General features: G+C 65.8%; 58 protein-coding genes and 1 tRNA gene (1 of these 59 running past the window's edge). 39 read left to right on the plus strand and 20 right to left on the minus strand.

Annotated elements, in window-relative coordinates:
- The 4 genes from QM682_RS13250 to QM682_RS13265 all read right to left on the minus strand — a co-directional run.
- Window positions 1-308: type II toxin-antitoxin system ParD family antitoxin (locus QM682_RS13250; protein WP_415130497.1), on the minus strand; the 308-nt coding region annotated here is incomplete at its 3' end.
- Between the two features lie 98 nt (window positions 309-406).
- Window positions 407-1,555, minus strand: coding sequence for a plasmid recombination protein (locus tag QM682_RS13255; protein WP_415130499.1), 1,149 nt, complete (start codon window positions 1,553-1,555; stop codon window positions 407-409).
- The gene (locus tag QM682_RS13260) at window positions 1,548-2,402 is read right to left on the minus strand and encodes a hypothetical protein (RefSeq protein ID WP_415130501.1); all 855 of its coding nucleotides are present in this window, start codon (window positions 2,400-2,402) and stop codon (window positions 1,548-1,550) included. The genes QM682_RS13255 and QM682_RS13260 overlap by 8 nt, the downstream gene beginning before the upstream one ends.
- Before the next feature lie 229 nt (window positions 2,403-2,631).
- Window positions 2,632-2,715, minus strand: a tRNA-Tyr gene (locus tag QM682_RS13265).
- 173 nt (window positions 2,716-2,888) lie between these two features.
- On the opposite strand from QM682_RS13265, the gene rlmB reads away from it, so the two are divergent.
- The 3 genes from rlmB to QM682_RS13280 all read left to right on the plus strand — a co-directional run bounded on the left by rlmB (window position 2,889) and on the right by QM682_RS13280 (window position 4,964).
- A complete protein-coding gene (gene rlmB / locus QM682_RS13270) occupies window positions 2,889-3,686 on the plus strand; it encodes a 23S rRNA (guanosine(2251)-2'-O)-methyltransferase RlmB (protein ID WP_415130503.1) in 798 nt (265 codons plus the stop codon).
- A 226-nt stretch (window positions 3,687-3,912) separates the two neighbouring features.
- A complete protein-coding gene (locus QM682_RS13275) occupies window positions 3,913-4,326 on the plus strand; it encodes a YHS domain-containing (seleno)protein (RefSeq protein ID WP_415130505.1) in 414 nt (137 codons plus the stop codon).
- A 185-nt stretch (window positions 4,327-4,511) separates the two neighbouring features.
- The gene (locus tag QM682_RS13280) at window positions 4,512-4,964 is read left to right on the plus strand and encodes a CoA-binding protein (protein ID WP_415130507.1); all 453 of its coding nucleotides are present in this window, start codon (window positions 4,512-4,514) and stop codon (window positions 4,962-4,964) included.
- A gap of 67 nt (window positions 4,965-5,031) precedes the next feature.
- On the opposite strand, the gene QM682_RS13285 is transcribed toward QM682_RS13280, so the two are convergent.
- The gene (locus tag QM682_RS13285; protein ID WP_415130509.1) at window positions 5,032-6,051 is read right to left on the minus strand and encodes a ribose-phosphate pyrophosphokinase; all 1,020 of its coding nucleotides are present in this window, start codon (window positions 6,049-6,051) and stop codon (window positions 5,032-5,034) included.
- 77 nt (window positions 6,052-6,128) lie between these two features.
- On the opposite strand from QM682_RS13285, the gene QM682_RS13290 reads away from it, so the two are divergent.
- Complete coding sequence (locus QM682_RS13290; protein ID WP_415130511.1) at window positions 6,129-6,728, plus strand: 2-hydroxychromene-2-carboxylate isomerase; 600 nt, start codon at window positions 6,129-6,131, stop codon at window positions 6,726-6,728.
- A complete protein-coding gene (locus QM682_RS13295) occupies window positions 6,725-7,495 on the plus strand; it encodes an alpha/beta fold hydrolase (RefSeq protein ID WP_415130513.1) in 771 nt (256 codons plus the stop codon). Before QM682_RS13290 ends, QM682_RS13295 begins: the two co-directional genes overlap by 4 nt.
- A 90-nt stretch (window positions 7,496-7,585) precedes the next feature.
- Here the strand turns inward: QM682_RS13295 and QM682_RS13300 are convergent, their stop codons facing one another.
- The 4 genes from QM682_RS13300 to hisB form a co-directional block, all read right to left on the minus strand.
- A complete protein-coding gene (locus tag QM682_RS13300) occupies window positions 7,586-7,735 on the minus strand; it encodes a hypothetical protein (protein ID WP_415130515.1) in 150 nt (49 codons plus the stop codon).
- A 59-nt stretch (window positions 7,736-7,794) separates the two neighbouring features.
- Complete coding sequence (locus tag QM682_RS13305; RefSeq protein ID WP_415130517.1) at window positions 7,795-8,403, minus strand: hypothetical protein; 609 nt, start codon at window positions 8,401-8,403, stop codon at window positions 7,795-7,797.
- 593 nt (window positions 8,404-8,996) lie between these two features.
- Window positions 8,997-9,638, minus strand: a complete 642-nt coding sequence (hisH, locus tag QM682_RS13310) for an imidazole glycerol phosphate synthase subunit HisH (RefSeq protein ID WP_415130519.1) — start codon at window positions 9,636-9,638, stop codon at window positions 8,997-8,999.
- On the minus strand, window positions 9,638-10,225 hold the full coding sequence (gene hisB / locus QM682_RS13315; RefSeq protein ID WP_415130521.1) for an imidazoleglycerol-phosphate dehydratase HisB: 588 nt from the start codon (window positions 10,223-10,225) through the stop codon (window positions 9,638-9,640). Before hisB ends, hisH begins: the two co-directional genes overlap by 1 nt.
- Before the next feature lie 243 nt (window positions 10,226-10,468).
- Between hisB and QM682_RS13320 the strand changes: the two genes are divergently transcribed.
- The 8 genes from QM682_RS13320 (at window position 10,469) to carB (ending at window position 20,068) form a co-directional block, all read left to right on the plus strand.
- A complete protein-coding gene (locus QM682_RS13320) occupies window positions 10,469-11,002 on the plus strand; it encodes a hypothetical protein (protein ID WP_415130523.1) in 534 nt (177 codons plus the stop codon).
- Between the two features lie 3 nt (window positions 11,003-11,005).
- Window positions 11,006-11,368: a cell division protein ZapA gene (gene zapA, locus QM682_RS13325; protein ID WP_415130525.1), complete on the plus strand. Its 363-nt coding sequence runs from the start codon at window positions 11,006-11,008 to the stop codon at window positions 11,366-11,368.
- 399 nt (window positions 11,369-11,767) lie between these two features.
- The gene (locus QM682_RS13330; RefSeq protein WP_415130527.1) at window positions 11,768-12,913 is read left to right on the plus strand and encodes a sulfate ABC transporter substrate-binding protein; all 1,146 of its coding nucleotides are present in this window, start codon (window positions 11,768-11,770) and stop codon (window positions 12,911-12,913) included.
- Between the two features lie 3 nt (window positions 12,914-12,916).
- On the plus strand, window positions 12,917-13,756 hold the full coding sequence (gene cysT, locus QM682_RS13335; protein ID WP_415130529.1) for a sulfate ABC transporter permease subunit CysT: 840 nt from the start codon (window positions 12,917-12,919) through the stop codon (window positions 13,754-13,756).
- The gene (gene cysW / locus QM682_RS13340; RefSeq protein ID WP_415130531.1) at window positions 13,749-14,666 is read left to right on the plus strand and encodes a sulfate ABC transporter permease subunit CysW; all 918 of its coding nucleotides are present in this window, start codon (window positions 13,749-13,751) and stop codon (window positions 14,664-14,666) included. The genes cysT and cysW overlap by 8 nt, the downstream gene beginning before the upstream one ends.
- A gap of 19 nt (window positions 14,667-14,685) precedes the next feature.
- Complete coding sequence (locus QM682_RS13345; protein WP_415130533.1) at window positions 14,686-15,405, plus strand: sulfate/molybdate ABC transporter ATP-binding protein; 720 nt, start codon at window positions 14,686-14,688, stop codon at window positions 15,403-15,405.
- A gap of 217 nt (window positions 15,406-15,622) precedes the next feature.
- On the plus strand, window positions 15,623-16,588 hold the full coding sequence (locus QM682_RS13350; RefSeq protein WP_415130535.1) for a M10 family metallopeptidase C-terminal domain-containing protein: 966 nt from the start codon (window positions 15,623-15,625) through the stop codon (window positions 16,586-16,588).
- 147 nt (window positions 16,589-16,735) lie between these two features.
- Window positions 16,736-20,068, plus strand: a complete 3,333-nt coding sequence (carB, locus tag QM682_RS13355; RefSeq protein ID WP_415130537.1) for a carbamoyl-phosphate synthase large subunit — start codon at window positions 16,736-16,738, stop codon at window positions 20,066-20,068.
- 71 nt (window positions 20,069-20,139) lie between these two features.
- Here carB and QM682_RS13360 read toward each other — a convergent pair whose 3' ends face one another.
- Window positions 20,140-21,123: a calcium-binding protein gene (locus QM682_RS13360; protein WP_415130539.1), complete on the minus strand. Its 984-nt coding sequence runs from the start codon at window positions 21,121-21,123 to the stop codon at window positions 20,140-20,142.
- A gap of 201 nt (window positions 21,124-21,324) precedes the next feature.
- Here QM682_RS13360 and QM682_RS13365 point away from each other — a divergent pair, with 201 nt between their 5' ends.
- A complete protein-coding gene (locus QM682_RS13365; RefSeq protein ID WP_415130541.1) occupies window positions 21,325-22,155 on the plus strand; it encodes a hypothetical protein in 831 nt (276 codons plus the stop codon).
- A gap of 209 nt (window positions 22,156-22,364) precedes the next feature.
- Here the strand turns inward: QM682_RS13365 and QM682_RS13370 are convergent, their stop codons facing one another.
- A complete protein-coding gene (locus tag QM682_RS13370; protein WP_415130543.1) occupies window positions 22,365-22,499 on the minus strand; it encodes a hypothetical protein in 135 nt (44 codons plus the stop codon).
- 394 nt (window positions 22,500-22,893) lie between these two features.
- On the opposite strand from QM682_RS13370, the gene aroC reads away from it, so the two are divergent.
- From aroC to phoB, 7 genes are all read left to right on the plus strand, one after another.
- Window positions 22,894-23,994 (plus strand): chorismate synthase, encoded by a 1,101-nt coding sequence (aroC, locus tag QM682_RS13375; protein WP_415130545.1) that lies wholly within the window; start codon window positions 22,894-22,896, stop codon window positions 23,992-23,994.
- A 152-nt stretch (window positions 23,995-24,146) separates the two neighbouring features.
- Window positions 24,147-25,178, plus strand: a complete 1,032-nt coding sequence (locus QM682_RS13380) for a substrate-binding domain-containing protein (RefSeq protein ID WP_415130547.1) — start codon at window positions 24,147-24,149, stop codon at window positions 25,176-25,178.
- Window positions 25,179-25,240: 62 nt separating this feature from the next.
- Window positions 25,241-26,431, plus strand: a complete 1,191-nt coding sequence (gene pstC / locus QM682_RS13385; protein ID WP_415130549.1) for a phosphate ABC transporter permease subunit PstC — start codon at window positions 25,241-25,243, stop codon at window positions 26,429-26,431.
- Window positions 26,428-27,780 carry a phosphate ABC transporter permease PstA gene (gene pstA, locus QM682_RS13390; protein ID WP_415130551.1) on the plus strand — a complete coding sequence of 451 codons (1,353 nt, stop codon included), beginning with the start codon at window positions 26,428-26,430 and terminating at the stop codon, window positions 27,778-27,780. Before pstC ends, pstA begins: the two co-directional genes overlap by 4 nt.
- A gap of 21 nt (window positions 27,781-27,801) precedes the next feature.
- Window positions 27,802-28,599 (plus strand): phosphate ABC transporter ATP-binding protein PstB, encoded by a 798-nt coding sequence (pstB, locus tag QM682_RS13395; RefSeq protein ID WP_415130553.1) that lies wholly within the window; start codon window positions 27,802-27,804, stop codon window positions 28,597-28,599.
- A 22-nt stretch (window positions 28,600-28,621) separates the two neighbouring features.
- On the plus strand, window positions 28,622-29,329 hold the full coding sequence (gene phoU, locus QM682_RS13400; protein WP_415130555.1) for a phosphate signaling complex protein PhoU: 708 nt from the start codon (window positions 28,622-28,624) through the stop codon (window positions 29,327-29,329).
- A 4-nt stretch (window positions 29,330-29,333) separates the two neighbouring features.
- Window positions 29,334-30,023 carry a phosphate regulon transcriptional regulator PhoB gene (phoB, locus tag QM682_RS13405; RefSeq protein WP_415130557.1) on the plus strand — a complete coding sequence of 230 codons (690 nt, stop codon included), beginning with the start codon at window positions 29,334-29,336 and terminating at the stop codon, window positions 30,021-30,023.
- 45 nt (window positions 30,024-30,068) lie between these two features.
- Here phoB and QM682_RS13410 read toward each other — a convergent pair whose 3' ends face one another.
- Complete coding sequence (locus QM682_RS13410; protein ID WP_415130559.1) at window positions 30,069-32,216, minus strand: OmpA family protein; 2,148 nt, start codon at window positions 32,214-32,216, stop codon at window positions 30,069-30,071.
- A 132-nt stretch (window positions 32,217-32,348) separates the two neighbouring features.
- Here QM682_RS13410 and QM682_RS13415 point away from each other — a divergent pair, with 132 nt between their 5' ends.
- The 3 genes from QM682_RS13415 (at window position 32,349) to QM682_RS13425 (ending at window position 34,780) form a co-directional block, all read left to right on the plus strand.
- Window positions 32,349-33,557 carry an acyl-CoA dehydrogenase gene (locus QM682_RS13415; RefSeq protein ID WP_415130561.1) on the plus strand — a complete coding sequence of 403 codons (1,209 nt, stop codon included), beginning with the start codon at window positions 32,349-32,351 and terminating at the stop codon, window positions 33,555-33,557.
- A 587-nt stretch (window positions 33,558-34,144) separates the two neighbouring features.
- The gene (locus QM682_RS13420) at window positions 34,145-34,414 is read left to right on the plus strand and encodes a transposase (RefSeq protein WP_415130563.1); all 270 of its coding nucleotides are present in this window, start codon (window positions 34,145-34,147) and stop codon (window positions 34,412-34,414) included.
- 33 nt (window positions 34,415-34,447) lie between these two features.
- Window positions 34,448-34,780, plus strand: a complete 333-nt coding sequence (locus tag QM682_RS13425; RefSeq protein WP_415130565.1) for a hypothetical protein — start codon at window positions 34,448-34,450, stop codon at window positions 34,778-34,780.
- Between the two features lie 841 nt (window positions 34,781-35,621).
- Here QM682_RS13425 and dprA read toward each other — a convergent pair.
- Together dprA and tldD are read right to left on the minus strand one after the other, a co-directional pair.
- The gene (gene dprA / locus QM682_RS13430; RefSeq protein ID WP_415130627.1) at window positions 35,622-36,914 is read right to left on the minus strand and encodes a DNA-processing protein DprA; all 1,293 of its coding nucleotides are present in this window, start codon (window positions 36,912-36,914) and stop codon (window positions 35,622-35,624) included.
- Window positions 36,915-36,996: 82 nt separating this feature from the next.
- On the minus strand, window positions 36,997-38,421 hold the full coding sequence (gene tldD / locus QM682_RS13435) for a metalloprotease TldD (protein ID WP_415130567.1): 1,425 nt from the start codon (window positions 38,419-38,421) through the stop codon (window positions 36,997-36,999).
- Between the two features lie 170 nt (window positions 38,422-38,591).
- Between tldD and coxB the strand changes: the two genes are divergently transcribed.
- The 10 genes from coxB to QM682_RS13485 are packed head-to-tail and all read left to right on the plus strand — an operon-like array spanning window position 38,592 to window position 47,464.
- Window positions 38,592-39,485 carry a cytochrome c oxidase subunit II gene (gene coxB, locus QM682_RS13440; RefSeq protein WP_415130569.1) on the plus strand — a complete coding sequence of 298 codons (894 nt, stop codon included), beginning with the start codon at window positions 38,592-38,594 and terminating at the stop codon, window positions 39,483-39,485.
- 9 nt (window positions 39,486-39,494) lie between these two features.
- Window positions 39,495-40,415 carry a heme o synthase gene (gene cyoE, locus QM682_RS13445; protein WP_415130571.1) on the plus strand — a complete coding sequence of 307 codons (921 nt, stop codon included), beginning with the start codon at window positions 39,495-39,497 and terminating at the stop codon, window positions 40,413-40,415.
- A complete protein-coding gene (locus tag QM682_RS13450; protein WP_415130573.1) occupies window positions 40,409-40,669 on the plus strand; it encodes a hypothetical protein in 261 nt (86 codons plus the stop codon). Before cyoE ends, QM682_RS13450 begins: the two co-directional genes overlap by 7 nt.
- On the plus strand, window positions 40,666-41,244 hold the full coding sequence (locus QM682_RS13455; RefSeq protein WP_415130575.1) for a cytochrome c oxidase assembly protein: 579 nt from the start codon (window positions 40,666-40,668) through the stop codon (window positions 41,242-41,244). Before QM682_RS13450 ends, QM682_RS13455 begins: the two co-directional genes overlap by 4 nt.
- Window positions 41,245-41,264: 20 nt before the next feature.
- Window positions 41,265-42,089 (plus strand): cytochrome c oxidase subunit 3, encoded by an 825-nt coding sequence (locus tag QM682_RS13460; RefSeq protein WP_415130577.1) that lies wholly within the window; start codon window positions 41,265-41,267, stop codon window positions 42,087-42,089.
- Window positions 42,090-42,148: 59 nt separating this feature from the next.
- Window positions 42,149-42,820, plus strand: a complete 672-nt coding sequence (locus tag QM682_RS13465; RefSeq protein ID WP_415130579.1) for an SURF1 family protein — start codon at window positions 42,149-42,151, stop codon at window positions 42,818-42,820.
- A gap of 9 nt (window positions 42,821-42,829) precedes the next feature.
- The gene (gene thrC, locus QM682_RS13470) at window positions 42,830-44,218 is read left to right on the plus strand and encodes a threonine synthase (protein ID WP_415130581.1); all 1,389 of its coding nucleotides are present in this window, start codon (window positions 42,830-42,832) and stop codon (window positions 44,216-44,218) included.
- Window positions 44,215-45,480 carry a M16 family metallopeptidase gene (locus QM682_RS13475; protein WP_415130583.1) on the plus strand — a complete coding sequence of 422 codons (1,266 nt, stop codon included), beginning with the start codon at window positions 44,215-44,217 and terminating at the stop codon, window positions 45,478-45,480. The genes thrC and QM682_RS13475 overlap by 4 nt, the downstream gene beginning before the upstream one ends.
- Entirely contained in the window at window positions 45,480-46,061 is a 582-nt protein-coding gene (locus QM682_RS13480; RefSeq protein ID WP_415130585.1) for a GNAT family N-acetyltransferase, read from the plus strand. The genes QM682_RS13475 and QM682_RS13480 overlap by 1 nt, the downstream gene beginning before the upstream one ends.
- On the plus strand, window positions 46,061-47,464 hold the full coding sequence (locus tag QM682_RS13485; RefSeq protein WP_415130587.1) for an FAD-binding oxidoreductase: 1,404 nt from the start codon (window positions 46,061-46,063) through the stop codon (window positions 47,462-47,464). The genes QM682_RS13480 and QM682_RS13485 overlap by 1 nt, the downstream gene beginning before the upstream one ends.
- On the opposite strand, the gene QM682_RS13490 is transcribed toward QM682_RS13485, so the two are convergent.
- A complete protein-coding gene (locus QM682_RS13490) occupies window positions 47,427-48,338 on the minus strand; it encodes a LysR family transcriptional regulator (protein WP_415130589.1) in 912 nt (303 codons plus the stop codon). The genes QM682_RS13485 and QM682_RS13490 overlap by 38 nt on opposite strands.
- A 108-nt stretch (window positions 48,339-48,446) precedes the next feature.
- Here QM682_RS13490 and QM682_RS13495 point away from each other — a divergent pair, with 108 nt between their 5' ends.
- A complete protein-coding gene (locus tag QM682_RS13495; RefSeq protein ID WP_415130590.1) occupies window positions 48,447-48,845 on the plus strand; it encodes a DoxX family protein in 399 nt (132 codons plus the stop codon).
- Window positions 48,846-48,907: 62 nt separating this feature from the next.
- Here QM682_RS13495 and QM682_RS13500 read toward each other — a convergent pair whose 3' ends face one another.
- From QM682_RS13500 to QM682_RS13520, 5 genes are all read right to left on the minus strand, one after another.
- Window positions 48,908-49,684 (minus strand): MetQ/NlpA family ABC transporter substrate-binding protein, encoded by a 777-nt coding sequence (locus QM682_RS13500; RefSeq protein ID WP_415130592.1) that lies wholly within the window; start codon window positions 49,682-49,684, stop codon window positions 48,908-48,910.
- A gap of 18 nt (window positions 49,685-49,702) precedes the next feature.
- On the minus strand, window positions 49,703-50,377 hold the full coding sequence (locus QM682_RS13505) for a methionine ABC transporter permease (protein WP_415130594.1): 675 nt from the start codon (window positions 50,375-50,377) through the stop codon (window positions 49,703-49,705).
- Complete coding sequence (locus tag QM682_RS13510) at window positions 50,367-51,413, minus strand: methionine ABC transporter ATP-binding protein (RefSeq protein WP_415130596.1); 1,047 nt, start codon at window positions 51,411-51,413, stop codon at window positions 50,367-50,369. Before QM682_RS13510 ends, QM682_RS13505 begins: the two co-directional genes overlap by 11 nt.
- 131 nt (window positions 51,414-51,544) lie before the next feature.
- On the minus strand, window positions 51,545-52,276 hold the full coding sequence (gene tpiA, locus QM682_RS13515; protein ID WP_415130598.1) for a triose-phosphate isomerase: 732 nt from the start codon (window positions 52,274-52,276) through the stop codon (window positions 51,545-51,547).
- A gap of 96 nt (window positions 52,277-52,372) precedes the next feature.
- Window positions 52,373-52,744, minus strand: coding sequence for a HesB/IscA family protein (locus QM682_RS13520; RefSeq protein ID WP_415130600.1), 372 nt, complete (start codon window positions 52,742-52,744; stop codon window positions 52,373-52,375).
- 205 nt (window positions 52,745-52,949) lie between these two features.
- On the opposite strand from QM682_RS13520, the gene rpsD reads away from it, so the two are divergent.
- The 4 genes from rpsD to QM682_RS13540 form a co-directional block, all read left to right on the plus strand.
- Window positions 52,950-53,570, plus strand: a complete 621-nt coding sequence (gene rpsD / locus QM682_RS13525; protein WP_415130602.1) for a 30S ribosomal protein S4 — start codon at window positions 52,950-52,952, stop codon at window positions 53,568-53,570.
- A gap of 225 nt (window positions 53,571-53,795) precedes the next feature.
- Complete coding sequence (locus QM682_RS13530) at window positions 53,796-54,404, plus strand: hypothetical protein (protein WP_415130604.1); 609 nt, start codon at window positions 53,796-53,798, stop codon at window positions 54,402-54,404.
- Between the two features lie 158 nt (window positions 54,405-54,562).
- Complete coding sequence (locus QM682_RS13535) at window positions 54,563-54,736, plus strand: hypothetical protein (RefSeq protein WP_415130606.1); 174 nt, start codon at window positions 54,563-54,565, stop codon at window positions 54,734-54,736.
- Window positions 54,737-54,763: 27 nt separating this feature from the next.
- On the plus strand, window positions 54,764-54,875 hold the 5' portion of the coding sequence (locus tag QM682_RS13540; RefSeq protein WP_415130608.1) for a hypothetical protein. It continues 122 nt past the right edge of the window; 112 of the gene's 234 nt are visible here — the first part of the coding sequence; the start codon lies at window positions 54,764-54,766; the stop codon falls past the right edge of the window.

Here is a 54,875-nt window from a genome sequence, read left to right on the forward strand (position 1 = left end):
TCGCTGGCCGAGCCATAGCGGCCGCCCTTCACCTGCGCGTCGATGAAGCTGACGAAGTGGTCGCCGAGCGAAACCGAAGTGTTGCGGGACATGCAGACCTCCTGTGCATCGATACCGGATATTACCAAGAAATCGTATCGGACGCAATCGCCTGCCCTCCGCCGGATGCGCATATTGGCATAAGCGCATGCTGTCATATGCCCCTCTGCGATGAAGCGTCTGGTCGAGAGGCTCGCGGATTCGTCAGCGCTTGCACCGCCCGCGCCTGATCCAGCCGTGCCCGCGCCTCGCCGGTGAAGGATTGCCATGCCGGCGAGGCCTCGATGACTCCGGCCAGGGTCGAGGCTGTGTAAGTCGTATCAAACGCCTGCTTCGCCCCTTGCGCCACATAGGTCACGGTTTCCGGTCATTTCAGCCAGCGCGGACTGGCACCGGCGAGGCTATTGACCCAACCCGCGACCCCGCGCAGGAAGCCGGAGAGCCCTTCGAGCAACCCCCGTCCTGCCGGCGGTTGGCGCAGGGCCTCCAATCCGTCGCTGAGCACCGGTGCCAGCGCGAGGGACATCTCGCGGTTGCGATCCGCATCGTGGTTCGCCCAGCTGCCCATCTGTCCGGAGGTCTCCAGCCGCTCCAGCAGCACCGGGTCGGGATCGACCTGCCGGATGGCGGCGATCAGCCCGCCGGTGGCGATGGCATGCATCGTCTCGGCCTCCTGAAGCCGGCTGGCGACCGTGTCCTGCATGACTAAGTCGTGGCGGCGCACTTCCTCGTCGGCAAGGCGACGGGCTTCTGCGGCGCGCAAGATGGCAATCTCCGCCTCCTTCTGCGCCTTCAGCCGCTCCTGCTCGGCCTTCCACGCAGCCCGGTCCAGACGGCGGCGGCGCGGCCCCGTCCGGGCCTGCCCATGCTTCGCGCCAACCTCGGCGTGATAGCGGTCCTGCCAGCCGCGCATCGCCTGCTTGTAGCTGCGCGACGGCGAGCCGGACCAGCCGTGATCCTTGTGCCGGTCCTGCTCGCGATGGCCCTCATGGCAGCGCTTGGCGTCCATGCGCATATTGTCATCGGCACAGAGGGGCACGGCCAGCACATGCACATGCGGGTGGGCTTCATCGAGATGTTCAACGATGCTAAGCACCTCGGCCCCGTTGCGGGCCGCATCGTCCCTAGCGAAGGCGATCACGTCCCGGCGCCAGCGCAGATACTCGGCCTGGTCCATGTCCTCCACCGGATCGGGAAAACTGAACACGCTGCCGATTAGCACGTGGGTATCGACGCGGATGCCGCGCAAATCGTCCTTGCGATCCGGCTGCTCCTTGCGCAACCGCCGCAGTAGCTTGTTCTGCTCCGTGATACGCTGCTCGATCAGCGCGACCACCTCCGAGGGCCGGATGCCTTCGAGGATGTTGGGCGGTTGCGGGCTTGCGACATGCGGACAGGCCCCGTCCAGCCGCTCGGCCTCATCCGCGATGTCGCTGACCGACCTGCTCTTGCTGTTGCCCTTGCGAGAATAGGTTTGCTTATGCGCGAAGATCGACTTTCCAAAGCGGTCAGACATGGCGACCATCCGGCCCAAAGCCTGCCTTCGCTGCTTCGGCCGCACTCACCAGCCCGAGAGTGACCGCATCATAGACCTGCCGAGCGGAGAGGTGACGGCACATCCCGTGCCGGGCTTTGATCCAGTCAGCGGCCTTTGAAAGGGACGCCGCCGCGAGTTTGGCGTTGGTGGCATCCTGAGCGCGCAAGGTCGCGACATAGGGGCGCCATCTGCCAAGACGGAACCAGTTGTCCGAGAAACTGACCTTTGATCGGGTAAAGCCGGCGCTGTCCTTCGCATAGGCCCTGACTGCGGCCAGCAGGACCGCTGCATCGACCTCATCCAGTGCTTCCGAGATCCAGCGTTCGCAGGAGGGCTGATCCCGCCGCCTGTCCTCTGGATAAGCAGACCAGGTTTCTTCCACCTCCCGCGCACCTGCGCGCGTAGGTGGTTTATGGATGGTTTCAGGATGGTTTGGGGTCCGCTGTGGACGGGGTACCGGGTCCGCTACGGACCCTGTTCCGGGTTCACGGAAGACCCCGTCCTCTGTGGACCCCGTCTCGTCTTCCGGCTCCGCAATGCGCTCCAATGTGCGGACAGCGGCGAGCGAGATGCGATAGACGATGGTGAAACCGTTCTTGCAGGCGCGGCGGCCGGTCTCGATCAGGATGCCTTCGCTCAGGAACTCGTTGATCGTGCGCTTGACGGTGGTTTCGCCAAGCTCGGTGTGCCGCTGAATCGTGCCCTTGGAACACCAGATGCCCGAGCCATCGTCACTGGCCTTGTCAGCCAGAAACATGATGATCTGCTTTCGGACCGGACTGCCGAAGCGCCGTGCGGCGCAAAGGTTCGCAACCTTCCAGCTCATGCCACACCTCCCAACGGGGTTGCGCGGCGAGGCGCTGTGACATATTCTTTTGTCAGAAGACCTTCGATAGCGCCGTCGGATGGAGTGCCAGCTCCTCCGGCGGTTTTCTTTATGCAGGCGAGGCCCGGAGCTGCGGGACACCTGCGTCATAACCCATTGATTTGCATGCTGCCGCATTGCACGAATGCGGGACACCACTTCGTTGATTTTGTTTGGTTTTCAGAGGAAATGGTGGGCGACCCTGGAATCGAACCAGGCATGGGTCTCCCCGGCGGAGTTACAGTCCGCTGCCGCACCTTGCAGCACGTCGCCCGCCGAACGCCTCGGCGTGGGGGGGTGATTACCCGTCCCTTGCGGGGGCGTCAAGCGGAGTCGGGCGGAAAAAATTCGCGGGACCGTCTCCGGGACGAACGGCCGGGAAACTTGCATTCCCGAGCGTTTTCTGCGCAACCCAAAGCACGAGAGCGCCAAGCAAAAGCCGGGACCATGGCCGAGAAACCGCAGAAGACCAAGAAACCCACCTGGGTCATCGACAAGGAGCGCGCCCGGCGCGCCGCGGCGGCGGAAACCGTCTGGCTGTTCGGCCTGCATGCGGTGCGCGATGCGCTGTCCAACCCCGCGCGGGAAAAGCTGCGCCTGGTGGTGACGCAGAACGCGCTGGATCGGCTGGGGCCTCTGCCCCCGAACACCCAGCCCGAGATCACGGATGCGCGCAGCTTCGACAAGATCGTGCCGCTGCCACCGGAAAGCGTGCATCAGGGCGCGGCGCTTGAGGTGAAGCCGCTGAAATGGGGCAGGCTTGAGGATGTGGTGCTGTCGGGCGCGGGCCGGCCCCTGCTGGTGGCGCTGGACCGGGTGACGGACCCGCATAACGTGGGTGCGATCCTGCGCTCGGCCGAGGTGTTCGGGGCGCGGGCGGTGATCGCGCCCTCGCGCCATTCCGCGCCCGAGACCGGGGCGCTGGCCAAGACTGCATCGGGCGCGCTGGAGCGCCAGCCCTATCTGCGGGTCGGCAATCTGGCCGATACGCTGATCGAATTGCAGGCGATGGGCTATATCGTGATCGGTCTGGACGGCACCGGCACGCGGACGCTGCCCGAGGTGCTGGAGGCACTGCCTAACCGCGCCATCTGCCTGGTCTTGGGCGCCGAGGGGCCGGGGCTGCGCGAGCGCACGCGTGAAACCTGCGACCATGTCGCGCGGATCCCCTTCGCGGCGGATTTCGGCTCGCTCAACGTGTCGAACGCGGCGGCGGTGGGGCTTTATGCGGCTTCGCGGGGGTAGGCCGAGGGGGATTGCCCCCGTGTCCGGGCCGTGTCTGGCCCGTGCCGGGCGTCGGCGCAAAAGCGGCTTTCGCGGATGGCTTTCCGTGGCTCCAACCCAGATCCCCTCACGGCCGCGCGCGGAAAGATCACATCGCGGATAGAAAATTTTCGTCTCGGTTGAGATTCCGGGGGCGATTTGCCAGATGCTGGAAGACCGTCACAAAAACCGCCTCGCCGATCCACCCATGATTCGACTTGCCGCCCTTGCCCTTGGCCTTGCGCTTCCCGCGCAGGCGTTGCTTGCCCAGGACTGGGCGCTGGACGGGATGGACCCTGTCTCATATTCGGCCGAGGGCGCGGCGGTGCCGGGACGTTCGGACATCGTGACCATGTGGAAGGGCAAAGCCTGGCATTTCGCCAGCGAGCAGAACCGCAACGCCTTCGAGGCCAATCCGAAAGCCTTTGCCCCGGTCTGGGGCGGGCTTTGCGTGGTCGCGCTAAGCGAGGGGCGCTCCGAGCCCGGCAATCCGCGCTTCTTCGCCGTCCTGGGCCACAAGACCTATCTGATGCGCTCGGAGCAGGCACGGCAGCGTTTTCTGGCCGATCCAGACGCTATCCTTCGGCAGGCAAAGGCCGCCTGGAGCCGCTCACACAAATAAATCGCTCACATTCGCGCGATTGGTGTGGAACTTTTCAGCCACAGTTCTAGTTTATTAGGTGAACCTGAGCACGGAACGCTCTTGTTCAGATCACTGTCCCTCGTTCCGCGACTTGCGCCCGGCCGGACATCTGGACCGGGCGCTTTTTCTATGCCACTTTGCGTCCAGATCTTGGGGAGGATCAAATGACATCCGCCATCGCCCGCGACATCGGTTTTTCGCCAGTGGACGACGACATTGCCCGCATCGCGCGCGACACCCGCTGCGTGGCCATCGTGGGCCTGTCCCCGAACGAGGCGCGCCCCGCCTGGGGCGTCGCACGCTATCTGAAATCGCAGGGAATTCGCGTGATTCCGGTGAATCCGGGCCATGCCGGCCAGACCATCCTGGGCGAGTCGGCCTATGCCGACCTGGCCTCCATCCCGCGCGAGATCAAGGTGGACATGGTAGATATATTCCGCCGCGCCGAGGCCGTGGCGGGGATCATCGAGGAGGCCATCGACCAGCTACCCCATCTGCGCACGGTCTGGCTGCAACTGGGCATCAGCGACCCCGAATCAGCCGCCCGCGCCCGTGCCTGCGGACTGACCGTAATCGAGGATCGCTGCCCGAAGATCGAATTCCCGCGCTTTCTTTAAGCGGTCCGAAACGCAGATGCCCCGGCCCAATGGGACCGGGGCATGAAGTCCGGCGCGTGTCCGGGGATCAGAACGCGGTGTAAAGACCTTCGTAGATCGGGCCAAGCGTATCGACCTCGAACAGCGAACTGACCGAGGTGCCGTTCCAGATGTTCAGGATCGCCTGCGCGAACATCGGCGCGGTCGGCACGATGCGGATATTGGCGGCGGCTCTGACCGCCTCGGTCGGCTCGATGGAATCGGTGATGACCAGAGATTTCATCACCGAGTTCCGCACCCGCTCGACCGCCGGGCCGGAAAGGACGCCATGGGTGATATAGGCATGCGCCTCGGTCGCGCCATGCTGGATCAGCACCTCGGCGGCCTTGCAGAGCGTGCCGGCCGTGTCGCAGATGTCATCGACGATGATGCAACTCTTGCCCGCGACCTCGCCGATCACGGTCATCTCGGCGATTTCGCCCGGCTTCTCTCGGCGCTTGTCCACGATAGCCAGGGGCGCGTTGATCCGCTTGGCCAGTTCGCGCGCGCGCGCCACGCCCCCCACATCGGGCGAGACCACCATCAGATCCTGCATGCGGTCGCGGAAATGATGCCGGATGTCCAGCGCGAAGACCGGCGCAGCGTAGAGGTTGTCCACCGGGATGTCGAAAAAGCCCTGGATCTGCGTGGCATGCAGATCCAGCGTCAGCACCCGGTCGATGCCCGCCTCGGTCAGGATGTTCGCTACCAGCTTGGCGCTGATCGGCGTGCGGGCCTTGGCGCGGCGGTCCTGGCGGGCATAGCCGAAATAGGGGATCACGGCGGTGATGCGTGCGGCGGACGAACGCTTCAGCGCATCCGTCATGATCAGCAGTTCCATCAGGTTGTCATTCGCCGGGTTCGAGGTCGGCTGGATGATGAACATGTCCTCGCCCCGGACGTTCTCATAGACCTCGACGAAAATCTCCTGGTCGTTGAAACGCTCGACCCGCGCCTCGATGGGGGCGACGTTCATGCCGCGATGCATGGACATGCGGCGGGCGATGGCGTTGGCAAGCGGCCGATTGGCATTGCCCGCAATCAGCTTGGGTTCGGTCATGGCGGGCATGGCTGCTCCGTGGATTCGTGCGATTGCACCCCGCTTAGCACCGGGCTAGCCTGCCCGCAAACCCCGGAGTCCTGATCATGGCGCATATTGACTATTACCTCAGCACTCAGAGCCCCTATTGTTACCTCGGGGGCGACAGGCTGGAGCGGATCGCGGAAAAGCATGGCGCGACAATCACCTACAAGCCGCTGGATAGCTGGCAGCTTTTCGACCGGACCGGCGGCATCCGTCCCGCGAACCGCCATCCCAGCCGGATGGAATACCGCGATCAGGAACTGGCGCGCTGGTCGCGGCACCTGGACCTGCCGCTGCAACCGAAGCCGGCCTTCTTTCCGGTGAACACCGCCCCCTCCTCCTATGCGGTCATCGCGGCGCAGGCGGCGGGGGGCGGCGATACCGGCGCGCTGGTGCAAGGCATCCTGCGCGCCCTCTGGGCCGAGAACCGCGACATCGCCGATGATGCGGTGATCCGCGATTTGCTGACCCAGGCGGGCTTTGACGCGGGGCTGGCCGATTCCGGCCTGCTGCTTGGCGCCGAGACCTATGGCCGCAACCTGGAACAGGCGGTGGCGGACGGGGCCTTCGGCGTGCCCTTCTATATTCTGCGCGAGACGGGGCAGAAATTCTGGGGTCAGGACAGACTGGACTTCCTGGACCGGCATCTGGCCAGCCTGTGAGCGCGCTGCATCTTCGGCAATGGCCCGGCGCCGAGGGCCGTCCCGCCCTGGCGCTGCATTGCATGATGGGCAATGCCAGCTATTGGGGGCCGGTCGCGGGCAAGCTGCGCGATCTGGTTCAGGTCGCGGCCCCCGATCTGCCGGGCCATGGCGCCAGCCCCGACTGGACGGGCGAGCCTGCCGATTATCACAGCCATGTGACCCGGCTGGTCGCGCCGTTGATCACCCGGCCGTTGGACCTGATCGGTCATAGCCTGGGCGCGACCGTCGCGCTGCGCATCGCGGTCGCCGCTCCCGAGGCCGTGCGCAGCCTGACCCTGATTGAGCCGGTCCTGTTCGCGGCCGCCCCCGATCCACGCAACGACGAGATCATGGACGGGATCGAGGCGCTGGCCCGGACAGGCCGGAAGGATGAGGCCGCGCGGCGTTTCATCTCGATCTGGGGCGGCGTTCCCTGGGAGCGGCAGAGCGAGGCCGGGCAGGCGCGGCTGGCGCGACAGATCGACATGGTGATCGCGGGGAATGACGCGCTGATGCGGGACAGCGCCAATATCCTGCGGCCGGGCGGGCTTGAGGGGATCGACGCGCCGGTGATGATCCTGATGGGCGGCAATTCCCCCGCCGCGATCCCCGCCATCGCCCAGGCCCTGGCCGCGCGGTTGCCCGATGTCGGACGCGCCACCCTGCCCGATGCCGGGCATATGCTGCCGATCACCCATCCCGCCCAAGTCGCGGAACTGATCCGGCTTAACCTGGAACGGGCCTGATAATCCTGAAAACCGCTGGCATGCAGGACCGCCCCGTGTTTGCCGGAGAGTAGAGCACTCAAAGGATGAGCCCTATGACGAAGCAAAGGTTCACCGCCTACAAGGCGATTGCACCGAAGCTTGGCTGTTCCGGGCAGCCTGCGCGTCTGGCGTCGGCAGGCCGAACGTGACGCCGGGCAGCGCGGCGGCCTGACGAGCGCCGAGAAGGATCGGATAATGATCGTGTTCCCCGACGATCATCGTGGCGTCCTTGCCGTCGGGCCGATCCGCCGGGTTCTGGGGATCGCGCCATCGACGCCCTACAGCTTCAAGGCCGTGGAGCGTGATCCCGATGGCGCGCTTCCAGCCGCGGTGTCTTGTCCGAGGCAACATGTGTCAGGCAAAGCCCGGCGCCGGTTGCCGAGGGCGTATCCAGCGAAAGGTGAAACCCGGCGATGCACCGGCTGAAAACGTCGATGGCGGCCGTCAGATAGGGCCGTCAGATAGGGCCGGCCAATCGGCAACCGTCCGACGGGATCGACCATAATAAGACAGATCGGGGCTGGCAGCAGGGCCTTGATGCGCCGGCGGACCGTGTTTGCAGAAGAAGCCGGTTGCCCGCTGGCCGCAAACCGCCGTCGCACCTCACGAACGACATCGGCGGCGTTTCTCTTTTGCGAGGTCAGATAAACGCCCTCGATGATGCCGGTCATCAGTTCTTCGGCCGGATGCGCCAGACGGATCCGGCCGCGACCACCCCGGCCATCCTTCGGCAGGAGCGCACTGACCGCGCCGCCGGCCTCCCTCATGCGCCGCACCAGCGTATAGACGTGACGCTCCGATCCCAAGCTCCCGTGCGGCCGACCGGATTCAGCGCGGCGTCGAGCCTCTATCCACTGCGTCTCCGAAATCGTCGCCAAATCCACCATGCCGGGTCCAAATCCGCACGATGCTGAAGCTATATCTGGAAATGCAGACCGATCCTCTGTGCAATCCGGGCGCTGCTGAAGCGAAGTGTGGCACCGCGCTTCCTGCAAAATCAAAGGTCTTTTGCTGAAGTCATTTGTGGGAAATGGCAACGTGATCGGCCCTCATGCGAGCATTGGGCGGCGCGGGAGCGGGCCGGCACCGTCGGCGAACAGCATGAGGCGCGACAGGAAAAGGAAGGCGACCAGCCCATCGAGCCAGGTTATCGAATAGGCCGACAAAGCCAGCATGCCGCAGCCGATACCGGCAACACGGTCTCGATCCCATTGCGGGATCTCCCGCCTGGATTGCAGGGTTTCTCCGCTTTTTCAACGTGCTCTCTAATCCGTCAGCATCATGATCCGCCGATTTTCGGCACGCGGCCTGCCGTGACGCCTGGGAAAGAAGGACTCGGGACGCGCCATCCACATCTTTGCCAGCCGACAGGATCGCTCATGCGTCGGCCTGCTTGCGGCGGCTGAATCACGCTGATCGCTCAAGGAAATGGATCCCGAGCCCGGTGGCGACGCAGGGGCAAAGCCCCCGTCACTGCCGCTCAGGGACGCCAGCGCAGGAAATTTGCGATGATGCGAAGGCCCACGGATTGCGACTTCTCGGGGTGGAACTGGGTGCCCAGGATATTGTCGCGCCCGACCACCGCCGTGACCGGGCCGCCGTAATCGACCCGCGCCAGCAGATGCGCGGGATCGGCTACGCGGAACTGCCAGCTATGCACGAAATAGGCGTGATCGCCCGAATTGACCCCCTCCAGCACCGGATGGCCGCCCAGCACCTGAAGGTCGTTCCAGCCCATATGCGGCACTTTCAGGCCCGGATTTGCCTCGCGCGCGGCGATGGCGTCGATCTCTCCGCCGATCCAGCCCAGCCCCTCGGTGTCGCGATATTCATGGCCCAGATCGGCCAGCATCTGCATGCCGACGCAGATGCCCATGAAGGGGGCGCCGCGATCCAGGACCGCCTCGCGCAGCGCCTCGACCATGCCGGGCACGGCTTCCAGCGCGGCCTTGCAGGCCGGAAAGGCGCCATCGCCGGGCAGCACGATCCGATCCGCCGCCAGCACCGCCGCCGGGTCCGAGGTCACGACCACCTCGGCGCCGACCTCGCGGCCCATCAGCGCGAATGCCTTCTCTGCCGAATGCAGGTTGCCGCTGTCGTAATCGACCAGGGCCACCCGCATCAGAGCGCCCCCTTGGTCGAGGGCAGCACGCCCGCCATGCGCGGATCGTGCTCGACCGCTTCGCGCAGCGCGCGGGCGACGGCCTTGAAGGCGGCCTCGGCGATGTGATGGCTGTTGAAGCCGTGGATGCGGTCCACATGCAGCGTCACCCCGCCATGGGTGGCGAGCGCCTGGAAGAATTCACGCACAAGCTGGGTGTCGAATGTCCCGATCTTCTCGGTCGGGAAATCGACGTTCCAGATCAGATAGGCGCGGCCCGACAGATCCAGCGCCGCCGCGACCTGTGCATCGTCCATGGCCAGGTGAAAGCGGCCATAGCGGCGGATGCCCTTCTTGTCGCCCAGGGCCTTGACCAGCGCCTGACCCAGCGCGATGCCGGTATCCTCGACCGTGTGATGGTCGTCGACATGCAGGTCGCCCTTGGCCCGGATGGTCAGGTCGATCAGCGAATGGCGTGAGAGCTGGTCCAGCATATGGTCGAAAAAACCGACGCCGGTCGCGTTCTGATAACGCCCGGTCCCGTCCAGGTTCAGGTCCAACTCGATCGAGGTCTCGGCCGTCTGGCGGCTGATGGTGGCGCGGCGCATCTCGTCTCCTCAGGGCAGGCTCGCCCGCCTTATAGGGGCGGGTCCATGATCTGGAAAGTCGGATCTGGAAAAGCGCCAGCCGGGCCGCGCATGGCGCCGGCGCGCACAAGAAACCGCCGCAGGAGTGCCGAAAGCCCCGCCTGTTCTTGTCATACGCGCCGGGCGATGCCAAAAAGTCACAAGCGTGCAGCCTGAATCTGTGCATATTTGCCGAACGACCAGCTACCAAAAGGATCCTGGCCGATGAAAGACGACCTGAACGCCAGCGAAAAGCGGTTGATCGCCGCGCTTGATCGCATCGACAACTTTATTGACCGCGCCACCCGCCCGCCCGAAGGCGATGCGCCTGCCGCGCTTCGGGCCGAGAACCAGCGCCTGAACGCGGAACTGGCCGAATTGCGCGAGCGCGAGGCGAAGCTTCTGGCCGGGTTCGAGACGCGCCTGGCCGAGGCGAACGAGCGGCTGAACGCGGCGGGAGACGAGGCCGCCGCGCTTGCCGCCGCCAACGAAGCCCTGGCCGAGGCGAACCGCCAGTTGATCGCCGCCCAGGCGGGGCAGGGGGCCGAACCCGCCGCCTTGGCCGCGCATGAGGCCGAGATCGCCGCCTTGAAGGCCGCCCGCGCCGCCGAGATGGGCCAGATGGGCGATATCATCGATTCGCTCGACCGCATGTTGGCCCAGCCCGAGCCTGCGGGCCGCGCGCCGGTCCAGGTCGAGGCGCCGGTGTCCCCGGATCCGCGCGTCGATGCCACCGTCACCGCCGAGGAAAGGGACTGAACCATGGCTGTCGTCGAACTCTCGATCGGGCACAAGAGCTACTCTCTGACCTGTCAGGAAGGCGAGGAGCGGCTGCTGAGGCGTGCCGCCGTCCTGTTGGACACCGAGGCGCAGGCGATCCTGGGTCAGGCGGGCCGCATGCCCGAGCCGCGCCTGCTGCTGCTGGCAGGGCTGATGCTGGCCGACCGGACCTCGGGACTGGAGGACCGCGCCATCGCGGCCGAGCGCGAATTGGCGCGACTGAAGCAGAACCCGCCCCGCGTCGAGGTGCCGGTGGTGCCCGCAAGCCTGTCCGAGGCGATGGCCGAGCTTGCCGCCCGCGCCGAGGCGCTGGCCCAGAAGGCCGAGGAGAAACTGGCCGAGTAGGCCGCCGGCGGTCGCGCTGCCGGGATCGGGAAAACGGTGAAAGCCCAGGGCCGCGCTTCTACGAGAGGCGCGGTTTTTTCGTGCCGCGCGACTGGAGCGTCGCGGATATGCAAGCGCCGGATGCGCCGTCGCCGGGGTATTTGGGAAGCAAAGAAGGCCGAGCCGCGCGCTTCGGGGAGGGGCATCGGGCTGCTGCGAATCGGGGCGGTGCGGGGTTCGTGATCTGCGTATAAGCAGCGATAAATAAAGGAATTGTTCGCAAGTATCTGATAAAAGAGAAAATTAATCTCCATCGGAGAATTCGTCTTTTCTCTTGCTTTTATCTACTAGTCCTGTCGTAATTACGGAATTAACACTCGTGCCGCTTACCCGTGTTCCGGCCCCTAGAAGGAAGATCCGATGATCCGCACCATCCGCGTCAACGACAGCCAACTGGCCCATGGCCGCGTCATCCGCCGTCATTCGGGTGGCCGCATCACCATCCAGGATGGCATCAAGCGTATGACCGGCGTTCCGCTGCATCCGACCCTTCTGGACCGCCTTTTGCGGGGCGGTCTGGGTCGCGGCCTTGCGGTATTGGCGACGGTCGCGGGGCTGGGGCTGGCCGGGGGGCAGGCTTATGCCGAGAACAGCCTGCTGAACGTCAGCTACGACCCCACGCGTGAGCTTTACCGCGAAGTGAACGCGGCCTTTGCCAAGAAATGGGAGGCCGAGGGTCACAAGGCGCCGGTCGTCGAAAGCTCGCATGGTGGCTCGGGCGCGCAGGCGCGAGCGGTGATCGACGGGCTGAAGGCGCAGGTGGTGACGCTGGCCCTGGCCTCGGACATTGATCAGATCGCCGCCAAGGGCCTGCTGCCCGAGGATTGGCAGGGCCGGCTGCCGCACAACTCCTCGCCCTATACCTCGACCATCGTTTTCCTGGTGCGCGAGGGTAACCCGAAGGGGCTCAGCGACTGGGGCGATCTGGTCAAGGAGGGTGTCGAGGTGATCACCCCCAATCCCAAGACATCGGGCGGCGCGCGCTGGAACTATCTGGCCGCCTGGGCCTGGGCCGAAAAGAACGGCAAGGATCCCAAGGAATTCCTGCATGAGCTTTTCCAGCATGTGCCGGTGCTGGATTCCGGGGCGCGCGGCTCGACCACGACCTTTACCCAGCGCGGTATCGGCGACGTGCTGCTGGCCTGGGAGAACGAGGCTTATCTGGCATTGAACGAGCTGGGCGACGACCAGTTCGACATTGTGGTGCCCTCGGTTTCGATCCTGGCCGAACCGCCGGTGGCGCTGGTGGACAAGAACATCGCCGATGACGAGCAGAAGGCGCTGGCCGATGCCTATCTGAACTTTCTCTACAGCCCCGAAGGGCAGGCGCTGGCCTTCAAGAACTACTATCGTGCCTGGGATGCCAGCGCCGCCGATCCGGCCGATGTGGCACGGTTTCCCAAGCTGGATCTGGTGACCATCGCCGATTTCGGCGATTGGAAAAAGGCGCAGCCCGAGCATTTCGGCAATGGCGGCACCTTCGATCAGATCTATTCCGGGAAGTGAGCCATGGCCTTTGCGCTTCGCACCCAGAAATCCCCCATGCCCGGCTTTGGCCTGGGCATGGGCATCACGCTGACGATGCTTTCGTTGATCGTGCTGCTGCCCATCGGCGCGCTACTGGCCCAGGGTGCGCATTACGGCGCGGCTGGCATCTGGGAAACGGTGAACACGCCCCGCGTCTGGAGCGCGCTTTTCCTGTCCTTTCGCATCGCCTTCCTGGCCGCGCTGTTCAACCTGGTCTTCGGCACGCTTCTGGCCTGGGTGCTGACGCGCTATGAGTTTCCCGGCCGCCGCCTGGTCGACGCCATCGTGGATCTGCCCTTCGCGCTGCCGACCGCCGTGGCGGGGATCGCGCTGACCGCGCTTTACGCGCCGAACGGCGTGTTCGGCGGCGTCGCCAAGGCCCTGGGGCTGAAGATCGCCTATACCCAATGGGGCATCCTGATCGCCCTGATCTTCGTCGGCCTGCCCTTCGTCACCCGCACCGTCCAGCCCATCGTCGCCGAGATCGAGCGCGAGGTCGAAGAGGCCAGCGCAACGCTGGGCGCGGGGCGGCTTTACACCATGTATCGGGTGATCCTGCCCATGCTTGCCCCCGCCGCGCTGACCGGCTTCGCGCTGTCGCTGGCGCGGGCAGTGGGGGAATACGGCTCGGTCATCTTCATCGCCGGCAACCTGCCGATGAAGACCGAGATCGCGCCCCTGCTGATCGTCATCAAGCTTGAGGAATTCGACTATGACGGCGCCGCCGCCATCGGCATCGCCATGCTGGTCATCTCGTTCACCATGCTTCTGGTGATCAATCTTATCCAGATCTGGAGCCGCCGGAGGATCGGTCATGTTTGACAGCAGCTTGCCGGAACAACCCGTGCCGACCCCTAGTCCGACCCCGGCCGCAAGGCCCCGCGCCGGCGGCTGGCGCCCGGTGACCGAGGAAAGCGCGACCGTCCGCCGGCTGCTGATCGGGCTGGCCCTGGTCGGGCTGGCGCTTCTGGTCGTGGCGCCGCTGGCCGTGGTCTTCGCCGAGGCGCTGGCCAAGGGCGCGGGCGCGGCCATCGCCTCGCTCGCGCAGCCCGACGCGCGTTCGGCGGTGTGGCTGACGCTGCTGGTCGCGGTGATCGCGGTGCCGGTCAACGCGATCTTCGGCATCGCCGCCGCCTGGACCATCACCAAGTTCGACTTTCGCGGCAAGGCTTTCCTGATCACGCTGATCGACCTGCCGTTCTCCGTCTCTCCGGTGGTGGCGGGCCTGGCGCTGGTGCTGCTTTTCGGCACCAACAGCCTGATCGGCGGCTGGCTGGTCGCGGCGGGCTTCCCGATCATCTTCGCGCTGCCGGGAATCGTCCTGGCCTCGGTCTTCGTGACCTTCCCCTTCGTTGCCCGCGAGCTGATCCCGGTGATGATCGAGCAGGGCCGCGCCGAGGAAGAGGCCGCGCTGACGCTGGGCGCCTCGGGCTGGCGGGTGTTTCGCACCGTGACGCTGCCCAATATCAAATGGGCGCTGCTTTACGGCGTCCTGCTGTGCAATGCCCGCGCCATGGGCGAGTTCGGCGCCGTCGCGGTCGTGTCCGGCAAGATCCGAGGCCAGACCGCCACCATGCCGATCACCATCGAGATGATGTATAACGAATATCTTTCGGTCGCGGCCTTCAGCCTGGCCGCCGTGCTGGCGGCTCTGGCGCTGGTGACGCTGACCTTGAAGACCGGGTTGGAATGGCGCCATGCCGACCAGCTTGCCGCGACCCGCCGCCATTGATCCCGCAACGAGGTTCCCCATGCATATCGAGATCGACGAGATCGCCAAGGAGTTCGGTGCCACCACCGCGCTGCAACCCGTCAGCCTGTCCATCCCCTCGGGGGCGCTGGTGGCGCTGCTGGGGCCGTCCGGCTCGGGCAAGACCACGCTTCTGCGTATCCTTGGGGGGCTGGAATTCCCTTCCTCGGGGCGCGTGCTCTTCGACGGGCAGGACGCGACGGGCCTCTCGGTGCAAGAGCGCGGCGCAGGCTTCGTCTTCCAAAGCTACGCGTTGTTTCGGCACATGACCGTGTTCGAGAACATCGCCTACGGCCTGCGCGCCCGTCCGCGCGGCACCCGCCCCGCCGAGGGCGAGATCCAGCGCCGCGTCACCAAGCTTTTGGACCTGATCCAGCTTCCCCAGATCGCCAAGCGTTTCCCAAGCCAGCTTTCCGGCGGCCAGCGCCAGCGCGTGGCCTTGGCCCGCGCCCTGGCCATCGAGCCGCGCATGCTGCTGCTGGACGAGCCCTTCGGGGCGCTTGATGCCCGCGTGCGCAAGGAATTGCGCCAGGGCCTGCGCGAGATCCACGATACCACCGGCCTCACCAGCGTTTTCGTCACCCATGATCAGGATGAGGCGATGGAGCTGGCCGATCTGGTCGTCGTCATGTCCATGGGCCGGATCGAGCAGATCGGCCGCCCCCAGGACATCCGCGCCCGCCCCGCCACGCCCTTCGTCCGCCAGTTCATCGAGGCGTGAGAGCCGGTGCGACCGCGAAGGCTCCGCCCTTTGGCGGGGCCTTTTTGCTGGGGAAATCCCGGTGCCTGCGCGAAATCTGGTTAATCTGCTACTAATTGGACAGGTTGCCCGGCCGACCGTCTTCGATGCAAGACATGGTTGTGGGGGAATTCGTTCAGGGCGCCGCCCCCGCCGGCCGCGTCGCGCGGCCTAGCCCCTTTCGACAGGATTTTTAACCATGGCACGGGTTCAGACTTTCCTTCCCTTCGATCAGACCATCGTTGACTTCAATGCGCTTTACTGGGGCGATTCGACCTTTTACGACAATACCTCGCTGTCGCTGGCGGGCCGTGTCTATCAGGACGCCTCGGTCGTCACCTATGACGATGGCGAACTCTATTACCTGAATATCGTCGCCGGAAACGGCCTGCGCGCCAATGGCTGGGGCGAGGTGGTCTCGGGCAATATCACCGGGCTTTTCCAGGCGGTGGGACTAAGCTCCTCCAACTATTACGATCAGGTGTTCATGACCGGCATCTCGGTCTCGGGCGCCGAGTTCTATCGCGCGACCAGCACCCAGGGCAGCCAGGACGACCAGGCGCTGATCCGCAAGGCGCTGGCCGGAAACGACCGCTTCGACCTTGGCGATTACGATGACCGCGCCCAGGGCCATGGCGGCCATGACGCGATGTATGGCAATGGCGGCAACGACACGCTGGAAGGCGGCGCGGGCAAGGACAGCATCAGGGGCGGCGCCGGGCATGACCGGCTGTTCGGCGGCACCGGCGACGACCATCTGTGGGGCGGCGCGGGAAGCGACCGCCTTCATGGCGGCATCGGCAATGACTGGCAACACGGCGGGGCAGGGGCCGATGTCTTCGTCTTCAGCGATGTCGCCCAGCTTGGTCGCAACGTCGCCACGACCGATACCATCGCCGACTTCACCCGAGGCCAGGACAAGATCGACCTGTCGGGCATCGACGCCATGGCGGGGCAGTCCGGCAACCAGGCTTTCACCTTCATCGGCCGCAACGCCATCGGCACCTCGGCGCGGGGCGAGGTCTCGTTCCAGACCTACGACCGGGCGGGCACCGCGAATGACGTGACCGTGATCCGTATCGACACGGACGCCGACCGCGATGCCGAGGCGGTGATCCGCCTTGCCGGCATCCACGGCCTGACCGCCAGCGACTTCATCCTGTAGGGCCGCGCCGCGATCCCTGCCGGGGGTCGGCCTATGCGCCGGCCCCCGGCTTTTTTACCCCGCCTTGCCGCGCGGACCCTTGCGACTTCGCGGGTCATGGCTATAACCCCGGACGATTTACCTGCCGCCAGCCTTCGAGGGACCGCCATGCCGAAAAGAACCGATATCAAATCCATCCTGATCATCGGTGCCGGTCCCATCGTCATCGGGCAGGCATGCGAATTCGATTATTCCGGCGCCCAGGCCTGCAAGGCCCTGCGCGAAGAGGGCTATCGGGTCATCCTGGTCAACTCGAATCCCGCCACGATCATGACCGATCCCGAGATGGCCGATGCCACCTATATCGAGCCGATCACCCCCGAAATCGTCGAAAAGATCATCGCCAAGGAGCGGCCCGACGCGCTGTTGCCCACCATGGGCGGGCAGACCGGGCTGAACACGGCGCTGGCCCTGGCCGACATGGGCGTCCTGAACCGCTACGGGGTCGAGTTGATCGGCGCGCAGCGCGCCGCCATCGAGATGGCCGAGGACCGCAAGCTGTTCCGCGAGGCGATGGACCGCATCGGCCTGGAAAACCCGCGCGCCACCATCGTCGCGGCGCCGAAGCTGGCCAGCGGCAAATACGACATCCCGGCCGGCATCGCCCAGGCCCTGGCCGACCTTGAAGAGATCGGCCTGCCCGCGATCATCCGCCCCGCCTTTACCCTGGGCGGCACCGGCGGCGGCGTCGCCTATAACCGCGACGATTACGAACGCATCGTGCGGTCCGGGCTGGAAGCCTCGCCCGTGGCGCAGGTGCTGGTCGATGAATCCCTGCTGGGCTGGAAGGAATACGAATTCGAGGTGGTGCGCGACCGCGCCGACAACGCGATCATCGTCTGTTCCATCGAAAACGTCGATCCGATGGGCGTGCATACCGGCGACTCGATCACCGTCGCCCCCGCGCTGACCCTGACCGACCGCGAATACCAGCGCATGAGGAACGGTTCCATCGCGGTGCTGCGCGAGATCGGCGTCGAGACGGGCGGCTCGAACGTGCAATGGGCGGTCAACCCCAAGGACGGCCGCATGGTCGTGATCGAGATGAACCCGCGCGTCAGCCGCTCTTCGGCGCTGGCGTCCAAGGCCACGGGTTTCCCCATCGCCAAGATCGCGGCGAAGCTGGCCGTCGGCTATACGCTGGACGAGCTGGACAACGACATCACCCGCGTCACCCCCGCCAGCTTCGAGCCGTCCATAGATTATGTCGTGACCAAGATCCCCCGCTTTGCCTTCGAGAAGTTTCCGGGGTCGAAACCCGAACTGACCACGGCGATGAAATCCGTGGGCGAGGTGATGGCCATCGGCCGCAGCTTCCATGAATCGCTGCAAAAGGCGCTGACCTCGATGGAGAACGGGCTGACCGGCCTTGACGAGATCGAGATCCCCGGCGCGCCCGACAAGGCCGCCGTCATCAAGGCGATCAGCGCCCAGACCCCGGACCGGCTGCGGCTGATCGCCCAGGCCATGCGCCACGGCCTGACCAATGACGAGATCCAGCACGCCACCGCCTTCGATCCCTGGTTCCTCGACCGCCTGCGCGAGATCGTCGATGCCGAGAACGCCGTGCGCCAGAACGGCCTGCCGAAGGATGTCGAGGGGCTGCGCCGTCTCAAGATGATGGGCTTTACCGATGCGCGCCTGGCCGATCTGGCGCGCTCGACCGAAAAGACCGTCCGCGCCGCCCGCCGCGTGCTGGACCTGCACCCGGTCTTCAAGCGCATCGACACCTGCGCCGCCGAATTCGAGGCCCAGACCCCCTATATGTATTCCACCTATGAGGCCCCCGTCATGGGCGAGGTGGAAAACGAGGCCCGTCCCAGCGACCGCAAGAAGGTCGTGATCCTGGGCGGCGGCCCCAACCGCATCGGCCAGGGCATCGAGTTCGATTATTGCTGCTGCCACGCCTGTTTCGCGCTGACCAAGGCCGGCTACGAGACGATCATGGTCAACTGCAACCCCGAGACGGTCTCGACCGATTACGACACCTCGGACCGGCTTTATTTCGAGCCGCTGACGCTTGAGCATGTGCTGGAAATCCTGGCGGTCGAGCAGGAAAACGGCACCCTTCACGGCGTCATCGTCCAGTTCGGCGGCCAGACGCCCCTGAAGCTCGCCAATGCGCTGGAGGAGGAGGGCATCCCGATCCTGGGCACCACCCCCGATGCCATCGACCTGGCCGAGGACCGCGAGCGGTTCCAGAAGCTGCTCAACGATCTGGGCCTGAAGCAGCCGATCAACGGCATCGCCCGCTCGGATGCCGAGGCGCTTGAGATCGCCGCCCGCATCGGTTTCCCGCTGGTCATCCGCCCCTCTTATGTGCTGGGTGGCCGCGCGATGGAGATCGTGCGCGACATGGACCACCTGAACCGCTACATCCGCGAGGCGGTGAAGGTTTCGGGCGACAGCCCCGTGCTTCTGGACAGCTACCTGTCCGGCGCCATCGAGGTCGATGTGGACGCGCTGTCGGACGGCACGACCGTCCATGTCGCCGGCATCATGGAGCATATCGAGGAGGCCGGCGTCCATTCCGGCGACAGCGCCTGTTCGCTGCCGCCCCATACGCTGGATCCCGAAACCATCGCCGACCTCAAGCTTCAGACCGTGGCCATGGCCCGCGCGCTGAACGTCGTCGGGCTGATGAACGTGCAATTCGCGCTGAAGGACGGCGTGATCTATGTGCTTGAGGTCAATCCCCGCGCCTCGCGCACGGTGCCCTTCGTCGCCAAGGCCACCGACAGCGCCATCGCCAGCATCGCTGCGCGCCTGATGGCGGGCGAGCCGATGTCCGCCTTCCCCGCGCGCGCCCCCTATCCCGAGGGCGTCGGCCCCGAGACCCCGCTGCCCTTCGCCGATCCGCTGACGCTGGCCGATCCGAACACCCCCTGGTTTTCCGTCAAGGAGGCGGTGCTGCCCTTTGCCCGCTTCCCCGGCGTCGACACGCTGCTGGGGCCGGAAATGCGCTCGACCGGCGAGGTGATGGGCTGGGATCGCAGCTTTGCCCGCGCCTTCCTGAAGGCGCAGATGGGGGCGGGGACGCATCTGCCCGAAAGCGGCCAGGTCTTCGTCTCGGTCAAGGATGCCGACAAGTCCGAGGCGCTGGCCCAGGCCGCCCGCGACCTGGCCGAGATGGGCTTCACCCTGGTCGCCACCTCGGGCACCGCCGCCTTCCTGCGCGGTGCGGGGGTTCAGGCCGAACTGGTCAACAAGGTCTATGAAGGCCGCCCGAACATCGTGGACCGCCTGAAGAACGGCGGCATCGCCATGGTCCTGAACACGACCGAGGGCGCCCAGGCCATCGCCGACAGCCGCGACATCCGGGCGGTGGCGCTGAACGACAAGATCCCCTATTTCACCACGGCGGCGGGCAGCATCGCGGCCGTCGCGGCGATCAAGTCGCGGGGCGAGGGCGAGGTCGGCGTGCGGGCCTTGCAGGCGTAACACCCCTTTGAAATGACAGGGGCCTCTCTTGCGAGGGGCCCTTTTTCATGCGCCGGAACTCCGGCCCACCGTCAGGCGAATATGAAATCGCTGGCGTCCAGCACCGCCGCGTCGATACCCTTGATCAGCACGACCGTGCCTCCGGCCAGCGTCATCGTGCAATCGGATCCGCTATTTTCCAATACCAGATCGGCGAATGCGACATTGCCGTTCGTGCCGATGATCCTGAATTTGTCGATGCCGTCCACATAATCGGAAACGGTGTCGTTTCCCTCGGCCACATTATAGCTGAACCGGAAAGTGTCGCTATCCGCGCCGCCGATCAGGCTGTCATTACCGGCATCGCCGACCAGCGTGTCATTTCCCGCATCGCCTGAAAGCGTATCGTTTCCGGTGCCGCCGCCGATGAAGTCGCCGCCGTTCTTTCCGTAAACGATATCGTCTCCGCCGGCTGAATAGATGGTATCCGAGAAGTCGATGAAATCGAAGCCGCGGATCGTATCGTTATTCCCTTGACCGTATATATACCCTAATTCTCCGCCCATCGTCACATAGACAGATATCGTGGATACGTCGATCAATCCGCTGCCTTGCAGGTGCAGGGGCTTGGTGGCGCTCATATTCCATAGCTGCTCGACAAACGTAACCTCTCCTATTCGCGTATACGAGCCAGTCGTCGTATCGTAGTTCGTGACTATTCTGTCTATGCCAGCTTCTCCGTGAACGTTGTCGCCTGCCAGGGAACTGCTATCGTAGGTGACTCTTTCCAGATAGAATGTGTCGTCCCCCGCGCCGCCATATAGGGTATCCTTGCCTGCTCCGCCCCATAGGGTGTCGTTGCCGTCGTTACCATAAAGATAGTCGGCGCCGTTGTCGCCTTGCAAAGAGTCGTCTCCAGCCCCGCCGTATAGAGCGTCGTTTCCATCCAATCCCTTGATGGTATCGTTGCCACCATTGCCATACAGCACGTTATTGCCGCTCGCGCCGGTGATGGAATCGGCGGATTCCGTCCCTATGACGGACCCGCCGCTGGTGGTTGCTGTCAATGTCGCCATTTGATCCCCATGACCTGAATAATCGAAAAATTTTATAAGCTTTGTCGTTGCCACAACCTATGGTTACGCATAATTTGTCTGCTGTATCTCGGTATTTTCTCGAATGGAGGGTTTTTCGTGTTTCTTTCGTCCAGTGATGTTGCTCTTTCGCTACTCTCCTTTCGTGGGATCCCGAATGTCACCACGGCAGGCGCAGGCGTATTGTCCAGTGCCAAGCCGGCGCCGGTCGTCGCGCGGCAGGACAGCACGGATACCTCCGGCACGACCTATTCCGCCGCCTCCGCGGCAGAGGACGCCAAATGGGCGATGACACATGAGAAGGTGAGGCGAGCGGTCGAGGCCCAGAAAAAGCTGGCGAATGGATCGGTCAGCCCCTTCGACACCGAGGTTGGCCAGACCGCCGGTGTGGGCGAGGCGCGCTTTCGCCTGTTCGAGAAAGACCCGCGCATGGAGTTCGAGGGCAGCTTTTTCCCCACCTTCGTCGAAACGCCCATGGGCGCCACCCAGCCTCAGCGCGATGGCGATTTCCTGTCGCGCGGCGATGCCATGGCCTATGCCTATCACTTCGCCACCGCGCTTGACGAGGATGCGCGGAACTCGGTCGTGGAAATGGCCTGGGTCAATGCCAATAGTGACACCACCCGCGACGCCTCGGGCCGGATCTATGGCGTGTCGAGCGATGGCCGGATCAGCGGCGATTCTAAAGAGGGGACGGAACACGGGACGTTCCATTCGGTCATGACCTTCCATCGCATGGAACGACAGGCCGCCTCGCTCGCCAACCTGTTCAGCCTCGATACCGCCAGCGTGACCAATGCGGCCTATGACGGCACCTATCAGGGTTTCAGCCTCAGCCACGGCACGCTGGGCAAGATCATGGATGTTTCGGCCGATGGGCAGGTCACGCTTTACGATGCCCAGGGCAACGCCTACAGCGCCGCCGAATACAGCGCCGCGAATATCGACGGCGGTATCCCGGAACTGCGCAACGACCTGCTGCGCCAGGCCGACCGGCAAATGGCGCGGGCCTAGGACCTTGAACGGATGCCTTGTCCGATCCACCCCAAGGCATCCATCCATCCACCCCCGCCCGATCCTTGATCCGGTCCAGCCGCCCATGACCTCACCGCTTGATCCGTGATCCGATCCCGTTTCTCTATCCTGCCGCCCGATCCCGTCCACGGCATTCCATGTCTCTGGTCCCGCAGGGCGTCCAACCGCATCCCGCGCCGGGCGGTGCCTCACTTTCGCCTTAGCCCGTTCAACTCCACTTGCGGCACCGCCGGGGCCATCCGTTTCGTCCCCATCGGCACGCCCGGCTTGTCGTCCAGGGGCGTCGCCGCCTTGCCGAACACCTCATCCTCCAGCCGCCGCACATGATCCAGATGTCCCGGAACGGGTGCTGTCTGTCGAATATATGACTTATTTTCAATACATTGTTAGAAACGGGAAAGGGCGCGGGTGTCTCCGGCCCGCGCCCTCCCTCGTTATCCAGACGCACCCCACCACAAGCACGAACGGACAACTATCCTAATGGATTCTCAGATGGACATAATGCCCCGAGATCGTCTCGGCGTCGAGAAGAGGAACAATCAAATATTTAGCTTTCGGCAGAAAATCGGTTCTACAGCAGGTCCTAGGCAAAAGAGTGACGCAGCGGCGTGAAACAGACGTGAATGTCGCGTGCTTCCGTCGCATGCCTTCCGGCGCCTTTTCCGTTGCCTGGGCCGGGCCGCCCCGCTATCGCAAGGCGAAAAGGGGGTCCGTATCATGAGCGTCAACACATTCGGCCGCGTCTTCACCTTCACCACCTGGGGCGAAAGCCATGGGCCAGCCCTGGGCGCGACGGTGGATGGCTGCCCGCCGGGCATCGCCCTGGACGAAGCCTTTATCCAGCAATTCCTGGACCGCCGCCGGCCCGGCACCTCGAAATTCACCACCCAGCGGCAGGAGGCCGACCAGGTCCGCATCCTGTCGGGCACCTTCGAGGGGCACACGACCGGCACGCCGATCCAGCTTATGATCGAGAACACCGACCAGCGCAGCAAGGATTACGGCGAGATCGCGCAGGCATTCCGCCCCGGCCATGCCGATCTGGCCTATCACCTGAAATACGGCATTCGCGACTATCGCGGGGGCGGGCGCTCCAGCGCGCGTGAGACGGCGGCGCGGGTCGCGGCGGGGGGGGTGGCGCAGGCGGTGCTGCGCGATCTGGTGCCGGGGCTGACAATCACCGGCTATATGGTGCAGATGGGCGGCCTGCATCTGGACCGTGCGAATTTCGACCCGGCCGAGATCGGCAACAATCCCTTCTTCCTGCCCGATGCCAGCGCCGTTCCTGCCTGGGAGGAGTATCTGAACACGATCCGTAAGGACCAGAACAGCGTCGGCGCCGCGATCGAGGTTCTGGTCCAGGGCTGTCCGCCGGGTCTGGGCGCGCCGGTCTATGGCAAGCTCGATACCGACCTTGCCGCCGCGATGATGTCGATCAATGCGGTCAAGGGCGTCGAGATCGGCGAGGGCATGGGCGCCGCCGCCCTGAACGGCGTGCAGAACGCCGACGAGATCCGCATGGGCAATGACGGCCCGCGCTATCTCTCGAACCATGCGGGCGGCATCCTGGGGGGTATCTCGACCGGGCAGGACATCGTGGTGCGTTTCGCGGTCAAGCCCACCAGTTCGATCCTGACGCCGCGCCGGACCATCAACCGGCGGGGAGAAGAGATCGAGCTGATCACCAAGGGCCGGCACGATCCCTGCGTCGGCATCCGCGCCGTCCCGATCGGCGAGGCGATGGCCGCCTGCGTGATTCTGGACCACCTGCTTCTGGACCGCGCCCAGACTGGCGGGGCGCGTGGCCGGATCGGCTGAGCGCGTGGGAAATTCCCTTGGCCGGGGTGGGATTTGCATGAAAGCGGCGATTGTCGTATGAATGTCATATTCCTGACGCATAACCGTCGCGTCCCGGCCCTAGAGGTCTGGCAGGCCGATCCCGGCCCTTGGGAAATATCAGGAGGGATCCTATGACATCCGCGAAACATGCCCTTTTGGCCAGTGCGGCCCTTGCCGCCTCGGCCAGCTTCGCCCAGGCGCGCGACCAGATCCAGATCTCGGGCTCGTCGACCGTGCTGCCTTATGCCACCATCGTGGCCGAGGCTTTCGGCGAGAATACCGACTATCCGACCCCGGTCGTGGAATCAGGCGGTTCGTCCGCCGGGCTGAAGAAATTCTGCGCGGGCGTGGGCGACAACACCATCGACATCGCCAACTCCTCGCGTCCGATCAAGGACGGCGAGAAGGCGGCCTGCAAGGCCGCCGGCGTCACCGAGATCATGGAGGTGCGCATCGGCTATGACGGCATCGTCTTCGCCAGCGACAGCACCAGCCATGACTTCCAGTTCACGCCCGCCGACTGGTTCAACGCCTTGGCGGCGAATGTGGTCCAGGACGGCAAGGTTGTGCCGAACCCCTATACCAACTGGAACCAGATCCGCCCCGACTTGCCCGACCAGCAGATCCTGGCCTTCGTCCCCGGCACCAAGCACGGCACGCGCGAGGTGTTCGAGGAGAAGGTGATCCATGCCGGCTGCACGGAATCGGGTGCCGAGGCCGCCTTCGTCGCGGCGGGCGACGATGAAAAGAAGGCGGGCGAGGCCTGCATGGCGCTGCGCACCGACGGCAAGTCGGTCGATATCGACGGCGACTATACCGAGACCCTGGCCCGCATCCAGTCGGCCAAGAACGGCATCGGCGTCTTTGGCCTGTCCTTCTATGAGAACAATACCGACAAACTGAAAGTCGCGTCGATGTCGGGTGTCGTGCCCTCGACCCAGACCATCGCCTCGGGCGAATACCCGGTGTCGCGGCCGCTGTTCTTCTATGTCAAGAAACAGCATTTCGGCAGCGTCGACGGGCTGAAGGATTTCGTCGAATTCTTCGTCTCGGACGATCTTTCCGGCCCCGAGGGGCCGCTGGCCACCTATGGTCTGGTCTCGGACCCCGAGCTTTCCCAGACCCAGGCGGCCGTCGCCGCTGAAACCACCATCGCCGAATAAGGCGCCCCGGTGCGGGGCCGCGACGGTCCCGCGTCTTCCCTGTCCCTGAGTTCGAGGCCCCCATGCCTGTCACCTGGACCATGCTGCTTGTCCTGGCCCTGGCGGTTTCCGGTTATTTCGTCGCTCGCGCGCGGGTTCTGTCCGCGGCGGGGGGCGACAGCCGCAAGCTTCATTCGCGGCCCAGCTATTACGGCTGGAACGTCGCGCTTTTCACCGCGATCCCGGCGCTGTTCCTGATCGCGATCTGGTCCTTCGCCCAGCCGGGCGCCAACCCCGTCCTGGTCACGGCGGCCGGCCTGATCCTGGGCGCGCTGGGGCTGGGCTGGTCGCTGTCGCGCACCGCGCCCGATTTCCGCGCCCGCAACGCGGTCGAGGGGGTGGTGAAGTTCCTGCTGATCCTTTGTTCCTGCATCGCCATCGTGACGACCGCCGGCATCGTGCTTTCGATGATCTTCGAGACCAGCCATTTCTTCCGGCAATATCCCTGGCACGAGTTCCTGTTCGGCACGACCTGGTCGCCCCGCTTCGGCGGCGGCTCGCAACTGGGCATTCTGCCGCTGGTCTGGGGGACGATGTATATCTCGGCGATCGCGCTGGCGGTCTCGATCCCCATCGGGCTTTTCGCGGCGATCTACATGTCGGAATATGCCTCGCCCCGGCTGCGCGGCTTCGCCAAGCCCGCGATCGAGGTGCTGGCGGGCATCCCGACCATCGTTTACGGGCTTTTCGCGCTGATCACCGTGGGGCCGCTGCTGCGCGACTGGTTCGCCCAGCCGCTGGGCCTGGGCAGTTCCGGCTCGTCGGTGATGACGGCGGGGCTGGTCATGGGGATCATGTTGATCCCCTTCGTCAGCTCGCTGTCCGACGACATCATCAACGCGGTGCCCCAATCCCTGCGCGACGGCGCGCTCGGCCTCGGCTCTACCCATTCCGAGACGATCCGCAAGGTCGTGCTGCCGGCGGCCCTGCCGGGCATCGTCGGTGCCGTGCTGCTGGCCGCGTCCCGCGCCATAGGCGAGACGATGATCGTCGTCCTGGGCGCCGGGGCCGCCGCGCGCATGAGCCTTAATCCCTTCGAGGCGATGACAACGATCACCGTCAAGATCGTCAGCCAGTTGACCGGAGACACGGATTTCGCCTCGCCCGAGACGCTGGTGGCCTTCGCGCTGGGGATCACGCTGTTCGTCGTGACCCTGGGCCTGAACATCCTCGCGCTCTACATCGTGCGCAAATATCGCGAGCAATACGAATGAGTGACGCATCCATTTCCGCAACCAACGCCGGCCGGGCGACAAGCTCGCTTCTGGTGCTGGACGAGCGCACCCGCAAGCGCAATGCCGCCGAGGCGCGGTTCCGCGCCTATGGGCTGGGCGCGATCATCGTCTCGATCCTGGCGCTGATCATGCTGTTGATCTCGATTTTCACCGGCGGGCTGGGGGCGTTCCGCCAGACCTATCTGGAAATCCCGGTGACGCTTGAGGCGAGCCAACTTGACAAGGGCGGCAATCGCGCGCCCGAGGATCTGAAAAAGGTCCTGACCCTGGCCTATGGCAAGATCCTGGACCAGTCGCTGCAAGCGGCCATCGCCCAGAACGGCATCGCGGTGCCGGACCTGTCGGCCAAGGACGTGTCGAACCTGATCTCGAAAGAGGCGTCGGCCCAGCTACGCAACCAGGTGCTGGCGGATCCCGATCTGATCGGCCAGACCATCAAGACCCGCGTGCTGGTGAACGGCCGCGTGGACGGCTATTACAAGGGCCGCGTCAGCATGGAGAGCGCGGCGCGGGACGCCAATACCTCGCCCGCGCAATTGCGGCTTGCCGATACGCTGAAGGAAAAGGGCCTGCTTGCCACCGAATGGAACTGGTCCTTCCTGACCAGTCCCGACGCCTCGGACCAGCGCCCGGAAGCGGCGGGCGTGGGGGTGGCGATCCTCGGCTCGCTCTACATGATGCTGGTGGTGCTGCTGCTGGCCGTGCCCATCGGCGTCGCCGCCTCGGTCTATCTTGAGGAATTCGCGCCGAAGAACCGCTGGACCGACATCATCGAGGTCAATATCTCGAACCTGGCGGCGGTGCCGTCCATCGTGTTCGGCATCCTGGGCCTGGCCGTGTTCATCAACTTCGCCCATCTGCCGCAATCGGCGCCCATCGTGGGCGGCCTTGTGCTGGTGCTGATGACGCTGCCGCGCATCATCATTCCGGCCCGCGCCGCGCTGAAGGCGGTGCCGCCCTCGATCCGCGACGCGGCGCTGGGGGTGGGGGCCTCCAAGATGCAATCCGTGCTGCATCACGTCCTGCCGCTGGCGACGCCGGGCATCCTGACCGGGGTGATCCTGGGGCTGGCCCAGGCGCTGGGCGAAACCGCGCCGCTTTTGCTGATCGGCATGGTCGCCTTCGTCAAGAACTTCCCCGCCGCGCCGCCGCAGGGCCTGTTCGATCCCGCCTCGGCCCTGCCGGTGCAGGTCTATAACTGGACCCAGCGCGCGGACCCCGCCTTCATGGAGCGTGCATCCGGCGCCATCATCGTGCTGCTGGCGCTGCTCATGTGCATGAACATCCTTGCCATCTTCCTGCGCCGCAAGTTCGAGCGCCGCTGGTAAACCCGGACGGAGTCGCCGATTATGAACGATATGAGAATTGTGGAGCGCAGCGTGAGCCAGACGGAAACCAAGATATCGGCCCGGAAGGTGCAGGTCTATTACGGAGACAAGCACGCCATCAAGGATGTGGACGTGGACATCCTGGACAAGACCGTGACCGCCTTCATCGGCCCGTCGGGCTGCGGAAAGTCCACCTTCCTGCGCTGCCTGAACCGCATGAACGATACCATCGACATCTGCCGGGTCGAGGGGCGGATCGACCTGGACGGAGAGGACATCTACGACAGGCGCGTCGATCCGGTGCAATTGCGCGCCAAGGTGGGCATGGTCTTCCAGAAGCCGAACCCCTTCCCGAAGTCGATCTACGACAATGTGGCCTACGGCCCGCGCATCCACGGACTGGCGCGCAACCGCGCCGAACTCGATGAGATCGTCGAGAGGTCGCTGCGCGGAGCCGCGCTTTGGAACGAGGTCAAGGACCGGCTCTCGGAACCCGGCACCGGGCTTTCGGGCGGCCAGCAGCAGCGGCTTTGCATCGCCCGCGCCGTCGCGACCTCGCCCGAGGTGCTGCTGATGGACGAGCCGTGCTCGGCCCTGGATCCCATCGCCACTGCCCAGGTCGAGGAACTGATCGACGACTTGCGCAGGAATTTCTCGGTCGTGATCGTGACGCATTCGATGCAGCAGGCCGCGCGGGTCAGCCAGAAGACCGCCTTCTTCCACCTGGGCAACCTGGTCGAATATGGCAGCACCGACGACATCTTCACCCGCCCGCGCGATCCGCGGACGGAAAGCTATATCTCGGGCCGCATCGGCTGATCCGGCGGGAAAAGGAATGAACATGAACAGTGAACGCCATATCTCGTCCGCTTTCGACCGCGATCTGGAAACCGTCCAGGCGCTGGTCGTCAAGATGGGCGGCATGGTCGAAAGCGCGATCAACGACGCCGCCATCGCGCTGGAAACCCGCGACGATGAACTGGCCGATGAGGTGCGCCGCCGCGACAAGGCCATCGACAAGCTGGAGATGCAGATCAACGAAGAGGCGGCCCGGCTGATCGCGCTGCGCGCGCCCCGCGCCACCGACCTGCGCACCGTGCTGACGGTGATCAAGATCTCGGCCATTCTGGAGCGTATCGGCGATTACGCCAAGAATATCGCCAAGCGCAGCCATGTCCTGGTCAACATGCCGACCGTCGACGGCGCGGGCATGGCCCTGCGGCGCATGTCGGCCACGGTCGAGGGGATGATGAAGGACGCGCTTGACAGCTATATCCAGCGCGACGCGGCGCTGGCGGCGGATGTGCGCAAGCGCGATCTGGAAGTGGACCAGATGTATAACGCGCTGTTTCGCGAATTCCTGACCTATATGATGGAGGATCCGCGCAATATCACCGCCTGCATGCACCTGCATTTCATCGCCAAGAACATCGAGCGCATGGGCGACCACGCCACCGGCATCGCCGAGCAGGTCATCTATCTTGCCACCGGCGAACTGCCCGAGGATTCGCGCCCGAAAAGCGACAGCCTGACCGGCGGGCAGGGCTAGGCCCATGGCCCAGGCTCAACCCTGCGTCCTGGTCGTCGAGGACGAGGGCGCGCAGCGCGAGATCCTGAAATACAACCTTGAAGCCGAGGGGTTCATGGTCGTCCTGGCCGAGAATGGCGACGAGGCGATGCTTCTGGTCGCCGAAGAACAGCCCGACCTGATCGTGCTGGACTGGATGCTGCCCAATATCAGCGGTATCGAGATCTGCCGCCGCATCAAGGCCGATCCCGCGACGCGGGCGATCCCGATCATCATGCTCTCGGCCCGCTCGGAAGAGGTGGACCGGGTGCGGGGCCTGGAAACCGGGGCCGACGATTATGTCGTGAAGCCCTATTCCGTGGTCGAACTGATGGCACGGCTGCGCACGCAACTGCGCCGCACCCGCCCGGCCTCGATGGGAGAAAGGCTTAGCTTTTCCGACATCATCCTGGACGCGGCCGAGCATCGCGTGTTCCGGGGCGGGCAGGCGCTGCATCTTGGCCCGACCGAGTTCCGGCTGCTTTCCACGCTGATGGAAAAGCCGGGCCGGGTCTGGACGCGCGAGCAATTGCTGGACCGGGTCTGGGGTCGCGACATCTATGTCGATACCCGCACCATCGACGTGCATGTCGGCCGGCTGCGCAAGGCGCTGATGTCGCATGGCGGCGACAATCCCGTCCGCACCGTCCGGGGCACCGGCTACGCCCTGGGCTAAAAGACCCGAGGGGCCGCGGGGATCGTTTCCCGCGGCCCGCGCCGGTCAGCCGTTTTCCTGTTCCAGAAGATCCGTGATCCGGCGCACCGAGACGCGGCGGTTGTCGCGCTCGTCCGTTTCGCTGGGGATCAGCAGGAACTGTTCGCCATAGCCCTGCACGACCATGTTCTCGGGCGGGACCTGGTAATATTCGGTCAGCGCTAGGGCCACCGATTCCGCGCGCCGGTCCGACAGAGCCAGGTTCGCGGCGCTGGAGCCCACCGCATCGGTATAGCCTTCGATCATGAAGACCTCGTTCGGGTTCTGGTCGACAGAGTCGCGGATCACCTTGCCCAGCGTGGCCAGTTGCGCGGCCTGGTTGGGGTTCAGCGCCGCCGAGCCGGTGTCAAAGGTGATCTCGGGCACGTTGACCGGCGCCACCAGCGCGCGCACCTCGGGGATGTCGCGGATCTGGCCCAGGGTAAAGCGGCGGTCCACCTGGCTTTCGCGCAAAAGCGCCGTGCGCAGGTCGCTCTCGTTCCAGGGGCGGCTGCTGTATTCCACCGGCTGGGGCGGCGGCAGGGTCGAGATCTGCACCGGCCGCGCCCGCGTGTCGTCGATCAGCGAGGTCTCGCGCCCGTCGGGACGGATCAGCGTGCGGCGCAGGATGTTCATGTCCGCGTCCCGGATCGTGACGACCCGGCTGCCATCGGCGCGCAGCACCGTGGTTCGGGTCGAGCCGTCCCGGAAGGTCTCGGTCCGCACGTCCGAGCCGGGCTGATACAGCAGCGCATTGTCGTCGCGCACGATCTGCTGGCTGCCATCGGGCAGGGTCAGGACCGCGCGGTCGCCGGTATTCAGCGCCACCTGGCGATTGCCGGACATCAGCTTGCCGACCGCGAAGCCTGCGGCCCCGGCCAGAAGCAGCTTGGCGATGTCGCTGCCCCGGTCGTCATCGTCGTCGTCGCGGTTCCTGTCGCGCCGCCGGTCCCGCTCGCGCTCGCGCCGCTCAAGTTCGCGGCGCAGGTCGGCATCGCTCATGTCGCGGCCGTCGCGCTCGCGCAGCCCGTCCTGGATGCGGGTGCCGAAATCCTGGTTCGAGCGGCGGAAGTTCTGGTCCGTGATCTTGCGTTCGCTGACGCGGCCATCATTGCCGTCGCGGGCGGCGGCCAGCGCGGCGGCGGCGGGCAGGACGCCCCCTTGGGCCGCACGGCGGATCAGGTCGGTTTCGCGGGCGCGGGCCTCGGGCGCCGCAAGCTGGGTTTCACGCTCGCTTTTCACGGCACGGCGGCGCTTTTCCAGATCGGCCTGCTGCGCCTTCAGCGCCTCGCGCTGGCGTTCCTCGGCCAGGCGTTGGCGATTTTCGGCCTCGCGTCTGGGATTGGGGGGCTGGGGGACGGGCTGGTCGCGGTCCGCCTGGCGCTGCCGGTCCTGCGGCGGGCGGCGGTCGGGCTGGTCCGCGCCGCCTTTGCGCTGATCCGCCTGCCGCTCCTGCGGGGGCCTATCCTTGGCGGGCCTATCCTTGCCGGGGCGGTCCTTGCCGGGGCGGTCCTTGGCGGGGCGGTCATCCCCCGCGCGCTCCGCCGCATCCAGGCGGGGCTTTCGCTCCTTGTCCTGCATGGCGCGGCGCAGGTCGTCGGCATCCTTGGGCGGCTGCTTCGCCGTCGAAGGCAAGGGCTTCGCCTGGTCGCGCACGGGCTGCTTGTCCTTCGCCGCGCGCTCGGGGCGGTCCGGCTCGGTCCGACGCGGGGCGGGGAGCTGCTTGTCCGCCTGGATGCGGTCCCTCTCACCCGCGCGCCGCTCGGACGCTGCGGCCTTGGGTGGGGCCTGACGGGTCGGCTTCTCGTCGCGTTCCCTGGCATGAGGGGCGGGTCGTTTCTGCGCCTCCGAGGGGGGCTGCTTGCGCTGGGGCTGAGCTTTCGGCTCTTGCGCCTTGCGCTCGGGCTGGGCCTTCCTTTCGGGCTGGGGCTGGGGCTGGGGCTGGGGCTTGGCGGCCGGCTGCGTCTTCCTCTCGGGCGGGGCCTTGCGCTCTTCCTTGCGTGGCTGCTCGCGCTTGGGTTCGGCGGCCTTCTTCTCTTTCTGCTCCTGTTTGCGCTTTTGCAGCAGGATCTGTTCCTGGATCGAACCACCCTGGTCCTGCGCGATCGCGATCTGGGGCAGCACCAGCGAGATGCTCGTCACGATGGCCGTGGTGGTCTTGAAGAGGCGACGCATTTCGGTTCCTTTTTCCGATGGACGCGAAAAGATGCTGCACTCATAACCGATACGGAAAACGCCTGGTTCCTGAATACCGCGTGAACCGCGCGTGATCGGCTTGAAGCCGCCGGGACCAGCAGGAGAGAACGCATGGCTCTGAAACCCAAGGACGCTCCCGATCTAGGCCGTTTCGACTGGGAGGATGCGCTGCGTCTTGAGGAGCAGTTGACCGAGGATGAGCGCATGCTGCGCGACGCCGCCAGGGCCTATGCGCAAGACCGGCTGCAACCCCGCGTCATCACCGCCTATCGCGACGAGGTGACCGATCCCGCGATCTTCCGCGAGATGGGCGAAATGGGCCTGCTGGGCGTCACCATCCCAGAGGAATTCGGCGGGATCGGTGCCTCTTATGTCGCCTACGGCCTGGTCGCGCGCGAGGTCGAGCGGGTGGATTCCGGCTATCGCAGCATGATGTCGGTGCAGTCCTCGCTGGTGATGTATCCGATCTTTGCCTATGGCTCGGACGCGCAGCGGCGGAAATACCTGCCGCGCCTCGCCTCGGGCGAATGGATCGGCTGCTTCGGCCTGACCGAGCCTGACGCGGGTTCGGACCCCGCCGGGATGAAGACCGTCGCGCGCAAGACCGATGGCGGCTATGTGCTGGACGGTGCGAAGATGTGGATCTCGAACGCGCCCATCGCCGACGTTTTCGTGGTCTGGGCGAAATCTCAGGCGCATGGCGGCAAGATCCGCGGCTTCCTGCTGGAAAAGGGCATGCGGGGCCTTTCGGCGCCGAAGATCGGCGGCAAGCTCAGCCTGCGCGCCTCGATCACCGGAGAGATCGTGATGCAGGGGGTCGAGGTGCCCGAGGACGCGCTGCTGCCCGGCGTCGAGGGGTTGAAGGGTCCCTTCGGCTGCCTCAATCGCGCGCGCTATGGCATCAGTTGGGGCGTCCTTGGCGCGGCCGAATTCTGCCTGCATGCGGCCCGGCGATACGGGCTTGACCGCAGACAGTTCGGCAAGCCCCTGGCCCAGACGCAGCTTTACCAGTTGAAGCTGGCCAACATGCTGACCGAAATCAGCCTGGGTCTGCAAGCCAGCCTGCGCGTCGGCCGCCTTCTGGACGAGGCGCGCGCCGCCCCCGAGATGATCTCGATCATCAAGCGCAACAATTGCGGCAAGGCGCTGGAGATCGCGCGGATGGCGCGCGACATGCATGGCGGCAACGGCATCTCCGAAGAGTTTCAGGTCATGCGCCACGCCGCGAACCTTGAAACCGTGAACACTTACGAGGGCACGCATGACGTGCATGCCCTGATCCTGGGCCGCGCGGTCACCGGCTTGCAGGCGTTTTCCTAAGGGGCCGGCCTGGCGCGACGCCGTGCGTCCGCCACCTCGCCAAGCAAGGACAGGAAGCCTTCCGCGCGGGCAAGACGCCAAATCAGTGGCCTGTTGCGGGATCCGCCACGCAACCGGATCGACCGCCCCCATTCCCTGCGGCTCAGCGCCCGCCAGGATGAAAAGCGCCCTCATGCCCGCCGCCCCGCGCGCGCCATATGGGGGGAATCGCGCACCATCGATTCCGTCCCGTGCAGCAGGATATGCAGGAAAAAGCGCCGGAAACCTGGCCTTTCCCTCTCCGCGAAGGGTTTTGTCGCGTCGGCCGGCATGGCTTCGGGGCGGAAAGCTCCGCGCCTCGGGCTGGACCTCGCTTCAAGCTTTCCGGCTTGTGTGGGCGATGCTCTTCGCCAAAGCGGCCCTGCAATGATAGGCGCGGGTTGGACTTGGCGCCGCGCCATGCGGTGGGCGAAGACAGACGCCGCAAGGTTTCTTCGCAACCCCGCGCCTCACGGGAAACCCCATCATATCGGTCCGAAATCAGGGGAAAAACGGGTGGGATCAAGCCAGGGACCGCTCCCACGGCACTGACGGCCAGCAGCTCCGGCGTGGCGGTTCTGTGGATTGTGCGCACGGGCAGCCCGTGGCGTGACCTGCCAGCGATGTTCGGGAATTGGAGCACGGTGTTCCGGCGCTTCGGCGACTGGCGCAAGGCCGATGTCTTTGTGAAGCTGTTCAAGGCCTGCGCGGACGAGCCTGACATGAAATACGCTCTGGTCAACGCGACGATCATCAAGGTTCACCGGCACGGTCAGGGTGCAAAAAGGGGGGCTCAGAGCCAGGCCATAGGCCGCTCCAAGGGTGGCATGGCCACCTAGATCCTCGCGCTCACCGATGCGCTCGGCAATTTCGTGCGTTTCGAGCTGCTGCCCGGCCATCGCTTCGACACCGTCGGCGTCGGGCCGCTGCTCGCAGGCATCGATTTCGGCGGGCTGATCGCCGACAAGTCTTTCGACAGCGACGCCGATCTCGACGAACGGGCCGCCAAGGTCGTCATCTCGCAGCACCCGCGCAGGGCAAGACCCCTGCCGTTCGACCGTGGAATCTACAAATGGCGCCACCTCATCGAGAACTTCTTCTGCACACTCAATAAGTTCAAACGAATCGCCATGCGAGCCGACAAAACCGATCAAAGCTTCGCAGCAATGATCCACCTCGCCGCTGCCGTCATCAATTCACGATGAGCCTCCGCAGGCCTTAGGCCAGCTTTCCGCCAAGCCACGGCTTCGGAGCTGGCCGGTTCGCGCGCTTTTGCCGCAGAGTTCATCATCGACCGGGCTATCCGGCGGGGTAGGAGTGTGGGCGATCGGTGCTTCCGGTCCGACCGCCTGGATTTCGACCAGTCGCCCCCCCCCGTCATCTGCGTGCTCGACCGACGGCGCAGTCACGAGCCCAAGCATCCGGGGCGGCATCGGTGGGCATGCTTCCGAACTCGGGATCGGCGCTCAATTCCTTAGGCGTTTTCGGATCCCGCCCCCGTGATCATGGCTGAACCGGGTATGGACGCTTTGCCCCAGCCCGCGCGGAGAGTCAGGCCAAGGCAAAGCGTCCCATGCCGGCCACGGAATCGTGTCGGCGAAAGGTCGCCTGGCCCCTCTGCCGCGGTCATGATCACCGGCATTTCCGGGCGGAAGCAGTCGGATCCAGTGCCCACCGACCCTCGCTGGGCGTCCGCCTGCTCAAGATCGCCTTCCTTTGAGATCTTGAGCCAGGATTCGGCATATAGGGAACCCTTCAAATGAAAGCGCGGCCGAGGCGACCCGTCCCATGCCCCAGATTTTCTCATCCGCCCTCGTACGAGGGGCGTCACGATCAGAAATCCGTCGCCCAGCCTGGGTCACATACCTTTTCGCCCTTCCGAAAGCGGGGATGGTGATGCTCGCCCGTATGTCTTTCATGTCCAAATATCCCGGGGTCCGGGGCAGAGCCCCGGTCCGGCGGCGCCGTCAGCAAGCTGCCGTCGCATGGGGCTGCCCAGTTTCGCAGCCTGGCTGCGGCCTCGCGTCCAGTGCCAATACATGCCATCTATCCAACCACCAGCGCGATCCTGCCTCCGGCCAGGCGTTGCACGCGGCCTGCCAACTCCAGCGCCAGGATGGCGGGGGCCAGCGCCGCGGCCGACAGGCCCAGGTCGCGGATCAGCAGGTTCTCGTCGGTGGGGCTGGGGCCGAGACGGGCCAGGATACGGGCCTCGATGGCTGCCGGGCCGCCTTGGTCGCGCGGGGGCGCAGGCACCGCGTCGCGCGGGCGGGCATGGCCCATCTCGGCCAGGCGCCGGGCCACGGCGGCGGGTTGCAGGGATCGGGCCGTGCCTTGCTGGGGGGAAGGGGGATGCCTGTCCGACCTGGCCGCGGTCCCGGCGGCCCGCGGCCCGTGGCCCGCATCGATCAGATTCGCATCGCCCATCTCCGGCTCGGCCCTGGGCGCATTCGCCCCCAGCGCGGCCAGCACATCCTGCGAATTGCGCACCAGAAGCGCGCCGTCGCGGATCAGCGCATTGCAGCCCGCCGCGCGCGCATCCATCGGATGGCCCGGCACCGCCATCACTTCGCGGCCCTGGTCCAGTGCCAGCTTGGCGGTGATCAGGCTACCCGAGCGATGCGCCGCCTCGACCACGACCACGGCGCGCGCCAGCCCCGAGATGATCCGGTTCCGGGCCGGGAAATGCCGCGCCACGGGCTCGGCCCCCGGCGCCTGCTCGGTGATCAGCAGGCCGGTCTCGCAGATCGAGGCGGCCAGCGCGGCGTTTTCCGAGGGATAGATCATGTCGATCCCCCCCGCCATGACCGCGACGGTGCCGGTGGGCAGCGCGGCTTCATGCGCGATGGTGTCGATGCCCCGCGCCAGGCCCGCGATCACCGCGGCCCCCGATTGCGCCAGCCCCGCCGCCATGCCGCGCGCCATGCGCAGCCCCAGGGACGAGGCGTTGCGCGCGCCGATCACCGCGGCGGGCAGCATGTCCAGCACCTGCTCGCGGCCTTTCAGCCACAGGACCGCCGGCGCCTCGGCGATCTCGCGCAGGCGGGCGGGATAATCGGCGTCGGTCCAGGTCAGCAGGCGGGCGCCGGCGCGGCGGCCGGCCTCGATCTCGGCTTCGGCCATGGCCAGGGGGAAGGGGGCATAGTCCTTGATCCCCGAGGCGCGGGCCAGTTCCGGCAGCGCCGCCAGTGCCGCCTGGGCGCTGTCATGCTCGGCCATCAGCCGGTGGAATGTCGCCGGCCCGACCTTGCGGGAGCGGATGAGGCAGAGGCAGGCTGCGGCCTCGACCCCGCCGGGGGCGTGGTGGTGGTGGGGTGTGAAAGCCAGCGGCCGTGCCATCATGTCCATCTCTCCTGCCTCATCCGTAGCAGGGTGATGCCATGGCATTGGTTAAGATTCGGTTAGCCGCGCCCGATTTCCATCACGCCGCCGAGCCGCCGATGGTCAGCCCCCCGATCAGCAGCGACGGCAGGCCCACGCCCACCGGCACCCATTGCCCTTGTTTGCCGCAATTGCCGATGCCGGGATCCAGCGCCAGGTCGTTGCCGATGGCGCGCACCTGCTGAAGCGCCGTCGCGCCGTCGCCGATCAGCGTGGCGCCCCGGATCGGCTCGCCCACCTCGCCATTGCGGACGCGATAGGCCTCGGTGCAGGAAAACACGAATTTCCCGTTGGTGATGTCCACCTGGCCGCCGCCGAAGCCCACGGCGTAGATCCCGTCCTTCAGCCCGGACAGGATCGAGGCTGGCTCCTCGGTCCCCGGCAGCATGAAGGTATTGGTCATGCGCGGCATCGGCGCATGGGCATAGCTTTGCCGCCGTCCGTTGCCGGTGGGCTCCACCCCCATCAGCCGGGCGTTCTGGCGGTCCTGCATGTAGCCGACCAGAATGCCGTCCTCGATCAGCACGTTGCGGGCCGGCGCCGTGCCCTCGTCATCGACCGAGATCGAGCCGCGCCGGTCGGGAATCGTGCCGTCGTCGATCACCGTGACGCCCGGCGCCGCGACGCGGCTGCCCAAGAGGCCCGCGAACGCGGAATGGCCCTTGCGGTTGAAATCCCCTTCCAGCCCATGGCCCACGGCCTCGTGCAGCAGGATGCCGGGCCAGCCGGGGCCAAGCACCACGTCCATCACCCCGGCGGGCGCCGGGACGGAACGCAGGTTGACCAGCGCGATGCGCAGCGCCTCGCGCACCTGGGCCTGCCAATGCTCGGGCGCGATCAGCCCGTCCAGCGCCACCCGGCCGCCGCCGCCGGCATTGCCTGATTCGCGGCGGCTGTTCGATTCCACGATGACCGAGACATTGATCCGTGCCATGGGCCGGATGTCGGTCGAAAGCCCGCCCTCGGGGCGCAGGATCGCGATCTCCTGCACCGAGGTCGAGACGCTGGCCGAGACCTGCACCACGCGCGGGTCCAGGTCGCGGGCGAAGGCGTCGATTTCGCGCAGCAGCGCCACGCGGCGGGCGAAGCTGATGCCCTCGGCCGGGTCTATGGCGGCGTAAAGGGGGGTGATCGGGGCCGAGGGGGGCAGGGCCAGCCTGCCGCCGGTTTCTTCGCCCACGGCCAGGCGCACGGTCTGGGCGGCCTTGCGCAGGGATGTCTCGTCGATCTCGGTCGAATGGGCGTATCCGGTGACCTCGCCGCGCACCGCGCGCAGCCCGAAGCCCTGCTCGGCGTCATAGCTGGCCGTGCGCAGCCGGCCGTCGTCGAAGACCAGCGTTTCGGCGCGCGCGCGCTCAAGGAACAGCTCGCCATCGTCGGCGCCGGCCAGCGCCTCTTGAAGGACTCGCAGCGCGCGGTCCCGGTCCAGATGGGTTTCAAAGGGCGAAAACACCGCGTCAGTCATGAAAATGTCCTATGCCGAGAAGCATCGACTAGGGGTTTTTTGCCTGCAAGTCGATAGCTATGACTTGCCGCGAGGGATGAGATATGGTTGTCAAACAGATACCGAATGCCGGTCCGGCGGGTGGGGGGACCCTGAACGGGCAGGCAGCACATAGGTAACGGGATGGGATAATGGCAATTGCGAAGATGCGCCGTGCGATGGCGGCGGGGACCGGCCTGGGATTTGCGGCGCTGACCGGGTTTCCGGCCCTGGCTCAGGAGGTGCTGGGCGACCTGCCGGTGATCGGCAAGCCGCATAACGGCGGCATGGGGTTTCAGCCCGCCTCCAGTCCGCTTGCCCATGACCAGCAATGGCTGGATCATTTCATCCTTTACATCATCACGGCGGTGACGATCTTCGTCTGCCTGCTGCTGCTGATCTGCATCCTGCGCTACAACAGCCGCTCGAACCCGGTGCCGGCGCGCTTCACCCACAACACGCCGCTGGAAATCGCCTGGACGCTGGTGCCGGTGCTGATCCTGGTCGCCATCGGGGTGTTCTCGCTGCCGATCCTGTTTCGCAGCCAAGAGATGCCGAACGATCCGGATCTGGTGATCAAGGCTATCGGCCACCAGTGGTATTGGTCCTATGAATATCCCAATGACGGCATCGCCTTCGACGCGCTGATGCTGGAGAAGGAGGCCCTGGCCGCCGCCGGCTACGCCGAGGACGAGTATTTGCTGGCCACCGACAATCCGGTCGTCGTGCCCGTGGGCAAGAAGGTGCTGGTCCAGGTCACCGCGACCGACGTGATCCACAGCTGGACCATTCCCGCCTTCGCCGTCAAGCAGGACGCCGTTCCGGGCCGCATCGCGCAGCTTTGGTTCGAGGTGGACAAGGAAGGCGTCTTCTTCGGCCAATGCTCCGAGCTTTGCGGCATCAACCACGCCTATATGCCGATCGTCGTGAAGGCCGTCGCGCAAGAGAAATACGATGCATGGCTGCAAGGCGCGAAGGCAGAATTCGCGGCCGATGCCTCGAACTATCTGCCGGCCCAGCCCGTCAAGCTGGCCCAAGCGGACTAAGGAAGAGCCGTGACCGATATCAACGCATATCAGGGAGAGGCCGAGGCCGGTTTCGGCGATTATGTCGCGCTGCTGAAGCCGCGCGTCATGGCGCTGGTGGTCTTTACCGCCTTTGTCGGCCTGCTGGTCGCGCCGGTGCCGATGAACCCCTTCGTGGCCTTCTGCGCGGTGCTTTTCATCGCCTTGGGGGGCGGGGCCTCGGGCGCGCTCAACATGTGGTATGACGCCGATATCGACGCGGTGATGAAGCGCACGGCGGGGCGTCCCGTGCCCTCGGGGCGTGTCGGCTCGGGCGATGCGCTGGCCCTGGGCGTCGCGCTTTCGGGCCTTTCGGTGATGATGCTGGGCCTGGCGGCGAACTGGTTCGCGGCGGGGTTCCTGGCCTTCACCATCTTCTTCTATGCCGTGATCTATACGATCTGGCTGAAGCGTTCGACGCCGCAGAACATCGTCATCGGCGGCGCGGCGGGGGCCTTCCCGCCCATGATCGGCTGGGCCTGCGCCACTGGCGGGATCGGGCTGGAATCGCTGCTGATGTTCTCGCTGACCTTCTTCTGGACGCCGCCGCATTTCTGGGCGCTGGCGCTGTTCATGAAGGATGACTACCACAAGGCCGGCATTCCCATGCTGACCGTGACCCATGGCCGGGCGGCGACGCGGCGCCATATCTTCGCCTATACGCTGGTGCTGGCGCCCTTCGCGATCTGGCTGGGCTTCACCTCGATCGGGGGTTGGCTTTACCTGGCCGTCGCGGGCGTGCTGAACGCGATGTTCGTCTGGGGCGGCTGGCGGATCATGCGGCGCGCCGAGGATGAGGCCATCGCCGACGGCTACCGGATCGAAAAGCGTTATTTCAAACTGTCGCTCTATTACCTGTTCCTGCACTTCCTGGCCCTTCTGGTTCAGCATTGGCTGGGGGGAGCATGGTGATGCCCCTTCAGGTCGAGCATGATCTGCACAGGCGCCGGCGCTCGCGCAATGTCGGGCTGGGGTTGGTGCTGCTGGCCTTCGTGGCGCTGGTCTTCGGCCTGTCGGTGGTCAAGATCACTCAGGGCGACATGATGCAGGGCTATGATCACCGCCCCCGCTCCTCGATGCTGCCCAAGGATCCGAACCCGCCCGCGCCGAATGCCGCGCCCGTCGCCGCGCCCGGCACGCCGGCCGCCGAGGGGGCCAGGCCATGAGCGTGCCTTCGAACCGGCGCGTCGTTGCCCTGCTGCTGGGCGTGGTCCTGGTCATGGGTGCGCTAAGCTGGGCGGCGGTGCCCTTCTATGGCTGGTTCTGCCGTGTCACCGGCTATGGCGGCACGACCAATGTGGCGCAGGCGGGTTCGGATCATGTGCTTGACGAAACCGTGCGCGTGCGCTTCGACGCCAATGTCGATCCCGGCATGGGGTGGACCTTCCGCCCCATGCAGCGCGAGATGAAGCTGCGCATCGGCGAGAATGCCGTCGCCTATTACGAGGCGGTGAACAACACCGACAGGCCCGTGACGGGCACCGCCAGTTATAATGTCGCGCCCGATGCGGCGGGCTATTTCTTCAACAAGATCCAGTGCTTCTGCTTTTCCGAGCAGACCCTGCAACCGGGCGAGCGGATCGAGATGCCGGTCAGCTTCTTCGTCGATGCGGGCATGGTGGACGATCGCGACGCGGCCAATGTGCGCGACATCACCCTGTCCTATACCTTTCACCGGACCAGTTCCCCGGCGCCCATGCAGGCGGCGCGGGCGGACGGGCCGGCCCAGATTGTCAACTGAACCAATAGCGGAACGCAGCCATGGCTCATGTCAAGAACCACGACTATCAGATCCTTCCGCCCTCGATCTGGCCGTTCATGGCGGCCATCGGCGCCTTCGTGATGCTGACGGGCGCGGTCGCCTGGATGAAGGGGATGACCTTGCTGGGCCTGCCGGTCCATGGCCCCTGGATGTTCCTGATCGGCCTGGTCGCGGTGCTTTACGTCATGTTCGGCTGGTGGGCCGATGTGGTCCAGGAGGGCGAGACGGGCGAGCATACGCCGGTCGTCCGCATCGGCCTGCAATATGGCTTCATCCTGTTCATCATGTCCGAGGTGATGTTCTTCGTCGCCTGGTTCTGGGCCTTCATCAAGAACGCGCTCTATCCGATGGGACCGATGAGCCCGATCAAGGACGGCGTCTGGCCGCCCGAGGGGATCGTGACCTTCGATCCCTGGCACCTGCCGCTGATCAACACGCTGATCCTGCTTCTGTCGGGCGTGGCCGTGACCTGGGCGCACCACGCCTTCGTGCATGAGGGCGACCGCCAGACCACGATCCGCGGCCTGATCGTGGCCATCGTCCTGGGCATCTGCTTTTCCGGGCTGCAAGCCTATGAATACAGCCACGCGGCCTTCGGCCTGGCCGATACGGTCTATGCCGGCGCCTTCTACATGGCGACCGGCTTTCACGGCGCGCATGTGATCATCGGGACGATCTTCCTGTTCGTCTGCCTGATCCGCCTTCTGCGCGGCCAGATGACCCAGAAGCAGCATATCGGCTTCGAGGCCGCCGCCTGGTATTGGCACTTCGTGGACGTGGTCTGGCTGTTCCTGTTCGTCGTCATCTATATCTGGGGCCGCTGAGCGGGTCCCCGCTTTTCGGCGCGGGGGCAACCTCGCGCCGTTTCCTTTCGGAAGAGCAAATGCGCCGCTATCTGTTTCCTCTGATCCTGGGCGTTCTCGGTTGCGCGATCCTGGTCTCGCTGGGGGTCTGGCAGCTTCAGCGCATGGGCTGGAAAGAGGCGATTCTGGACGACATCCAAAGCCGGATCGACGGCGCGCCCGTGCCGCTGCCGCCCCAGGTGGACCCCGCGATGAAATACATGCCGGTCACGGTTTCGGGCACCACCACGGGGACCGAGATCGACGTGCTTTCGGGCATGCGCGAGTCGGGCGGCGGCTATCAGGTGGTCTCGGGCTTCGTCACGGATGACGGGCGGCGTATTCTGGTGGACCGGGGCTTCGTCGATCAGGACCACAAGCGCGACCCGCGCCCGCCCGTGCGGTTGCAGGTCCTGGGCAACCTGCACTGGCCCCAGGAAAAGGGCTCGGCCACGCCGGCGCCTAACCTGGACCAGAACATCTGGTTCGCTCGCGACGTGCCCGCCATGGCGGGCGCCCTGGGCACCCAGCCGGTGCTGGTCGTCGCGGCCGAGGTCGCGGGCGACGCGCAGGGGGTCCAGCCCATCCCCGTCGCCATCGAGGGCATCCCGAACAACCATCTCAGCTATGCCGCGCAGTGGTTCATGATCGCCGCCGCTTGGGCAGGGATGACAGTGGCGTTGATCTGGCGTATCAGGCAACGTCAATTCTAGAGGATCACGATGCGTTACGTTTCGACCCGAGGCAGGGCAGAGGTTCTGGACTTTGCGCAGGCCATGATGACGGGCCTGGCCCGCGACGGCGGGCTTTACCTGCCCGAGACCATCCCGACCTTTTCGGCTGACGAAATCGCGGCGTTCGAGGGCCTGCCCTATGAGGAAACCGCGCTGCGCGTGATCACGCCCTTCGTGGGCGACAGCTTCAGCCAGGACGAATTGAAAGGCGCCATCGTCCGCGCCTATGCCGGGTTCGATCATGTGGCGCGCGCGCCCCTGGTCCAGCTTGCGCCGGGCCATCACCTGCTGGAACTGTTCCACGGCCCGACCATTGCCTTCAAGGATTTCGCGATGCAGTTGATCGGCCAGTTGTTCCAACTGGCCCTGGCCAAATCGGGCAGCCGCGTCACGATCCTGGGCGCGACCTCGGGGGATACCGGCTCGGCCGCGATCGAGGCGTTCAAGGGCCTGCCCAATGTGGACGTGTTCATCATGTATCCGCATGGCCGCGTCAGCGAGGTGCAGCGGCGGCAGATGACCACGCCTTCGGAATCGAACGTGCACGCGCTGGCCGTGGACGGCACGTTCGACGACTGCCAGGCGCGGCTGAAGGATCTGTTCAACGACCATGCCTTCCGCGACGAGGTGGCGCTGGCCGGGGTGAACTCGATCAACTGGGCGCGGGTGCTGGCGCAGATCGTCTATTATTTCACCGCCTCGGTCAGCCTGGGCGGGCCGCTGCGCGAGGTGGATTTCACCGTGCCCACCGGGAATTTCGGCGACATTTTCGCCGGCTCCATCGCCAAGGCCATGGGGCTGCCCATCGGGCGGCTGGTGGTGGCGACGAACCAGAACGACATCCTGCACCGGGCGCTTTCGACCGGCGAATATCGGGTCGGCACGGTCGAGCCCTCGATCAGCCCCTCGATGGACATTCAGGTCAGTTCGAATTTCGAGCGCGCCCTGTGGCTTGCCTATGGCCGCGACGGGGTGGCGGTCAGCCAACTGATGGACGAGTTGAGGCTGGGCGGTTTCACCATCAGCCAGGGCGCGCTTGAGGCGCTGCGCGAGACCTTCGTTTCGGGCCGCGTCTCCGAGGGCGAGACCACGGAAATGATCGCCATCATCCGCGCCGAGACGGGCGAGGTGATCTGTCCCCATACCGCCGTGGGCATCCGCATCGCGCGCGAAAACCTGCGCCCCGGCGTGCCGATGATCACGCTGGCCACCGCGCATCCGGCCAAGTTCCCCGATGCGGTCGAGGCCGCCATCGGCATCCGCCCCGCGCTGCCGCCGCGGATGGCCGGCCTGTTCGAGCGCCCCGAGCGCCTGACCCGCGTTGAAAACGACGCCGAAAAGCTTAAATCGCTGATCCTTGAACGGAGGACCGCGTGAGCCAGACCCGCATCAGCACCCTGCCCAACGGCCTGCGTGTCGTGACCCGCGACATGCCCGGCCTGCATTCCGCCGCCATCGGCGTCTGGGTCAATGCCGGCTGCCGCGACGAGCGCGCGGAACAGAACGGCATTGCCCATTTCCTTGAGCATATGGCCTTCAAGGGCACGCCCACGCGCAGCGCGCTGGAAATCGCCGAGGCGATCGAGAATGTGGGCGGCTATATCAACGCCTATACCTCGCGCGACGTGACCAGCTATTACGCGCGGGTGCTGGCGGGCGACGTGGCGATGGCCTTGGACGTGATCTCGGACATCGTGCTTAACCCGGTTTTCGAGCCGCGCGAGATCGAGGTCGAGCGGGGCGTGATCCTGCAAGAGATCGGCCAGTCGCTGGACACGCCCGACGACGTGATCTTCGACTGGCTGCAAGAGGCCGCCTATCCCGACCAGCCCATGGGCCGCACGATCCTGGGTCCGGCCGAAAGGGTCAGCCACTTCTCGCGCGAGGATCTGTCGGGCTTCATCTCCGAACATTACGGCCCCGAGCGGATGATCATCGCCGCCGCTGGCGCGGTGGATCACGACCGTATCCTGCGCCAGGTCGAAAGCATCTTTTCGCATCTGCCCGCCCGCGCCGGCACGCTGCGCGAACCCGCCCGCTGGCGCGGCGCCGAGGCGCGGCGCGTCAAGAAGCTGGAACAGGCGCATTTCGCCCTGGCCTTCGAGGGGCCGGGCTATCAGGATCCGGATTTCTACGCCGCCCAGATCTGGACCTCGGCGCTGGGGGGCGGCATGTCCTCGCGGCTGTTCCAGAAGATCCGCGAGGAAAAGGGGCTGTGCTATTCGATCTTCGCGCAGTCGGGCTTTCATGACGATACCGGGATGATGACGATCTATGCCGGCACTTCGGGCGACCAGATCGCGGATCTCGCGAACCTGACCGTGGACGAGATGAAGCGTTCGGCCGAGGATACGACCGAGGCCGAGATCGCCCGTGCCCGCGCGCAACTGAAGGCGGGGCTCCTGATGGGGCTGGAAAGCCCCTCGGGCCAGGCCGAGCGGATGGCGCGCTCGCTGGCGATCTGGGGCAGGGTCTCGGAGCCGGCCGAGGTGGCGGCGCGCATCGACGCGGTGACGGTCGCCGATGTGCGCGCCCATGCCCAGCGGCTGATCCAGAACGCGCGCCTGGCGCTGGCGCTTTACGGGCCGGTCCGCGCCGCGCCCACGCGGACGAAGCTTGCCGAAAGGCTTGCCGCCTGATGTTCAACCGCCGCCGTCCGCCGCGTCTGGAAACCGAGCGGATGGTGCTGCGCCTGCCCGCCCATGGCGATCACGGCGCCTGGGTCGAACTGCGCCAGGAAAGCCGGGATTTCCTGGTTCCATGGGAGCCCGTCTGGGCGCCCGACCACCTGACGCGGCGCAGCTTCACCAATCGCGTCTATTGGGCGCAGCGCGCGCATCGGAACGGCTCGGCCCTGCCCATGTTCCTGATCCGCCATGACGGTGCTCTGCTGGGCGCGATCACGCTGGACAATATCCGGCGCGGCCCGGCGCAATCGGCGACCATCGGCTATTGGATCGGTGCGCCCCATGCCCGCCAGGGCTATATGCGCGAGGCGATCGGCGCATTGGTCCGCCACGCCTTCGGCGCCATGGACCTGAGCCGGATCGAGGCCGCCTGCCTGCCCGAGAACGCCGCCTCGCGCGGGGTGCTGGAAAAGGCCGGCTTCAAATATGAGGGCGTGGCGCAAAGCTATCTGCAAATCAACGGGCGTTGGCGCAACCATGTGCTTTACGCCAATCTGCGCCATGACCGGCGCGGCAGGACCGAGGTGCGCTGATGCTGAACCCCGCCGATGCCCGTCTGGGCGCCGAATTGCCCGAAGGCGTGCTGCGCGAGGTCTCCGCCGCCTATCTGGAGGAGCCGCGCGGCCGCTATCACGGTCGGGCGGGACTGGTCGCGGCGCCTCGCGATGTTGAGGAGGTCGCGGCGGTGGTCCGCGCCTGCGCCCGCGCGGGCGTGGGGATCGTCCCGCGCGGCGGCGGCACGGGGTTGGTCGGCGGCCAGGTCATGCCGGACGGGCCGGCGCCGCTGATCCTGTCCTTGGAACGGATGACCGCGCTGCGCGGCATCTGGCCCGAGGAAAACGTCATGGTGGTCGAGGCGGGCATGACCCTGCAAGCCGCGCGCGACGCCGCGCAGGCGCGGGGGCGGCTGTTCCCTCTGTCCCTGGCCAGTCAGGGCACGGCCAGCATCGGGGGAAATCTTGCGACCAATGCCGGCGGCGTGACCGCCCTGCGCTATGGCACCGCCCGCGCGCTGTGCCTGGGGATCGAGGCGGTCCTGCCGGACGGGCGCGTGGTCCATGACCTGAAACGGCTTCGCAAGGACAATACCGGCTATGACATCCGCGACCTTCTGATCGGGGCCGAGGGGTCGCTGGGCATCATCACGGCGGCCAGCCTGAAGCTGGTCGTGCCGCCGCCGAATATCGGCACGGCGATGCTGCAAGTGCCCTCGCCCGAGGCGGCGCTGACCCTGCTGGCCCTGGCCGAGCGGCATATGGCCGGCAATGTCACGGCGTTCGAACTGATCGGCGGGCAGGGCCTGGCCTTCCTGGCCGAGACCCTGCCCGAGATCCGCCAGCCCTTTCCCGGCGCGCCCTGGTCGGTGCTGATCGAGGTCGGGCTGCCCCAGGCGCTTGAGCCGCAATCCGCGCTTGAGGCGCTGTTTTCGGAGGCCGCCGAGGCGGGGCTGGTCCTGGATGGCGTCATCGCGCAATCGGGCCAGCAGTCGGCGGCGCTGTGGCACCTGCGCGAGCAGATCCCCGAGGCGAATCGCCGCATCGGCTCGGTCGCGAGCCATGACATCAGCCTGCCTTTGTCCGAGATCGCGGGCTTTATCCGCGAGGCCGGGGCGGCGCTGGCGGCGCGTTCGGACGTGCGGCTGAACTGCTTCGGCCATCTGGGCGATGGCAACCTGCATTTCAACATCTTCCCCGCCAAGGGCCGCAAGCGCGCGGAATATGACGGGGAACGCAAGGCGCTGTCGCGGCTGGTCCATCAGATGGTGGTGGATCGAGGCGGCTCGGTTTCGGCCGAGCATGGCGTCGGGCGGCTGAAGGTGGCCGAGATCGCGGAATGGGGCGATCCCGCGCGGCTTTCTGTCATGCGGGCGGTCAAGGATGTGCTGGACCCGCGGGGGATCATGAATCCGGGGGCGGTTCTTTCAGCAAGGGCGTAAGTTGCGCCTTCAGATGGCCCAGATAGGCCGTCAGCCGGGGCGGGGTGAAGGGCTGCGGCAGGCAAAGCGCCTGGATGTCCAGTTGCGGCCCCGGAAAGCCTTGCAGCAGGCGGATCAGGCGGCCCTGGGCCACGTCCTTTGCGATGACGAAGCGGGGGATGATGGCGATTCCCTCGGCCGCCAGCGCCAGGCGGCGCACGGCGGCGGCGCTGTTCACGGTGATCTGGCCGGGCAGGGGGATGCTGACCGCCTTGCCCTCGACCACGAATGTCCCGCGCGAGGGGGTGCCGGAATTGCTGTCGCGGATATGGCGATGCTGGCGCAGATCGTCGGGGTGCAGGGGCTGGCCCGCCTTTTCCAGATAGGCGGGGCTGGCGACGACCCAGCCCTCGGTCCCGCCGATCCTGCGCCCGATCATGCTGGAATCGGCCAGAGCACCGATGCGCAGCGCCAGATCGAAGCCCTCGGCGGCAAGGTCGACATAGCGGTCGGTCAGCCGCAGGTCGATGCTGATGCCGGGGTTCAGCGCCAGGAAATCCTGCGTCAGGGTGGTCACGAAAAGCTCGCCGAAGGTGACGGGAGCGCTGATGCGCAGCCGCCCAGTCAACATGCCCTGATCGGCGCGGGTCTGCACGTCCAACTCCTCGACCGCCGAAAGGACGCGCCGCGCGGCGGTCAGGAAACGCTCGCCCGCAGGGGTGACCGACAATGCCCGCGTGGTCCGGTTCAAAAGCGTGACGCCCTGCCGGGCCTCAAGCGCCGCGACATATTTGCTGACGAGCTTGTTCGAGATGCCCAGCCTTTCGCCCGCCCGCGTGAACGAGCCCGCGTCCACCACCGCGACAAAGGCGCGCAGCCCGTCGATCCGGTCCATGAAATTCTCCGTTCCGGCGTCAATGTTTCCATGATTATGACCATTTCGGGAGTAATCTGGAAGCCCTATCTAGGAAGCATCAAGGAAACATTCTGGGATTGACCCGATATGCTGAATACCGAACGCAATGCCGATCTGGCGGCATTTCTTTTGCGCGCCACCACCGGCGCCTGGTTCCTGGTCCATGGCCTGACCAAGCTTTTCGTCTTCACGCCTGCGGGGACCGCAGGCTATTTCCAGTCGTTGGGCCTGCCGGGCGCGATGGGCTATCTGACCATGGTTCTGGAGATCCTGGGCGGGATCGCCCTGCTGCTGGGGATCGCCACGCGCATCGTCGCGCCGGTCATGGCGGCGGTGTTGCTGGGTGCCGCCTTTTTCGCGCATCTGGGCAATGGCTTCAGCTTCTCGAACCCCGGCGGCGGCTGGGAGTATCCGGTGCTTTGGGCCGTGGTCATGGCGGCGCTGGCGCTGTTGGGCGACGGTGCCTATGCGCTGAAGCGGCGCTAAGGTCCGTATCATGAAAACGCCCCGCAAGCTTGCGGGGCGTCTTTTATTCGGGAAGCGAAGGGTCACCAGGCCGGGATGACGGCGCCGGTGTATTTGTCCTGGATGTATTTTTTCACCGCATCCGAGTGGTAGGATTCGACCAGGGTTTTCGCCCAGGGCGCGTCCTTGTCGGCCGAGCGCACGACGATGATGTTCGCATAAGGGCTTTCGGCATTCTCGATGGCGATGGCGTCCTTTTCGGGGTTCAGGCCGGCTTCCAGCGCGTAATTGGTGTTGATCACCGCCGCATCCGCATCGGCCAGCGAGCGGGGCAGCTGCGCCGCGTCGAGCTCCAGGAACTTGAGGTTCTTCGCGTTCTCGGTCACGTCCAGGGGCGTGGGCGACAGGCCCGTGCCCTCGGCCAGCTTGATCAGGCCCTTGTCTTGCAAAAGCAGCAGCGCGCGGCCGCCATTGGTCGGGTCGTTCGGGATGGCGACCTTGCCGCCCTCGGGCAACTCGTCCAGCGATTTCAGCTTTTCGGAATAGACGCCCATCGGCGTGGTGATGGTCTTGGCGATGGCCACCAGGTCAAAGCCGCGATCCTTGATCTGGTTGTCCAGATAGGGCTGGTGCTGAAAGCTGTTCGCTTGCAGGTCGCCGTCGTTCAGCGCCTGGTTCGGCACGACGTAATCGGTGAACTCGACGATGTCGATGTCCAGGCCCTTGTCCTTGGCGACCTTGGCCACCTGCTCCATGATCTCGGCATGTTCGCCGACCGAGACGCCGACCTTGATTTCCTCGGCCGAGGCCATGGCGGCGGTCAGGGCCAGCGCCGAGAGGGTGAGGGCGAGTTTGCGCATGAGGGTTCCTTTCACGGTTTACCGGCCCCGGTTGCGGGGCGCGCGTTTGTCGAAGCGGGCGGCGATCCATTCGCCAAGCGATTGCACCGCCTGCACCAGCAGGATCAGGATGACGACCACGGCCAGCATCACCTCGGGCATGAAGCGCTGATAGCCGTAGCGGATGCCCAGGTCGCCCAGGCCCTCGCCGCCGACCGCGCCGACCATGGCGGAATAGCCGATCAGGCTGACCACGGCCAGCGTCAGGCCCAGGATGATGCCGGGCATCGCCTCGGGGACCAGCACCTTGCGGACGATCTGGCCGGGCGTCGCGCCCATGGCGCGGGCGGCCTCGATCAGCCCGGCATCGACCTCGCGGATGGCGGTCTCGATCAGGCGGGCGATGAAGGGGGCGGCCGCGATGGTCAGGGGCACGATGGCCGCCGTGGTGCCGATGGACGTGCCGGCGATCAGCCGCGTCAGCGGGATGATGGCCACGACCAGGATGATGAAGGGGGTCGAGCGCGCGGCATTGACCGCCAGCCCCAGCACCGTGTTCAGCACCGGCGCCGACAGAAGCTCGCCCCGGCGCGAGGTGGCCAGGAAGATGCCCAGCGGCGCGCCGATCAGCGTGCCGATCAGCGTCGACATGAACACCATGTAAAGCGTTTGCAGCGTGGATTCCCACAGGATCGGGATCAGGTTAGCCGACATGGCCAAGCACCTCGGTCAAAAGCCCATGCTGTTCCAGGAAGGCTTGCGCATCCGCCAGCCGCGCCGCGGGCAGGGCGACGATCAGGCTGCCGAAGGGCTTGGCGCCGATCTCCTCGATGGCGCCGGCCAGGATATTGACGGTGACGCCCTTTTCGGCGGTCAGCCGCGCCAGCATGGGATCGGTGGCGTGGCGGCCGGTGAAGGTGATCTGCACCACCGCCTCGGCATCGGGGCCGGAGGGCGCCGGGGTCAGCATGTTCGCGACGAAGTGCGGGATGGCGACGCCGGTGACGCCTTGCAGGAAGCTGCGCGTCGTCGGGTGCTGCGGGCGGGAAAAGACGGCATAGGTCTCGCCCGCCTCGACGATGCGGCCGGCCTCGATCACCGCGACATGGGTGCAGATGTCGCGCACCACCGCCATTTCATGGGTGATCAGCAGGATGGTCAGGCCCATCTCGCGGTTGATGTCCTGAAGCAGGTCCAGCACCTGCTGCGTGGTGTCGGGGTCCAGCGCCGATGTCGCCTCGTCCGACAGAAGCACGCGCGGGCCGGTCGCCAGCGCGCGGGCGATGCCGACGCGCTGCTTCTGGCCGCCCGAAAGCTCGGCCGGATAGCGGCCCGCCTGCGCCTCCAGGCCGACGCGCCGGATCAGTTCGGCGACGCGGGGCGCGATCGTCGCGCGATCCTCGCCCGCGATCTCAAGCGGCAGGGCGATGTTCTGGGCCACGGTGCGGCTGGAGAGCAGGTTGAAATGCTGGAAGATCATGCCGACCTGGCGGCGCAGCGCGCGCAGGTCGGTCCCGGTCGCCGCGCCGATGTCCTGGCCGTTCACGACGACCTGGCCGCTGCTGGGACGCTCCAGCCCGTTCACCATGCGCAGCAGCGTGGATTTGCCCGCGCCCGAGCGGCCGATGATCCCGGTGATCGCGCCCTGCGGCACGCCAAGGTCGATATCGTGCAGCGCCACGACCTCGCCCGCGCCCTTTTGCGGATAGCGGCGCGTCACGCCCTGGAATGAGATTGCCGGCCCGGTCATCGTCCTGTCCTTGGTTCAAGGCGTGACCTATGCGCGCGCGCCCCGCCTTGGCAAGAGGCGCCTGCCCGCAAAAAGGGCAATGCCATTCCAATCCGGGCGGGTGCGGTGGAACGGCGTTCTTTTCAGGGAAATTACGCTGCGGAAAGCGCGGCGATGATCGGGGCGAAATCGGCGGCCCGCAGGCTGGCGCCGCCGACCAGGGCGCCGTTCACATGCGGTATGGCGAAGATTTCCGCCGCGTTGCCGGGCCTGACCGAGCCGCCGTAAAGCAGTGTCATATCGGCGCCGTCGGCAAAACGGGCCGAAAGTTCCCGCCGGATCAGGGCATGGACCTGAGCGATCTGGTCATTGGTGGGGGTGCAGCCGGCGCCGATGGCCCAGACCGGCTCATAGGCGATGACGGTATTGGCGGCCGTCGCGCCATCGGGGACCGAACCGGCAAGCTGGGCCGAGATCACCGCCAGCGTCCGGCCCGCATCGCGCTGCGCCTCGGTCTCGCCCAGGCAGATCACGGCGACCAGCCCCGCCTCATGCGCGGCGACGGCCTTGGCCGCGACCTGGGAATCGGTCTCGGCATGATCCACGCGGCGTTCGGAATGGCCCAGGATGACATGGCTGGCCCCGGCATCCTTCAGTTGGACTGCGGCGATATGGCCGGTATGCGCGCCCGAGAGCCGGGCATGGCAATCCTGGCCGCCGGTCGGAATGCCCTTGGCCGCCACGGAAAGAAGCAGCGTGGCGGGCGGGCAGATCAGGATATCGCAATTCGAGACGGGCAAGGCCAGCAACTGGTCGATTTCCGCCAGCGTGGCCAGGGTGCCGTTCATTTTCCAATTGCCGGCGGCAAGTTTGCGCGGGGCCATCAACCTCTCCCTAACTGTGTCGGGCAGGGCTTAGGGCGGGGCGCCAGAGGGATCAAGAATGGGTGCGCTAACACCGCATCAGGCTTTTTCAGGCGCTTAGAGTTTCGCGCGCGCGCCTTCCAGCGGGCCGAAGCTGACCGATTCCCCGCAGCCGCAACTGTCGGTCACATTGGGGTTGCGGAACTTGAAGCCGGATTCCAGCAGGCCGCTCTCATAGTCGATCTCGGTCCCGAACAGGAACATCTGCGCGGTGGGGGCGATCAGCACGCGGGCGTCGCCCTGTTCGACCACCTCGTCGCCGGGGGCGGGGGTCTGGGCCAGTTCCATCGTGTATTCCATGCCCGCGCAGCCGCCCTTCTTCAGGCCGATGCGCAGGCCCGAGGCGGATTTCGCGGCCATCAGGCGGGCGATGTGACGCTCGGCCGCCGGGGTGATGGTGACGGGGGATTTGCCGGGGATCGAGAACATGCGCGCCTTCCTTGTTCGCTGGCTGTCATGTAGGTGCGTCGGGGCTGGTGCTCAAGGGGTGCTGGACGAGGCGCTCTTGACTCTGGCCGGATCGCGGCTATAAGCGCCGCTTCATTGGTGTTGGTGGACCCCGCAAGGGGAACCCTGTCGGGCATTATGCCAAAGGACAACGCCCTTCGACAACGCAAAAAGAAGGAGATCAGCGATGACCAAACGCACCGCTGCCAAGTATAAGATCGACCGCCGCATGGGCGAAAACATCTGGGGCCGCGCCAAGTCGCCGCTGAACAAGCGCGAATACGGTCCCGGCCAGCACGGCCAGCGCCGCAAGGGCAAGCTGTCCGATTTTGGCACCCAGCTGCGCGCCAAGCAGAAGCTGAAGGGCTATTACGGCGATCTGACCGAAAAGCAGTTCCGCCGCATCTATGCCGAGGCCGAGCGCGTGCGCGGCGATACCGGCGAGAACCTGGTGGGCCTGCTGGAGCGTCGTCTGGACGCCGTGATCTATCGTGCCAAGTTCGTGCCGACCATCTTCGCCGCCCGCCAGTTCGTGAACCACGGCCATGTGGAAGTGAACGGCCAGCGCGTGAACATCGCCTCGTATCGCGTGAAAGAGGGCGATGTCATCTCGATCCGCGAACGTTCGCGCCAATTGGCCATCGTGCTGGAAGCCGTCGGCCTGACCGAGCGTGACGTGCCGGACTATCTGGAAGTGGATCACCACAAGATGACTGCCTCTTTCGTGCGCACCCCGGCCCTGGGCGACGTGCCCTATCCGGTGGTGATGGAGCCGAATCTGGTCGTCGAATTCTACGCGAAGAACTGATCCTTTTCAGTTCGGCGGATTTCAGGGCCGTCCCTTCCGGGGGCGGCCTTTTCGTTTGTCGCGCGTCAGGCTGGATATCGGGAAAACCCGAGGGATGCCCGCATCCGCCGCATGGGGGCGTGCCCTGTCTGCCATAGGTCGGGGGCGCACGCGCGGGCATGGCCTTGCAACCGAAGGCATAAGCCGGAAAACAGGGGCGTGGATTTGCGGCTTTTGGGGATTCTGATGCGGCTGTTGGCGATTCTGGTGGTGGCGGGGCTGAGCCTGCCGGCGGCGGCGCAAGAGACGCCGGCTGCTCAGGAAAAGCTCTGGACCTGCGAAACCTCGATCGCGGGGGAAAAGACCGAGATCAATTATGTCCGGGACGAGGAGTTCCGCGAAAGCGTGGGCCGCCTGGAAAAGAGCTTCTCGGGCTGGGGGCGGATCAGTTGCCCCGGCTATGTCACCCTGCGCGAAATCCTGCGCCGCAATCAGATGTCCGACGACGGCAGCTATTGCCTGCTTTGGGACAAGCAGGGCGATACCTACATCGGCGCGCAGCGGGGCGCGCGCAAGGGCAACGCCCTGTGCCGAAAGACCCTGTGCGAGCGGGTGAACGGCGCGCGCCAGGCGACATTCCGCAACGCCAATGCGCTGGCGGTCGCGGGCTATGACGCGGTGACGCAGCGGCCGGGGGCGGCGATCCTGGCCGCGACCTCGGGCTCGATGGTCGGCACGCTTGAGGCAGCGGGCGCGGCCGCCATGGGGGTCGCCGCCTCGCCGGTGGCGGTGGGCTCGATGGTGATCGGCTCGGCCGCGGTGGGCGGAACCATGTGGTATTGCGCGGACGAATAGGCCCGCCACCCGCGCCCCCGGCGACAATCGCGGCCTTGCGAATCCCTTGCAGCGCCGCCCGGTGATCCGTAGCGTTACCCTTTGTTTCGCAACCTATCTGCGACGATTCCTGAAGGTCCAGTGCTTATCCCGGCCATCAGCGAAGGGGGAGAATTGACGTGATCACTATCAAGGCAGCTTTGGTGGCGTTTGTCATCGCCGTCGCTGGCGTGGCCCATGCGGATGATTATATGACGTTCACACCGTCGCCGGTGAAGCCGGGCGGCGGCAGCTATCAGACGCGCGGCGGTTGCACGGCCCATAACGCGCCGATCATGCCCAGGAGCGAGTAATTTTATGGTCAGGGCGCTCTTCGGGTTTTGGAATCCATCTATGTCCAGAAAAAACTTGCGCGCCTCAAAGCGGCGGGCGGCAAATGCACCTGCGCCATTCGCTTCCCGACATGGGATGCCGCGCTGGCAGAGTATAACG

Source organism: Paracoccus sp. (in: a-proteobacteria), assembly GCF_047605025.1.
Classification (GTDB): Bacteria; Pseudomonadota; Alphaproteobacteria; order Rhodobacterales; family Rhodobacteraceae; genus Paracoccus.

Excerpts from the sequence above, each read along its gene's own strand:
- QM682_RS13255 (WP_415130499.1), bottom strand. The coding sequence starts at position 1,555 with ATGTCTGACCGCTTTGGAAAGTCGATCTTCGCGCATAAGCAAACCTAT.
- QM682_RS13260 (WP_415130501.1), bottom strand. The coding sequence starts at position 2,402 with ATGAGCTGGAAGGTTGCGAACCTTTGCGCCGCACGGCGCTTCGGCAGT.
- rlmB (WP_415130503.1), top strand. The coding sequence starts at position 2,889 with ATGGCCGAGAAACCGCAGAAGACCAAGAAACCCACCTGGGTCATCGAC.
- QM682_RS13275 (WP_415130505.1), top strand. The coding sequence starts at position 3,913 with ATGATTCGACTTGCCGCCCTTGCCCTTGGCCTTGCGCTTCCCGCGCAG.
- QM682_RS13280 (WP_415130507.1), top strand. The coding sequence starts at position 4,512 with ATGACATCCGCCATCGCCCGCGACATCGGTTTTTCGCCAGTGGACGAC.
- QM682_RS13285 (WP_415130509.1), bottom strand. The coding sequence starts at position 6,051 with ATGCCCGCCATGACCGAACCCAAGCTGATTGCGGGCAATGCCAATCGG.
- QM682_RS13290 (WP_415130511.1), top strand. The coding sequence starts at position 6,129 with ATGGCGCATATTGACTATTACCTCAGCACTCAGAGCCCCTATTGTTAC.
- QM682_RS13300 (WP_415130515.1), bottom strand. The coding sequence starts at position 7,735 with ATGATCGTCGGGGAACACGATCATTATCCGATCCTTCTCGGCGCTCGT.
- QM682_RS13305 (WP_415130517.1), bottom strand. The coding sequence starts at position 8,403 with ATGGTGGATTTGGCGACGATTTCGGAGACGCAGTGGATAGAGGCTCGA.
- hisH (WP_415130519.1), bottom strand. The coding sequence starts at position 9,638 with ATGCGGGTGGCCCTGGTCGATTACGACAGCGGCAACCTGCATTCGGCA.
- hisB (WP_415130521.1), bottom strand. The coding sequence starts at position 10,225 with ATGCGCCGCGCCACCATCAGCCGCCAGACGGCCGAGACCTCGATCGAG.
- QM682_RS13320 (WP_415130523.1), top strand. The coding sequence starts at position 10,469 with ATGAAAGACGACCTGAACGCCAGCGAAAAGCGGTTGATCGCCGCGCTT.
- zapA (WP_415130525.1), top strand. The coding sequence starts at position 11,006 with ATGGCTGTCGTCGAACTCTCGATCGGGCACAAGAGCTACTCTCTGACC.
- QM682_RS13330 (WP_415130527.1), top strand. The coding sequence starts at position 11,768 with ATGATCCGCACCATCCGCGTCAACGACAGCCAACTGGCCCATGGCCGC.
- cysT (WP_415130529.1), top strand. The coding sequence starts at position 12,917 with ATGGCCTTTGCGCTTCGCACCCAGAAATCCCCCATGCCCGGCTTTGGC.
- cysW (WP_415130531.1), top strand. The coding sequence starts at position 13,749 with ATGTTTGACAGCAGCTTGCCGGAACAACCCGTGCCGACCCCTAGTCCG.
- QM682_RS13345 (WP_415130533.1), top strand. The coding sequence starts at position 14,686 with ATGCATATCGAGATCGACGAGATCGCCAAGGAGTTCGGTGCCACCACC.
- QM682_RS13350 (WP_415130535.1), top strand. The coding sequence starts at position 15,623 with ATGGCACGGGTTCAGACTTTCCTTCCCTTCGATCAGACCATCGTTGAC.
- carB (WP_415130537.1), top strand. The coding sequence starts at position 16,736 with ATGCCGAAAAGAACCGATATCAAATCCATCCTGATCATCGGTGCCGGT.
- QM682_RS13360 (WP_415130539.1), bottom strand. The coding sequence starts at position 21,123 with ATGGCGACATTGACAGCAACCACCAGCGGCGGGTCCGTCATAGGGACG.
- aroC (WP_415130545.1), top strand. The coding sequence starts at position 22,894 with ATGAGCGTCAACACATTCGGCCGCGTCTTCACCTTCACCACCTGGGGC.
- QM682_RS13380 (WP_415130547.1), top strand. The coding sequence starts at position 24,147 with ATGACATCCGCGAAACATGCCCTTTTGGCCAGTGCGGCCCTTGCCGCC.
- pstC (WP_415130549.1), top strand. The coding sequence starts at position 25,241 with ATGCCTGTCACCTGGACCATGCTGCTTGTCCTGGCCCTGGCGGTTTCC.
- pstA (WP_415130551.1), top strand. The coding sequence starts at position 26,428 with ATGAGTGACGCATCCATTTCCGCAACCAACGCCGGCCGGGCGACAAGC.
- pstB (WP_415130553.1), top strand. The coding sequence starts at position 27,802 with ATGAACGATATGAGAATTGTGGAGCGCAGCGTGAGCCAGACGGAAACC.
- phoU (WP_415130555.1), top strand. The coding sequence starts at position 28,622 with ATGAACAGTGAACGCCATATCTCGTCCGCTTTCGACCGCGATCTGGAA.
- phoB (WP_415130557.1), top strand. The coding sequence starts at position 29,334 with ATGGCCCAGGCTCAACCCTGCGTCCTGGTCGTCGAGGACGAGGGCGCG.
- QM682_RS13410 (WP_415130559.1), bottom strand. The coding sequence starts at position 32,216 with ATGCGTCGCCTCTTCAAGACCACCACGGCCATCGTGACGAGCATCTCG.
- QM682_RS13415 (WP_415130561.1), top strand. The coding sequence starts at position 32,349 with ATGGCTCTGAAACCCAAGGACGCTCCCGATCTAGGCCGTTTCGACTGG.
- dprA (WP_415130627.1), bottom strand. The coding sequence starts at position 36,914 with ATGGCACGGCCGCTGGCTTTCACACCCCACCACCACCACGCCCCCGGC.
- tldD (WP_415130567.1), bottom strand. The coding sequence starts at position 38,421 with ATGACTGACGCGGTGTTTTCGCCCTTTGAAACCCATCTGGACCGGGAC.
- coxB (WP_415130569.1), top strand. The coding sequence starts at position 38,592 with ATGGCAATTGCGAAGATGCGCCGTGCGATGGCGGCGGGGACCGGCCTG.
- QM682_RS13450 (WP_415130573.1), top strand. The coding sequence starts at position 40,409 with ATGGTGATGCCCCTTCAGGTCGAGCATGATCTGCACAGGCGCCGGCGC.
- QM682_RS13455 (WP_415130575.1), top strand. The coding sequence starts at position 40,666 with ATGAGCGTGCCTTCGAACCGGCGCGTCGTTGCCCTGCTGCTGGGCGTG.
- QM682_RS13460 (WP_415130577.1), top strand. The coding sequence starts at position 41,265 with ATGGCTCATGTCAAGAACCACGACTATCAGATCCTTCCGCCCTCGATC.
- QM682_RS13465 (WP_415130579.1), top strand. The coding sequence starts at position 42,149 with ATGCGCCGCTATCTGTTTCCTCTGATCCTGGGCGTTCTCGGTTGCGCG.
- thrC (WP_415130581.1), top strand. The coding sequence starts at position 42,830 with ATGCGTTACGTTTCGACCCGAGGCAGGGCAGAGGTTCTGGACTTTGCG.
- QM682_RS13480 (WP_415130585.1), top strand. The coding sequence starts at position 45,480 with ATGTTCAACCGCCGCCGTCCGCCGCGTCTGGAAACCGAGCGGATGGTG.
- QM682_RS13485 (WP_415130587.1), top strand. The coding sequence starts at position 46,061 with ATGCTGAACCCCGCCGATGCCCGTCTGGGCGCCGAATTGCCCGAAGGC.
- QM682_RS13490 (WP_415130589.1), bottom strand. The coding sequence starts at position 48,338 with ATGGACCGGATCGACGGGCTGCGCGCCTTTGTCGCGGTGGTGGACGCG.
- QM682_RS13495 (WP_415130590.1), top strand. The coding sequence starts at position 48,447 with ATGCTGAATACCGAACGCAATGCCGATCTGGCGGCATTTCTTTTGCGC.
- QM682_RS13500 (WP_415130592.1), bottom strand. The coding sequence starts at position 49,684 with ATGCGCAAACTCGCCCTCACCCTCTCGGCGCTGGCCCTGACCGCCGCC.
- QM682_RS13505 (WP_415130594.1), bottom strand. The coding sequence starts at position 50,377 with ATGTCGGCTAACCTGATCCCGATCCTGTGGGAATCCACGCTGCAAACG.
- QM682_RS13510 (WP_415130596.1), bottom strand. The coding sequence starts at position 51,413 with ATGACCGGGCCGGCAATCTCATTCCAGGGCGTGACGCGCCGCTATCCG.
- tpiA (WP_415130598.1), bottom strand. The coding sequence starts at position 52,276 with ATGGCCCCGCGCAAACTTGCCGCCGGCAATTGGAAAATGAACGGCACC.
- QM682_RS13520 (WP_415130600.1), bottom strand. The coding sequence starts at position 52,744 with ATGTTCTCGATCCCCGGCAAATCCCCCGTCACCATCACCCCGGCGGCC.
- rpsD (WP_415130602.1), top strand. The coding sequence starts at position 52,950 with ATGACCAAACGCACCGCTGCCAAGTATAAGATCGACCGCCGCATGGGC.
- QM682_RS13530 (WP_415130604.1), top strand. The coding sequence starts at position 53,796 with ATGCGGCTGTTGGCGATTCTGGTGGTGGCGGGGCTGAGCCTGCCGGCG.